Source organism: Streptomyces griseochromogenes, from assembly GCF_001542625.1.
Classification (GTDB): domain Bacteria; phylum Actinomycetota; class Actinomycetes; order Streptomycetales; family Streptomycetaceae; genus Streptomyces; species Streptomyces griseochromogenes.
Genome location: NZ_CP016279.1, coordinates 2,795,910 through 2,852,230 on the forward strand (window position 1 = coordinate 2,795,910; position 56,321 = coordinate 2,852,230).

Genomic DNA, 56,321 nt, shown 5'->3' on the forward strand with positions numbered 1-56,321 from the left:
ACCCACCGGGGCTTTCCCGCCGCCCTCGTCGCCTCGACCGCCTTCTTCGCGGTGACCAGCGGAATGACCACGGTGGTCGTCCTCCAGCTCCAACTCGGTGCGCACACCGGCGTACTGGCCGCGGGGCTGAGCCTGATCCCGTGGTCGGCAGGCCTCGCGATCGCGTCCTGGCTCGCGGGCGCCCGTCTGGTACGGCGCCACGGGCGCCGGGTGATGCCGTACGGACTCGGCGTGCTGGTCACCGGCCTGCTCGCCGCCGTCGCGGCCTACCGCACGACCGCTCCCGGTCACTACCCGGCCGCGCTGCTGCCCTGCCTCGCCCTGATCGGCCTCGGCGCCGGTCTGTTCACCCCCGCCTTCTTCACCCTCGCGCTGCACCCGCTGCGCCCCCAGGAGATCGGCTCGGCGGCCGGGCTGCTCAACGCGGTCCAGCAACTCGGGGCCACTGTGGGCGTGGCGGTGCTCGGCAGCGTGTACCTCGCCGGTGCGGACACCGGAACCCCGGACGCGGCACCACACGCCGCCCAGGCCGCGTGCTGGACAGCGACGGCGCTCGTGGGGGTGTGCGCGGCCGCGAGCGTCCGGGTGGGCGCTCCGGACCGGGCCTAGCGTGCGGGTGGGGTCGTTGGACATGATCTGGAGCCTGGGCGGGCGCTCTGGACCGGTCCTGGCGTCCGGATGACGTCGCCGGATATGTCCAGGCGTCCGGGCGGGCGCCCGGGACCGACCTGGCGTCTGGACGGGGGGGCCGGACATGCCCTGGCGTGCTGGTGGGGTCGTTGGACATGTTCTGGTGTCCGGGTGCGTGTTCGGGACCGGTCCTGGCGTCCGGACGGGGTCGCCGGACACGCCCTGGTGTCCGGACAGTGTGCCGGACACGCCCTGGCGGACCCGGGGTTCGCGCCTGCGCGGGCCGTGCCGCGGAAGACCTGCCTGCCCTGCTCACCGGGCGGGCGCGACGCCGGTGGTGTCAGTCGGAGCCGCGGTGCAGCCGGGCCAGGTCAGTCAGTGACGGACTCGCCGCCTTCAGGGTGCGCAGCACGGGGCTGGTCTCCAGTGTCCGGACCGCGCGCAGCGCGCCCAGCCGCCGGGTGAGATAGCGGTGCAGGTCGGCCGGGTCGCGGCAGAGCGCCTGGGCGACCAGGTTCGTGGGGCCGGTGGTCGCCGCGACGAAGGCCAGCTCGTCGTGGTCCGCCAGGGCGAGGCCGACCTCCTCCAGATCCGCCGGACGCACCGACAGCCACAGCAGCGCCCGGGCGCGCACCCCGAACAGCCCGGCGTCGACCTCCACGTCGAAGAACAGAGCCCCCGCCGCCCGCAGTTCGGCCAGCCGCCGGGCCACGGTGGCGGGCGACCAGCCGGTCGCCCGCGCCAGCTCGCCCTGGCCGAGCCGGCCGTCCTTCTCCAGCGCGGCCAGCAACGCCGCGTCGCCCGGCTCCGGTCGGCGCACCGCCTCCGTGGCGGCCCGGTACGCCAGCGCCGCCCGCTGCTCCTCGTCCAGCGCCTGGGCGCTGCGCCGCCAGTTCGCCGGACCGCCCAGGTAGGTGTGGAGCAGGCAGTGCGCGGACACGGCGGTGATGCCGCCGGTGCGGGGAATGTCCCGCAGGAGGAGGGCGTTGGGGGAGGCGTCCGCGCCCGGAGCGTGGATCACCGCGGTGATCTCGGTGCCGCCCGAGGTGAGCTTCACCCACGAGGTGTCCGGCCGGCGTACCAGCGCCTGGGCGATGTCCTGTGCGGACCGGGCCGTCGCGGTGAGCCGCACCAGCCACTGGGTACGGCCCGCCCGGTGCGGATCGGCCAGGCCCACCACACGCAGCCCGGCCTCGGTGCGCAGCCCGCGGTAGCGCCGGGCGACGGTCTGCGCCGACACGCCGAGCACCGCCGCGATCCTGCTGAACGGTGCCCGGCCGTCGATGTGCAGGGCGTGGATGAGGGCACGGTCGAGGTCGTCGAGCATGCCCCCATCCTCCCGGTCACCGTGGACCCCGGTGGCTCAGAGGTCGAACTCGTGCGGCGGCAGGTCGAGGGTGTAGCACGCCTCGCGCACCACGGCCTGCTCGGTCTTGTCGAAGTCGCCGTCCGCACCGCCGATGACGATGCCGATCTGCACCACGGCGCGCGCCTCCGCGGGCTTCTTCTTCGCCTTGGCGATCTCCTGGAGCACGCTCACCTTGCCGAAGTCGAAGTCGGTGGTCAGCCTGTTCAGGTTCTCCTCGAAACGGCGCCGGAGGTCGTCGGCCGGGAAGTTCTGCAACACCTCGTTCGTGGCGATGAGCTGGGCCACCCGCTGCCGCTCCGCCGGGTCGATGGTGCCGTCGGCAGCGGCTACGAGCGCGCACATCGCCATGCTCGCGTCGCGGAAGGCACCGCTCTTCAGGTCGTTCTTCTTCGCCACCAACTGGGTCTGCATCTGCGACGCCGACTCCTTGATGCGGTCCCACAGGGCCATGCGAACTCCTCATATCCACGATCGATTGCTTCGACACGAACGTCTGCAGCAACTTCTACAGCAACGTAGAAACTCATGGGGTGGTCGATAAGTTCCGGCCGTCGGGAACGCGCTGTCCGGCTCCGGGAGGAGCGCCTAGTCGTCCTCGTCGTCCCCTTCGAAGAAGTCGCCGATCTCGTCTACTACTTCGGCCGCCACCAGGCCGCCCACCACGCCGAGGGCGAGGCCCGCCGCGCCCGCCGCCACGGCCGTGCCCAGGCCTGGACCGGAGCCGTGATGCCCGGACTCGTGGACGGTGTGCGGCTCGCCGTGGCCGTACGCCCCGTGGCCGTACGCCTCGCGGTGCTCGGTCAGCCGGCGGATCCAGCCGTCCACCTCTCTGTTCCAGTCGAGGGCGACCGCGTCCTCGTGGCGCACCGCGAACCTGGTCAGCTCGTCGTGCCCGGAGGAGAACAGGCCGCCGCGCTTGTCCGCCTCCAGGACGACCTCGACGCCCGCGGGGGAGGCGAGGAAGGTCAGCTCGATCTCGCTCACCGCGTGTGCGTACCGCGGGGCCGGGGTCAGCTCGATCTCCTGGTAGAACGGCAGTTGCTGGCCCGTGCCGCCGATGCGGCCGTACTCCAGATCGGCGGTGCGGAAACCGAAGCCCAGTTGGCCGAGGGCCTCCAGGATCGCCTCCTGCACGGGCAGCGGGCGGACGTCGAGGGGATCCAGGTCGCCCTTGTCGCGGGCGCCGGCCACCGCGACCTCCGTGCGTACGCCCAGCACGATGCCGAGCGGCTGGCCGTACAGCTCGGTGACGGGGGTCTCCCAGGGCAGCGGCACGCTGAAGGGCAGCTCCCGCACTTCCCGCTCCCCGAGCCGGAAGCCGCCGCCGACGGTGAACCGCTCGAAGGCGACGGCGCCCTCGCTGTCACCCTCCTCGTGCTCCGCCTCCACGCGGGCGATCAGTTCCAGGTCGACGTACTCGACCTCCACGGCTGTTTCGCCGCCCTTCAGCAGGATCCGTCCCGGCAGCGGCCCGCCGGGCAGGACCGCGCCGCCGTCCAGCACCGTGTCCACGGAGGGGCCGCCGACCCCGATCGCCCCCAGCAGCCTTTTGAACCCCATGACGCCGTCGCTCCCTCGTCCATCGCATCATCCGCGCGGCGATCCCACCGCCGTCCGTCTGCCCGATGAACTCGTGACGAGGGCACAGAAGTTCCATGATTCGCCCGTTCGGGGGATGGTCTGAACCGGCGTTGACGTATCGGCTCTCAGGCCGGTTCGCCCGCCCCTTCGCCCAGGCCCCGCGCCGCGGCCCGGGCCTGCTTGCGGCGCTTGCGGCGGCTCACCCGGGGCTCCTGGTCGGGGAGCCAGCCGAAGGTCAGGCAGCAGCCGGTGGCCCCGAGGAGGAGGCCGATGAAGAAGCCGCCCAGGTTCGAGGTGAGCCAGGTGCCCAGGGAGATCAGGATGCCGGCGAGGGAGTAGAAGAGCCGCTGGCCGGGGTTGAAGAGGACCAGCAGGCCCAGCAGCACCATCAGGGTCGGCAGCAGATATCCGGCCAGCCCCTGCATGCCGATGTGCATCACGACCTTCATCGAGGCCTTTTCGGTGAACAGGATTTCGCCGCCGCCCAGGGCCAGCAGCAGCCCGCCCCAGAACGGCCGGCGGGCCCGCCATCCGCGGAAGGCGGGCCTCAGTTCCCGGCGTGGACGCTCCGGCATCGGATCAGCAGCCCGAGTCGCTGAAACGGAGCTTGAGCCCGGGAAGCCTGAACACACCTGCGGTCGTGGCGTAGTTGGTCTGCCGCAGGTTGCCGATGCGCACGGTGTCGGCCTGCTGGCTGAAGACGCCGATCGGGCCCTTCGCGTTCGCCTTGTCCAGGGTGCTGGCGTCGTTGCCGATCTCGATGTTGCCGAACGCCGCGTCACCCGACAGCTGGGTCGAGTCGGTGGTGAGGTCGCTCGCGGTCACCTTCTGGTCGCCACCGCCCGCGGTGATGAGCAGGTTGGTGCCGCCGAGGTCCACGCTCTGGCACAGCTTGGTGAGCGTGGCGTTCTTGATCGCGGAGGTGACGACGAGCACCTGGCCGCCGCTGTCCCCGGCGTTCGGGCTGCCGTCCGCCATGTTGTCGAGTCCGCCGAACTGCTCGAAGCCGGTGCCGTTGAGCTCCGTAGCCGTGACCGTGAACGGCATGCCCGAGATCGCGAACTGCACACCGAGTGCCCCCTGCGCGGTGAGGATCGCGAGGCCCGCGGCGACCACGGTGGCGGGCACCGCCATGACCGCGGCCCTGCGCAGCCGGACCCGTCCCCGTCTCCCGCCGCCGACGGCGGTCCCGGACGCGGCTGATATGTCGGACGGTGAACCGCTTTCTGGGTTCCCGGGCGTGTTGTCGGCGGACGAGAAGTCCGGGGACGAGGCCATGTCTGCTCCCATGGGCATAGATCAAATGCGGGTTGGGCTTCAGTGGCGCGTTGTCCTGGCGCGGACAGCGGCTGCCGCGCACATCTCCTCGCACTCCCGGCGGATGCAAGGGCTTTCTCGTTACGCGGCAGTAGCCTGCGAGGAAGTTACCGCCGGTTACTTTGAAGGGTCAAGGGAGTTGTGAAAAAAGGGTGTCGGATGTGCGTGGACGTCGACGATGCCGGTCGACGGGCGGTATTCGACCGGGCGTCAACAGTCTCAACTCCCTTGCCGCGCCTTGACGTTGATGGTTGAGCGGGTCTACAACTCTCCCTGGTTTCCCTCGGATCCGTGGCGCCGGATCCGCCGAGCGGCATCGCCGCTTCCCGGCCTTTCCCCGTAACCGCTCCGCACCACCGCGGCATGGGCACGGTCGCATTCCCCCTCGGCCGGTGCCCGGCCGCTGCCCGCCCGGCCCGGTCGGAGGCCTTCCCCCGAGGCCTCCGACCGGCGCCCGGCCGGCCACCGCTGCCGGTCCGTCGCGTTCGGAGAAGGCGTCACGGACCGGCAGCGGCGGCGTCCCCCCCTCGGCGCCCCCACTCATGACGCCGCCGCCCCGTCGCCCTCCACCTCACCTCACGTTGTCCCCCCACTCCAGGAAAGAGGCACCCGCATGCGCACCCGATCCCTTCTCGCCCTCGCCGGAACCGTCACCGCGCTCACCGTCGCCGCGGCCGTCCCCGCCTCCGCGGACGGCGCCGCCGTTCTGACCACGGGCAGTGCCGGCGGCACCGCCGCCGCGGTCGGTGACACCCTGACCGCCCCGCTGGCCAGTGGCACCTCCGCCACGCTCTACTCCAGCGCGACCGGCACCAGCGGGGTCACCTGCACGTCGTCCCAGTTCAACGCCGCCGTCACCGGTAACCCCACCGCCCCCGGCTCGGCCACCGAGTCGGTCACCGGGCACACCTTCGACAGCTCCAGCTGCACCAGCAACGTCACCGGCGTGCTCGGCGTCGGCAGCATCACGGTCGACAACCTGCCCTACACCGCGACGGTCGCCTCCGACGGCACCCTCACCGTCTCGCCGGCCAGCGGCTCCACCATCCAGACCACGGTCAAGCTGCGCACCCTGCTCGGCACCATCACCTGCGTCTACCAGGCGCCGAGCCTGACAGGGAAGACCGACAACGGCGACAGCAGCATCACCTTCACCAACCAGCAGTTCACGAAGTCCTCCGGCTCCTCGCTGTGCTTCGCCAACGGCTACTTCACCGCGAAGTACGCCCCGGTCTCCGACGCGGGCGCCCGGGTCTACGTCAACTGACCTTCTTTCCGAGGAAGTTCAGCGTCGGCGAAGACGCATGACAAGGGCGGCGCCCCCGGTGAGCACCAGCACCGCGGCGGCGCCGCCCGCCAGCAACGGCGCCGAGGGGCCCGCGTCCGCGCGGGTGGCCTCGGCCACCGGCGTGCTGCCGTCGGTGGCACCCGCCGGTGAGGAAGTCCCCTTCTCCGCCGAGGGAGTCGGACGCGCCGGCGAAGGATCCGCCGCCGTCCGGGAGGGGCTCCCGCCCGTCGATTCGCGAGCGGCGGAGGGCGTCTTCGTGGCCTTCGCCGCCGTACCCGCGCCCTCGAACACCACGTCGGAGCACGAGTAGTACGTGTCCGTCGTGCTGCTGTTCTGCCAGATCGTGTACAGCACCTGACGGCCTGTCCGGTGCGTGGGCAGCGTCGCCGGGATGTGGTAGGCGCCGTTGGTCAGCGGCGGGTCCGTGACCTGCGCGAAGGGGCGCGTGGGCAGGTCGGACCACTTCAGCGGCTTCGCCGGGTCGTAGCCGGGTTCGGTGAGGTACAGCTTGAACGTGCCGGTGTGCGCGATCGTCGAGGCGTACGTCATCGTCAGCCGCGCGCCCGCGGTCAGCCGGGTGGCCGGCCAGTCCCGCCGGGCCAGATCGAGGCCCTTGTACGCCGGCAGGTTCCCGCTGCACAGCCGACCGTCCGGGATCACCTGCCGGTCCCGGCCGTTCACCCCCGCCACGCGCAGGTTGTCCCACGCGGTGAACGGGGCGCCGTTCGCGCCGATCGCCGCCCGGCAGGCCGCCGACCTGTTCGCGTCGCCTCCCTCGGGGGAACAGGCGTAGACCCGGCTGACCGGGTCCGTGGGGGCGCCGTGCGCCTGGGCGGACCCCGCCGTCCAGGGCAGGAGCAGGAGAGGGGCCGCCGCGGCGGCCGCCGTGACGCTCAGGCGGGCGGTCATCCGAGTCATCCGGGACGTCTCCTCGGCGGGCGCGGGAACGGGCTGTGCCGTGTCCAGTACGGGAGATGGGTCCACCGCGTTCAGTCGCCCCGCAAGGTATGGATCCGGTCGGCAGAGCCACAGACCGGAGCGGCTGTTTTGAGATCTAGCTCCGAGCTCGGACGAGGAGCGGCCCCCGCACCCCGCACGGCGGCGGTCAAACATCCCGAGTCCGCCGGTCGTTGGCTTCCGGGAATAGTCATAGGCCAGTGGAGCAAAGCCTTCTGGCGCATTCCGTTTGCATATCGAAAAGACAGTGACCGGGTGTCGCGCGGGCGAGTGACACGTGTCCGACCCAATGTCCGACCACCCGACTCCCAAAGCCGCCGGGTGAGTTATCGTAGGCGTGGGGTCAAAACAAACCGCGTGTCCCGTTCGTTCGAGCCGCGAGGAGGGGTGAGTCGATGGCGAGGCAATTGCGCGCCGAGCAGACCCGGACGACGATCATCACGGCCGCCGCCGATCTGTTCGACCGGCAGGGTTACGAATCCACCAGTCTGAGTGACATCGTCGGGCACGCGCAGGTGACCAAGGGGGCGTTGTACTTCCATTTCGCCGCCAAGGAGGACCTGGCCCACGCGATCCTGGAACTCCAGGCCAAGGCGGCCAGACAAGTGATGGCCGACAGCGAGGGCCGTGGCTGCTCCTCCCTGGAGTCCCTGATGCGGACCACGTTCGCCATGGCCCGGCTCGCCGTGGAGGACCCGGTACCGCGTGCCGGACTCCGCCTCGCCACGGCGGACGTCACCCTGCGGCCGCCGCTCAGGCACCCCTTCACCGAGTGGCTGGACTTCGCCACCCAGAAGTTCAGCGGCGCCGTCAAGGAAGCCGACGTGCACACCGAGATCGACGTGAGTGTGGTCGCTCACTCCCTCGTCTGTTTCTTCGTCGGAACCCGGGTCGCGGGCCGTTCCCTGGAGCCGGTCGGACGGCTGCCCCGCAGAGTGGCGGAAATGTGGCTTCTCATGGTCCGGGGTCTGGTGCCGGTGCACCGCCGCCCGCGCTATCTGACCCTCGCCACACAGCTGGAGCGGGAGATCAGAACCGGCTGATCCGAGCGGTACGGTGGCGGGCATGCCCGCCACCCCCGCCGCGCCCGTGATCCTCGGCAACGCACCCGGCTCGTTCCCGCACAGTGTGCTGGCCGAGCGGCATCCCGCGATCATCCGGCAGGTCCGGGACGCCTTCCCGTACGGCCCCGCGCAGCATCGCGCGCTGGACGAGCTGCTGAAGAGCTGCGCCGAAGGCGTGATCGAACCGCTGCCCGAGGACGCGGGTGACCGGGACCGCTGGCGTGGCTGGGGGCTGGACGTCTACGCCGGACGGTCCTGGTTCGACGTGCCCTGGCTGTGGTCCGAGAGCTACTTCTACCGTCGGCTGCTGGATGCCACCGGCTGCACGGGCCCGGGCGCCTGGCAGGGCATCGACCCCTTCCGCCCGTTCAAACGCGCCGAACTCGACGCCCCCGAGACCGACGGGGAACTCGCCGCGCTCGACGCGCTCCAGGACCGCGCAGAGCGGGAGCGGGCCGACGCCCTGCTGCACGGCTCGCTGTGGGGCAACCGCGCCGACCTCGGCTTCCGGCTCTCCGCCGGCGAGGCCGCGGAACCGGCCCCCGTCCTGGTCGCCGACGACAGCGAGGCCCTGTGGTCGCTGCTGCCGCCCTCCGGCACCGGCACCCTCTGCCTGGTCGCGGACAACGCGGGCCGCGAACTCGTCCCCGACCTCCTCCTGATCGCCCATCTCCTCACCGAGGGCCGCATCGGCCGGGCCGTCCTGCACGTCAAGCCGTACCCGTACTACGTGTCCGACGCCACGACCGCCGACGTGGTCGACGCCCTGCGGCGCCTCGCCACCGTGCCGGGCGCGGCCGCCGGATACGGGCGCGTGCTCTGGTCGGCCATGGCCGACGGCCGCCTCACGGTACGCGCCCACCCCTTCTCCTGCGCCCCGCTGCCGTACACCGACCTGCCGGACGACCTGCGCGCCGAGTTCGCGTCCGCCACGCTGACCCTCTTCAAGGGCGACCTCAACTACCGCCGCCTGGTCGGCGACCGGCTGTGGCCGCCCACCACGCTCTTCCAGGACGTGACCGCCTACTTCCCCGGTCCCGTCGCCGCCCTGCGCACCCTGAAGTCGGACGTGATCACCGGCCTGTCCGCGGCCACCGTGTCCGGGCTGGTCGCGGCGGAGGACCAGCGCTGGCGCACCGGTGGCACGCATGCGCTGATCCAGGTGAACCCGTCAGACGATGCTCAGCGGAAGTGACTTGAAGCCGTTGATGAAGTTCGACACCAGCCGCCCCGGCGGCCCGGCGGGGCGCGGTCCGGGCAGCGCGCGCAGCACCTCCTCGTAGAGCAGCCGCAGCTGCAGCCGGGCGAAATGGGCGCCCAGGCACACATGCGGGCCGTCCCCGAAGGAGACGTGCGGGTTGGGTGTGCGAGCCAGGTCCAGCCGGTCGGGCTCGGCGAAGACACGCTCGTCCCGGTTGGCCGAGGCGTGGAACACGACGACCTTGTCGCCCGCCCGGATCCGGCGGCCGGCCAGCTCGGTGTCCCGCGCGGCCGTGCGGCGGAAGGTGAGCACGGGCGGGTGCCAGCGGAGCAACTCGTCGACCGCGGGCCGGACGCCGGCCTTCCCGGCGCGCAGACGTCCGTACGCCTCCGGATGCTCGGCCAGGGCCAGCAGTCCGCCGGGAGCCGCGCCGCGCACGGTGTCGTTGCCGGCGACGGTGAGCAGGAAGAAGAACATCTCCAGCTCGGCGTCGGCGAGTTCCGCGTCATGTGCGAGCGTCGTCAGGATGTCGTCCGCGGGACAACGGCGTTTGTGGGCGGCCAGCTGCCGGGCGTAGGCGAACATGTCCCGCAACATCGCCGGCGAACGCGGATTGACCGGCTTTCCCGCCGCGTCCAGCACCGGGGGAGCGGCCTCGTCCGGATCCTGGTAGCCGATGACGCGCTGCGTCCAGTGCAGCAGCAGCCGCCGGTCGCTCTCCGGAACCCCCAGCAGATCGGCCAGGTTGAGCAGGGCGTACTCGTCGGTGACGGCCGCGACCAGGTCGGCCGTGCCGTCGCCCGACCGGGCCTCGTCCAGGGCCAGGCCGAGCAGAGTACGCGCACGCTCGCGCGCGACGGCGGCGAACCGGTCGACGCGTCCAGGCGTGAACGCACGGCTCACCAGCCGCCGCAGCCGGCCGTGGTGCGGCGGATCCTGATTGAGCATCATGCGGCGGATGAACGGCAGGTCCTCCGGGTCGGGGTCCCGGATCTGGGTCGCGCCGACGTACGAGGAGTACGTCGCCGACTCCTTGAGCACGCGCACCACGTCAGCGTGCCGGGTCACCGCCCAGAACCCGGGCCCGGCCGGCCAGCCCAGCACCTCCGGTTCCTCCTGCCAGGCCACGGGGTGGTGGTCGCGCAGCACCCGGTAGTCGGCGTACGGCACCGCGGCGGCATAGCGGCGCGGGTCGAAGACGTCGGGCACCGGCGGGGCCTCGCGCACGCTCACACCGGCCCGCCCTCGCCCGCCGCGTCCGCGCGCAGGAAGTCCTCCACCGCACGGATCAGCTCCAGCGGAGTCTCGTCCATCGCGTAGTGCCCGGCGCCCGGCAGGGCGGTCAGCTCGGCGCGCGGATACCAGGACATCCACGTCTGCCGCATCAGCTCCGGGGACAGCGCCGGATCCAGCTCCCCGGCCAGCGCCAGCGCGGGTACCTCGCAGCCCTCGACATCGGCACGGAAGTCGTCCCCCGCCCACGAGTCGAGCCAGGCCCGGAACGCCTTGGCGTCGCTGCGCTCCAGCGAGCGGTCGACCATCCGGTCGAGCCAGGCGGCGGGGCGGCGGCCCCCGGTGGTGAGGTCGATGATCGCGCGCCGGTTCTCCGGCTTGTGCGCCGCGTCCGTGAACAGCGCGCCCTGCTCGCCGGACATCGGCAGCCCGCAGGCGGGCACGGGGGAGACGCCGACGATCCGGCGCAGCCGGTGCGGCGCGACCGACAGCAGCCGCTGTGCCACCGCGCCGCCCATGGAGTGCCCGACCACCGAGAACCGTTCCCAGCCCAGCCGGTCGGCCAGCTCCACCAGGTCCACGGCCGCCTCGGTCGTCGTGTACGAGCCCACGGCGGCCCTGGCCCCGCCGTAGCCGCGCAGATCGACCAGCGCGTAGGTGAAGGCGGTGCGGTCGAGGTCCGGCAGGACGGCGGCGTAGGCGGTCCGGTCGGCGAACCAGCCGTGCACGGCGAACACCTTGTGGGCGCCGTCGCCGTGCACCTCATGGGGCAGCACGAAGGAGGTCATGCGCCTACCGTGGCCCGGGCGCCGGGGCTCGGCAAGGGCGCGGGCCGACAGCGCACATGTGTGAGAGCCGAGGTCAGGCGTGAGTCAACGCCGCGCGAGGTGAGGGAAGTTCACCGTTTCGGGGCGGTTCACGCGATGGTGTGATCATGTCCCGCCCGGCGGATGGCCCTCCGGAGGGCCGGGTAGGGCCCCTGCCATGACGCAGCCGTTCGAACTCCCGCACTTCTACATGCCGTATCCCGCGCGGCTCAACCCGCACGTCGACGAGGCACGCGCCCACTCGACGGCGTGGGCGCGCGAGATGGGCATGCTGGAGGGATCCGGGGTCTGGGAGCAGGCGGACCTGGAGGCGCACGACTACGGGCTCCTGTGCGCCTACACCCACCCCGACTGCGACTGTCCGGCTCTCTCGCTGATCACCGACTGGTACGTGTGGGTGTTCTTCTTCGACGACCATTTCCTGGACATGTACAAGCGCACCCAGGACCGCGCCGCCGGAAAGGCCCACCTGGACCGCCTGCCCCTGTTCATGCCGCTGGACCCGGCCACCCCCGTGCCGGAGCCGCAGAACCCGGTCGAGGCGGGCCTCGCCGACCTGTGGAGGCGCACGGTGCCGTCGATGTCCGCCGACTGGCGGCGGCGCTTCTCCGTCGCCACCGAGCATCTGCTCAACGAGTCCATGTGGGAGCTGTCCAACATGAACGAGGGCCGGATCGCCAACCCGGTCGAGTACATCGAGATGCGCCGCAAGGTCGGCGGCGCCCCCTGGTCGTCGGGGCTCGTGGAGTACGCGACCGCCGAGGTGCCCGCCGCCGTCGCCGGGACCCGGCCGCTCAGAGTGCTCATGGAGACCTTCTCCGACGCCGTCCACCTGCGCAACGACCTCTTCTCCTACCAGCGGGAGGTCGAGGACGAGGGCGAGAACAGCAACGGCGTGCTGGTCCTGGAGCGGTTCTTCGGCTGCACCACCCAGGAGGCCGCCGAGACCGTCAACGACATCCTCACCTCACGTCTGCACCAGTTCGAGCACACCGCGCTCACCGAAGTGCCCGCCGTCACCCTGGAGAAGGGGCTCAGGCCCGACGAGGTCGCCGCGGTGGCCGCCTACACCAAGGGACTTCAGGACTGGCAGTCCGGCGGCCACGAGTGGCACCTGCGCTCCAGCCGCTACATGAACAAGGGCGCCACCTCCGCCGCGCCCTGGGAGAAGCTGACCGGCCCCGGCACCTCCGCGTCCGACGTCGGCGCGCTGCTCGCCTCGGCCGCCGCGATGGGGGCACCTCCCACGCCTTTCGGGCAGTGGGGGAGGCTGCGCGCGTACGCGCACGTGCCCTTCCAGAAGGTCGGGCCCTCCCTGCTGCCCGACTTCCACATGCCCTACGAGGTCGAGCTGAGCCCGCACCTGGAGGAGGCCCGCCCGCGCCTGACCACATGGATGCACCGCATGGGCATGCTGGAGGAGGGCGTCTGGGACGAGGACAAGCTCGCCGCCAACGACCTCGCGCTGTGCTCGGCCGGACTCGACCCGGACGCCACACCGCAGGCCCTGGACCTCAGCGCGCAATGGCTCGCCTGGGGCACCTACGCCGACGACTACTACCCCCTGGTGTTCGGAGGCCGCCGCGATCTGGCCGCCGCCCGGCTGAGCACCGCCCGCCTGTCGGCCTGCATGCCCCTCGACGGCGAGGCGACGCCCGTCGTCCCCGTCAACGGCATGGAACGCGGCCTGATCGACCTGTGGACCCGCACCACCGAGGACATGACCCCCGAGCAGCGGCGCTTCCTGCGTGAGTCCGTCGACACGATGACCGAGAGCTGGGTGTGGGAGCTGTCCAACCAGCTCCAGAACCGCGTTCCCGACCCGGTCGACTACCTGGAGATGCGCCGCGCCACCTTCGGCTCCGACCTCACCCTGGGCCTGTGCCGCATGGGCCACGGCCCCGCGATCCCGCCGGAGGTCTACCGCACCGGCCCCGTCCAGGCGCTGGAGAACGCCGCCATGGACTACGGATGCCTGACCAACGACGTCTTCTCGTACCAGAAGGAGATCGAGTACGAGGGAGAGATGCACAACGCGATCCTCGTCGTGCAGAACTTCTTCGGCTGCGACTACCCGGCAGCGCTCGGCATCGTCCACGACCTGATCACCCAGCGCATGCAGCAGTTCGAGCACATCCTCACCCATGAACTGCCCGTCCTGTACGACGACCTCCGGCTGCCGGCCGAGACGCGTGCGGCCATGGACGACTACGTGGGCGACCTGAAGAACTGGATGGCGGGCATCCTGCACTGGCACGGGAAGGTCGACCGCTACAAGGCCGACTACCTCGCCCGAAGGACCCATGGGTTCGTACCGGCCCGGACGCCCGCCCTGCCGGTCGGCTGACCCACACCAGTCATTTCCGGCCTTTCTCGTATGGAAGATGAAATTCCGGGAACTCGAGCGGGACGCCAGAAGTCTTCTGGGGCAAGGGGAACAGACAACGGAACACGGGGGTGTTCGACCTTGACCGACATCATCGAGAGGATCACCGAGGGCATCACGGGCCGGCAGGCGGAGCGGCGGACACCGCGCGAACTGACGCCGTACGTCGCCCGGTTACCGGTCCCGCCCGTCCTGCGCCCGGCCGCCGCGTCGGCCGACGTGACGCAGGAGACGGAGATCGCCCTGCGTCCCACCTGGGTCCGCCTGCACCCGCAGCTGCCGCCGACCCTGATGTGGGGCTACGACGGGCAGGTGCCCGGCCCGACCATCGAGGTGCGGCGCGGACAGCGCGTCCGCATCGCCTGGACCAACCGCATCCCGAAGGAGAGCGAGTACCCGGTCACCTCGGTGGAGGTGCCACTGCGCACCGACGGACGCCCGCCCGCCACCACCGAGCCCGGCCGCGAGGGCGTCGAACCGAACAAGGACGTCGCGGCCCTGCCCGCCTGGACGGTGACCCACCTGCACGGCGCCCAGACCGGCGGGGGCAACGACGGCTGGGCCGACAACGCCGTCGGACACGGCGACGCCCAGCTGTCCGAGTACCCGAACGACCACCAGGCGGTGCAGTGGTGGTACCACGACCACGCGATGAACATCACGCGCTGGAACGTGATGTCGGGCCTGTACGGCACCTACCTCGTCCGTGACGACGAGGAGGACGCCCTTCATCTCCCCTCCGGGGAGCGGGAGATACCGCTGCTGCTCGCCGACCGCAACCTCGACACCGACGAGGACGGCCGTCTCAACGGCCGGCTGCTGCACAAGACGGTGATCGTCCAGCAGCAGAACCCGGAGACGGGCAAGCCGGTATCCATCCCGTTCAGCGGGCCGTACACCACGGTCAACGGCCGCATCTGGCCGTACGCCGACGTGGACGACGCCTGGTACCGCTTCCGGCTGGTCAACGCGTCCAACGCGCGGATCTACAACCTCGTCCTGGTCGACGAGGACGACAACCCGGTGCCGGGGGTCGTCCACCAGATCGGCAGCGACGGCGGGCTGCTGCCCCGCCCCGTCCCGGTCGACTTCGACGAGGCGCTGCCCACACTGACCGCGGCCCCGGCCGAGCGGTTCGACCTGCTCGTGGACTTCCGGGGGCTGGCGGGCAGGAAGCTCCGGCTGGTCAACAAGGGCCCGAACCGGCCCGCGGGCGTGCCCGACCCGAAGGGCGACGTGCGGTATCCGGCGGTCCTGGAGTTCCGCGTCCGCGACACCGGGGCGTGCGACACCTTCGAACTGCCCGAGGTGCTCTCCGGCTCCTTCCGTCGTCTCACGCACGACATCGAGCACGGCCACCGCCTGATCGTGCTCACCCAGCCCGCCACCAAGGGGGGAGGCGGTCACCCGGAGATCTGGGAGATGACCGAGGTCGCGGACCCGAGCGGCCTCCAGCTCCCCGCCGACGGCGTCATCCAGCTCACCGGGGCGGACGGTACGACGAAGACGTACCGGCGTACGGCCAGGACGTTCAACGACGGTCTCGGCTTCACCATCGCCGAGGGCGGCTACGAGCAGTGGAGCTTCCTGAACCTCGCGCCCATCGTCCACCCGATGCACATCCACCTGGCCGACTTCCAGCTGCTGGGCCGCGACGCGTACGACGTCTCGGGCTTCGACCCGGCGGTGGGCGGCACCCGCAAGCCCATCGCGTACGACGCGGGCAAGCCGATACCGCTCGCGCCCAACGAGTTCGGCCACAAGGACGTCTTCCGCGTCCCCGGCGGGCAGATCCTGCGCGTCATGGGCCGGTTCGACGGGGCGTACGGCCGGTTCATGTACCACTGCCACCTGCTGGAGCACGAGGACATGGGCATGATGCGGCCCTTCGTCGTCATGCCGGCCGAGGCCATGAAGTTCGACCACGGCGGCGTGCACGGCGGCCATGGCGGAGGCCACACCGGCTGACCTCGCTCAAGTCGCACGGGCCGGCGCTCCATCCGGCCCGCGTGCTCGACCGCGGCTCGCGCCGTCGCCCGCACCACCGGGTGGGGGCGCGAGCCGTCGCCGGACAGCTCCGGCTGGAACAGCGTGGGCAGGAAGAAGGGATGGCCCGGCCGTGCGACGACGCGGACCTGCCCGTCCTCGTCGTCCCGGACAGACGCGGGCCCTGCTCCCGGAGCCTGTCGAGATGACGGGAGGGCCGTAGCCCTTCCGCACAGGTGTCCCGGCCGTGACCTGGGCATCGGCCGCTTCGAGGAGCCCGTCGGCCACCCCTGTCCGGCACCGGCGGGAGCCGTCGCCGAGGTGATCAGGCGGCTGGTGGACGGTGTGTGACGACTCGACGGCCGCGGGACCGACCGGTTGTCCGGCGCTGCGCCTCGAAGGCTATGACTACCCTCCGCCACCCTCCGGCCAGTCTCACTCGTTCGTGTCTCGTCGCGGCCCGTCGCCCCGGGTAGAGCATCTGCCGGAGGCGAGCGAACCATGGAACACACTGCGTTGCGTCCCAAACCGATGCCCGGACAGGAGCGGCGGGAGGGCGGCACACCCCGCCCCACGCGGCGCCCGCACGCCGCGCGCCGGCGCGGCGGCCGGATCCGGACCCTGCTGTTCGGGCTGCTCACCGGGACCGTCCTGGTGCTCTGCGGGGTCGGCATCGGCACCGTCGGGGCCACGGTGATCGGCATGAGCAGGCTGGCCGAGCTGCGGCACCAGGCACCACCGCCCGCCCCCTCGGCCCGGCCCGCCCCCTCCGTGTCCCCGAGCCCCGCCGAGGTCCGGTCCGGCGTGACCATGGGCGTGGAGGCCGTCGACGCCGAGAAACCGGGCGCCCTGGTGGTGGGCGTCCACGTGCCCGGTCCCGGCTACACGGCCGGCCTGGTGCGCGGCGACGTCCTGCTGCAGTTCGGCGCCACCCGCATCGACACGGCCGCCGACCTCGCCCGCGCCGTCGCCCACGCCCGCCCCGGAACGGGGGTGACCCTCACCCTGCGGCACCGCGGCGGCGGCTACCAGCAACTGACGGTCGTTCCGGGAGTGGTGACCTGACCGCACCCGGCCCCCGGTCCCACGGGTCCGGACACGTCGGGAAACCCGCTGGTCGTCACCCGCCCCACGCGCCATGATGGCCCCATGCCGCGCCTGTCTTCGCGAACCGTTCCGCCGGGACGTCGCGATCGGCTCGCGCCGCCCTGCCCGGCCGGGCAGGATGCTGCCCGAGACCGCTTCGCCCCCGCCACTTCGACCGCGCTCGGAGGCCCGGATGACCGGTGACACGCCCGCGCCCTTCACCGCCGACGACTACAGAGCCCGTATGGAGCGCGCCGCGCGCTCCGCCGCCGATGCCGGCCTCGCGGGACTGCTCGTGGCGCCCGGACCCGACATGGTGTGGCTGACCGGCTACACGCCCACCGCGGTCACCGAACGGCTCACCGTGCTGGTGCTCGCCCCCGGCCTCGACCCCGTGCTGGTCGTGCCTACCCTGGAGGCCCCGGACGCGGAACACGCGGCCGGCGCGACCGCGCTCACCCTGCGCGACTGGACCGACGGCAAGGACCCCTACGCCGTCACCGCCGCCCTCATCGACCACAGCGGCCGCTTCGGCATCAGCGACAACACCTGGGCGATGCACCTGCTGGGCCTCCAGCGCACCCTGCCCGGCACCGCCTACGCCTCCCTGACCGAGGCCCTGCCCATGCTGCGCGCCGTCAAGGACGCGGCCGAACTGGACCTCCTGGCCGCCGCCGGAGCCGCCGCGGACCAGGCGTTCGAGGAGATCCGGAAGGTGCCCTTCGCCGGCCGCCGCGAGTCCGACGTCGGCCACGACCTCGCCGACCTGCTGCGCCGCTTCGGACACTCCCAGGTCGACTTCACCATCGTCGGCTCGGGTCCCAACGGCGCCAACCCGCACCACGAGGTAGGCGACCGCGTCATCCAGGACGGCGACATGGTCGTCCTCGACTTCGGCGGCCTCAAGGACGGCTACGGCTCCGACACCACCCGCACCGTCCACGTCGGCGAGCCGACCGAGGAGGAGCGCAGGGTCCACGACATCGTGCGCGCCGCCCAGGAGGAGGGCTTCAGGGCCGTACGGCCGGGCGCCGCCTGCCAGGAGGTCGACCGTGCCGCCCGTGCGGTCATCACCGACGCCGGATACGGCGAGTACTTCATCCACCGCACCGGGCACGGCATCGGCGTCACCACGCACGAACCGCCGTACATGATCGAGGGCGAGGAACAGCCCCTCGTGCCCGGCATGTGCTTCTCCGTGGAGCCGGGCATCTATCTGCCCGGCCGCTTCGGAGTGCGCATCGAGGACATCGTCACGGTGACCGAGGACGGCGGCCGCCGCCTCAACAACACCACCCGTGACATGGTCATAGTGGACTGACGGAACCAGGAGACGCAGGAGACGTACCTAGACGACATCCCGGAACGGCGACGACGCGACTCATGACCCAGGCACCGACACCCACCGCGGACACCGTCCGCCGACTGGTCCGTTCGCTGATCAAGGAGAGCAGCGAGAACGGGGCCGGCACCGGGGGACCCGACGTACGGCCGGTCCGGGAAGGGAGCGGGCACACCTGGTGGATCGGCACCCGCCATGTGCTGCGCCTCGCCCCCGACCGCGACGCCGCCGTCCGCCGCCGCCGCGAACTGCGCCTGCGTGACCTGGTCCGGCCGCACGTGCCCGTCGCCGTCCCCACCAGCGTCGCCCACGGCGACTGGGCACCCGGCCTCGCCTACACCCTCGACACAGCGCTGCCCGGCGGCACCGCCGACGAGCACGACGTCTCCGCCGTCGGCGAGGCCGACCTCGCCGGGCTGCTCAGCGGGCTGCGCGCGGTGCCCCTGCGGCAGTCCGAGACGCTCGGTGTGCCCCGCACCGCCCCGCGCTCCCTGGAGGCGCTGCGCCGCATGGCCGTGCACGCGGCCGAACGGCTCGCCGCCGCCGACGAGTTCGACGCCGCCCGTATGCACCAGCTCACCGCGCCCGGCGCCGCCCAGCTCGCCGCGCAGCCCGGCACCGCCGTGCTCACCCACCACGGCCTCACCGGCGAGCATGTGGTGGTCAGCGCCGACGGGCGGGTCCGCGGCATTCTGGACTGGACCCAGGCGGCCCTCGGCGATCCGGCCGAGGACATCGCCGGGCTGGCCGTCGCCGTGGGCTCCCCGGCGGCCGTTCGCGCCGCCACCCTCGCGGGCTACGGCGCCCGCCCCTGTCTGCGCGGTCTGTGGCTCGCCCGCTGCGACACCGTCATCCGCCTCACGGACCGTCTCGAAGGCCGCGCACCGGGCTCCCTGCCGCTGCTGAGAACCCAGCTGCGGCGCGCCTGGGAGCCGATCCTGCTGGAGCGGGTGACCGAGTTCAAGGACGACGAGACCGAGCCCTAGGGGCTGCCCCCGGCACCCGGCAGACCCCGGGCGCGGCTCAGGGCTGGATGAGCACGACGCAGGACTCCGCGGGCACCTGCAGCAGCCCGTCCGGGCCCGGCGCGGCCACCGGGTCCCACGCGGCGAGGACCTGCGCCCGGCGGCTGCCGAGCGGGATCGCCGCCGCCTCCTTGCCCAGGTTCACCGCCACCCGGACGTCCCCGCGCCGGAACGCCAGCCAGCGGGCCTCCCGGTCGTAGGCCACCTTCGTGTCGGCGAGGTCGGGATCGGTGAGGTCCGGCTGCTCCCGGCGCAGCGCGATCAGCCGTCGGTACCAGGCCAGCACGCGCGCGTGGGGCTCGCGTTCCGGCTCCGACCAGTCGAGACAGGACCGCTCCCGGGTCGCCGGGTCCTGCGGGTCCGGTACGTCCTCCTCGGCCCACCCGTGCTGCGCGAACTCCCGGCGCCTGCCCCGCCGCACCGCCTCGGCCAGCTCCGGATCCGTGTGGTCGGTGAAGAACTGCCAGGGCGTGCCCGCCGCCCACTCCTCGCCCATGAACAGCATCGGCGTGAACGGCGCGGTCAGCGTGAGCGCGGCCGCACAGGCCAGCAGACCGGGGGAGAGGAGGGCCGGGAGACGGTCCCCCTGCGCGCGGTTGCCGACCTGGTCGTGGGTCTGGCTGTAGCCCAGCAGCCGGTGCGCCGCCACTCGGGAGCGGTCCAGCGGCCGGCCGTGGCCGCGGTCACGGAAGCCCGAGTACGTGCCGTCGTGGAAGTAGCCGCCGGTGAGTGTCTTGGCGAGCGCGGCGAAGGGGTCGCGCGCGAAGTCGGCGTAGTAGCCCTGCGACTCGCCGGTCAGCGCGGTGTGCACGGCGTGATGGAAGTCGTCGTTCCACTGCGCGTGCAGTCCGAGGCCGTTCTCCGCGCGCGGGGTGATGATCCGCGGGTTGTTGAGGTCGGACTCGGCGACCAGGAACAGCGGGCGGCCCAGCTCGCCGGCGAGGCCGTCGACGGCCGCCGACAGCTCCTCCAGGAACGTGCACGCGCGCGTGTCGTGCAGCGCGTGCACCGCGTCCAGGCGCAGCCCGTCGATCCGGTAGTCCCGCAGCCACGCCAGCGCGCTGCCCAGGAAGTACGCGCGCACCTCGTCGGAGCCGGGCGCGTCCAGGTTCACCGCCGCACCCCAGGGCGTGTGGTGCGTGTCCGTGAAGTACGGCCCGAACCGCGGCAGATGGTTGCCCGACGGGCCCAAGTGGTTGTGCACGACGTCCAGGACGACGCCGAGGCCCAGTTCATGCGCCCGGTCCACGAACCGTTTCAGCGCCTCGGGCCCACCGTACGGCTCGTGCACGGCCCACGGCGACACCCCCTCGTAGCCCCACCCGTGCCGCCCGGGGAAGGGGCACAACGGCATCAACTCCACGTGGCTGACGCCCAGTTCCACCAGGTGCTCCAGACGCGCGGCGGCCGCGTCCAGGGTGCCCTCGCGGGTGTACGTGCCCACGTGCAGCTCGTAGAGCACCGCGCCCGGCAGGTCGCGCCCCGCCCACGCGGAACGCCACGTGTACCGCCCGTGCTCGACCACCGCGCTCAGGCCGTCCGGGCCGTCCGGCTGGCGGCGTGAGCGCGGGTCGGGCAGGACGGGGCCGTCGTCCAGCGCGTATCCGTACCGCGAGCCGTCCCGCGCCCTGGCCTGTCCCGTCCACCAGCCGACGCGTTCCGGATCGCGCTCCAACGTGCGCGTGGCGTCCTCGCAATGGAGCGTCACACGGTCTGCCTGCGGTGCCCACACCTCGAACTGCACGGACGGTTCCCCTTCGTCTGCTCACCGTGATGTAGTGCGTCCATCGTGCCGCGAAAAGGATCAATCCGCTCTGGAACACACCCTTTCCCGGCAGGTGTCGCGGAAGTGCACGCGCCTGGCAACCGATTCCCCCGTTTCTGGACACCGGGGGTTCACTGCCCGACAATCACCTGCGTGACGTCGTCTTTCGAGTTCCCCACGTACCCCGCGCGGCTGTCCGACGCGGAGCGCGACAAGGCACTGCGGGTGCTGCGGGACGGCGCCGCGCTGGGCCGGCTGTCGCACGACACGTTCGTGCGCCGCATGGAACTGGCGCTCGCCGCGAGGTGCGCCGACGAGCTCGCCGCCCTCACCGCCGACCTGCCCCGTGAGAATCGCTTCTCCCGTGCGGTCCTCGGCAGCGTCGAGGCCGTCTCCGGCTTCACCGTGCGGCTGCGCCGGGCCTGGCAGTCCGAGCGGCTGCCCAAGCTGCTGCTGCCGCACCCGGCCGGCGGTCATCCGCTGCGCATAGGCCGCGACCCCGCCAGCGGGCTGCGCCTGAACCACGAGACCGTCTCCCGGGTGCATGCCGAGCTCCGCCTGCAGGCCGGCATGTGGATCCTCAGGGACCTCGGCTCCACCAACGGCACCACGGTCAACGGACGCCGTGTGGTCGGCGCCGTCGTGGTCCGCGAGGGCGACCAGGTCTCCTTCGGGCGGATCGCCTTCCGGCTCGCGGCGCACCAGAACACCCTCCCGCATTCGAACTGACGCGCCATCGTGGGGCCGTGCGGTTCCGTTCGGGTGAGTCGGGCTGGGGAACGCGCGCCGCCGTGCCGATGGATCGGGCATGACGTACCTCACCCGAGCGACAGCGGCCGCCGGCGCCCTGCTGGCCTCTGTCGGCCTCCTCGCCGCGGGCCCGGCCCAGGCGGCACCCCGCAGCACGTTCCCCCTGTCCGACAACTGGCTCTACCTCACCGTCGCCCGCGGTGAAACCCCGCCGGCCGGCGACAAGCACGGCACCCTGCTGCTGTGCGACCCGCTGCCCCTGGGGTACGCGCGCGCGGCCGAGGCCTGCGCCGAACTGGAGGCCGCCGGCGGCGACATCGCGCGCATCCCGCAGAAGAAGGTCTTCTGCCCGATGATCTTCGCCCCCGTGACCGTCCACGCGCACGGGCAGTGGAACGGACGGCCGGTCGACTACCAGGAGACCTACTCCAGCAAGTGCGTCATGGAGGCCCGGACGGGAGCGGTGTTCGCCGTGGAGCGCTGAGCCCTGCCGCGGGGCGGTGCGGGTACGGGCGGCGTGGCGGCCTCACGCCGCCCGTTCCCGCGCCTGCTGAGCCGCCACCAGCACCGTCCGGGACTGGTGCTCCACCTGGTGCTCCAACGGCACCCAGCGGGCTCTGAAACGCTCCTCGAAAGCCTCGCACCAAGAAGCGACGAGCCGCTCCAGCCGAGGCGCCGCCCGGTCGTCGGTCTCCCGCAGCACCCGCAGCAGCATGGCCGCGGCTCGCAGCGGCAGCCGCCGTCCGAAGGCGTCCACACTGCCGACGTACGCCATCGTCGTGCCGGCCGGCTGCGTGTGGATCCAGTCCTGCGCCAGGCCCGGTATCAGCTCCAGCGCCCACCGCGCGGCCCGCAACAGTGGCCCGTCCGCGCCCTGCAGCCGGGGCAGCGCCTCGGCGAGCACCCCCTCCACCTCCAGCGAGTCCCGCAGCAGGCGCTGTGCCAGACGCCGCATCGCCGCCGCAGGCGCCGGGTGCGGCGCCGGGTCGTCCACCAGGTCGCTCGCCCACATCGGCACCTCGACGACGGCCGTCAGACCGCCGTAGCGGTGCGCGTGGTACCAGGTGCTGTGCCGGGCGTCGTCCGGCAGGCTCGGGTAGGCGACCCCCGTCTCCGGGCCGGGCATCACATGCACCCCGGGGCCCGAGGCCGGCCAGCCCGCGGCGTCCGAGGCGCCCGTCTCCACCGGAATGTGCAGCTGCGCCGCGGACTTGGCGAACGGCTCGGCGAGGCCCGGCACGTCCTTCGTCAGCTGCACCCAGCTGCCGCCGAGATCGGTGCCGTGCAGCGTCACCTGGAGATAGGGCCGCAGTTCGTCGATCACCCCGGTCAGGGCCCGGGTCTCGGGCGGCAGCCGGTCCGGCGGCAGCACCGCCGGGGACCACTCGGGCTGCTCCGCGCCCGTCGGCCGGTAGAAGCCGCGGTGGTAGTCGAGCAGACTGCGCGGTGCCGGGGTCACATGCAGGCTGGCGCCGTCCGGGTCCGCGCAGAGCAGAAAATGCCAGGAGGTGCCGGAGCGCAACTCGCGCTCGGCCAGCACCCGTTCGGCCAGTACCCGGAGGGTGGAGCCGCCGGTCGGCTCGTTGGCGTGGGCGCCCGCGACGACCAGCACCGCGCGTCGGGCGTGCCCCACGGACAGCAGGTGCAGGGGCCGGCCGGCCCGCGAGACGCCCACCTGTCTGAGTGCACACAGCCCGGGCTGCTGAGCGGCCAACGCCCGTGCGGAGGCGATCAGTTCGGGAACGCTGGGGTAGCGCAGCTCCGGCAGGAGACTCACCCCCGACTTGTCCGCCCGGCTTCGCCCTCCCAGTGCCGCACGGCGTCGGTGAACTGTCAAGCACTCGACGGGGGAGGCTCCCGGGGGCGCCCGGACGCATTCTCCGACCGCGCCCGGCCACCGCGCTCCTGGCCTCACTGCTGGTGCAGCCCGCGTCCCGCGAGCGTCAGGAACACCTCGCCGACCGCCTCCGAGAGCGTCGGGTGCGCGTGCACGTGCCGGGCCACGTCCGACGGCTGGGCGTCCCAGCCGACGATCAGCTGGCTCTCGGCGATCATCTCCGACACATGGGGGCCGACCAGGTGCACTCCGAGCACCTGTCCGCCACCGGCCTCGGTGACGACCTTCACCATGCCGCCCTGCCCGTGCACCATGCCCTTGGCGACGGCGGTCAGCGGCATCGTGCCGACGTCGACCTCGTGCCCACGCGCGCGTGCCTCCGCCTCGCCGAGACCCACCGACGCGGTCTGCGGCGACGAGTACGTCACCCGGGGCACCGCCGCGTACTCGACCGGCGGCGACGCCAGCCCCGCCAGCGTCTCGGCCACCAGCAGGCCCTCCGCGAACGAGGCGTGCGCCAGGCCGAGCGAAGGGGGCGGCAGCAGGTCGCCCACGACATGGATCCCCGCCGCGGCCGTCTCCAGGCGGCTCCAGTCCGCGGGGACGACGAACCCCCGCTCGTCCGCCGTCAGACCGGCGGCGGCCAGGTCCAGGCCCTCCGTGACCGGCGCCCGGCCGACGGCCACCAGCAGCCGCTCCGCCTCCACCGTCCGGGTCTCCCCGCGCGCGGTGCGCACCCGGGCGCGTACGCCGTTCTCCAGCACCTCCGCGTCCAGCAGCCGCGCGCCCGCCCGCACGTCGATGCCGCGCTTCTTCAGACCGCGCGTCAGATGACGGCTCACATCGGCGTCCTCCAGCGGCACGATCCGGTCGGCGGCCTCCACCAGGGTGACCTCCGCGCCCATCGACCGGTGGAAGGAGGCGTACTCCACGCCGATCGCGCCCCCGCCCAGCACCAGGACCGAGGCGGGGAGCCCCGGTGCGAACAGCGCGTCGTCGCTGGTCACCACGCGCCGGCCGTCCGGTGTGAGCCCCGGGAGCACGCGTGGGCGTGAGCCGGTCGCGAGGACGATGCCCCGGCGCGCGGTGAAGTCGTGCACACCGGGCGTGGAATCGTCACGCGCGTCTTCCACGCGCACGGTGCGTGTTCCGGTCAGCCGCGCGCTGCCCCGCACCACCCGTACGCCCGCGTGTGCCAGATGCGCCTCTACTCCCTTGTGGTTGCGGGCCACGATGTCGTCCCGCGTCGCCGCCAGCGCCGGCCAGTCCACGGAGTCCAGCGTGGCCTTCACGCCCCAGCGTTCGCGGGCCTCGGCGATGCCGTCGACGAGTTCGGCGGCGTGCAGCATCGCCTTGCTCGGGATGCAGCCCCGGTGCAGACAGGTCCCGCCGACCTTGTCGCGTTCGACGAGTACGACGTCGAGACCCAGGGAGGCGGCGCGCAGGGCGGTGCTGTACCCGCCCGTGCCACCGCCGATGACGATGACGTCCGGTGTGTTCAGGCTCATGGCCCCACCCTCCGCCCGCCGCTTGCCATGAGTCCAAGGCAATGTTCTTGTAGAACCCATGCAGGATCTTCATGGGAGGACGCGGAATTGAGCCTGCGGCAGATGGAGTACTTCCTCACGGTCGTCGAGGAGGCGTCCTTCACGCGCGCGGCGGAGGTCCTGCACGTCACCCAGCCCGCGCTCTCGCACCAGATCAAGGCCCTGGAGAAGGCGGTGGGCGGCGCACTGCTGGAGCGCATGCCGCGCGGGGTGCGCCTGACCCCGATGGGCCGCGCCTACCTACCCCACGCCGAACTAGCCGTCCGCAGCGCCGCCCAGGCCCGCCGCGCGGCCCGCGCCGCCGCCGGCGCCGAGGGCGGCGAGCTGCACATCGCAGCCCTCCACTCCATCGCCGTGGGCGCGATGCCGGACGTCTTCGCCCGCTGGCGCACGGCTCGTCCCCGGGTCCTGCTGCGGCTGCACGAGTACGCCACCACCGAGGCCCTGGAGGAGGCCGTGCAGCGCGGCACCGCGGACCTCGCCGTAGGCCCGGAGCCCGCGGGGCCGACCGGCACCGTCGTGCCGGTCGGCGAGGAGGAGGTCGTTCTCGTCGTGCCGTTCGACGACCGGCTCGCGGGCCGTACGACGGTGACGCTGCCGGAACTCGCCGACCGGGCCTGGATCCGCTGTGCCATGGAACCCGTCGTCCACGGCGAGCGCTTCCTCGACTGGGCGTGCGGGCAGGCCGGGTTCCGGCCCCGGACCGCCGTGTGGACCGAGCACACCTCGACGGCCGTACGGATGGCCGCCGCGGGCGTCGGAGTGTGCGCGGCGCCCGGCCACGTCGTACGGGGCGCCGTCGGCGAGGACTGCGTGCTCCTCACTCCCGACCCGGCCTGGAAGCGCGCCCTGACGGTCTACGCGCGCGTGCCGCCCACCGGGGCCGCCGCGGCCTTCGTCGACCTTCTGCGCGCCACCTGGCCCTCCCTGGGCGCCGCCTGTGCCGCCCCGGTGTACGAGGAGTGCGACCTGCCCGCCGCGCGGACGCCGGCCCCTCAGTCCTGACCGGCCCGCTCCAGCAGCGCCACCGGCAACCGCTCGAAGAGATCCGCCACGCGCGCGTGCCCCGTGAACTCCCGCCCCGGCGTGAGCACGTCGGCCCACCGCCCCGGCGGCAGCTCAAGACGCGTCTCCCGCCAGCCGCCCGACTCCGCCAGCCCCAGTGACAGCCGGGTCACCGCCGTGACCACCTCACCGGAACGCGCGAACGACGCGCAGTGGTCCGCCGCCGGACCCTCGGCGGCGAGCGCGGCGTACGTCGCCGACGCGCCGAAGGCACCGGGCCTGCGGGCACGCAGCCGCAGCGCCGCCGCCGTCAGGGCGTCCTTCTCGCCGGGCGTCCCGGGAGGGAACGCCACCGGCCGCCGGTTGTCCGGGTCCACCAGGGCCCGGTACTCGCCCTCCGTGCCCTGGTACACGTCCGGCACCCCCGGCATCGTCAGATGGACCAGAGCGGTGCCCAGGACGTTCGCCCGGATGTGCGGCTCCAGCGCCTTGCGGAAGGCGGCCACGCGCTCCCCGGGCGGCCCGCACGGCCCGGCGGTGACGAAGGCCGCCACCGCCTCCTCGTAGGGCGGCTGCTGCTCCGTCCAGCTCGTGTACATGCCCGCCTCGCGCACATGCTTGAGCAGCGCCTCCTGGACCCGCCCGGCCTCCGCCGGGCCCAGCCCGAACACCGTCTGCCAGGCCGCCCAGGCCAGCTGCCCGTCCGGTGCGCCCTCCTCGGGCAGGGTCACCTCGGCGAGCAACTCCGCCCACCGGTCGGGGCACTCGGTGAGCACGGCCAGCGCCGCGCGCACGTCGGCGCTGCGCTTGGTGTCGTGGGTGGCGACGACCGTGCCGGTGAGCGGCCATGCGCGCTGCACGCGCGCGCAGAAGGCGTGGAAGTCCTCCGGGAGCACGCCGGGACTGCCCGGATCGCCGCCCACCTCGGTCGCCGACAGCAGGGGCACATAGCGGTAGAACGCCGTGTCCTCCACGGACTTGGCGCGCAGCGCCGACGCGGTCTGGGCGAACCGGGCGCGGAACTCCACCCGGTCGGCGTGGTCCGGTGCCGACGGGTCGCCGGGCGCCTCGATGAGCAGACGGCGCACGACGTCGACGGCTTCGGCCTCCTCGGGCACCACGTAGGCCAGCCGGGCTTCCTCGGCGGCCTCCTCGGTGAGGACGGCGGAGGCGTCGCCGGCGGCGTAGGGCCGGTAGACCCGAAGCCGCACCAGCAGCTCCTCCACGGCCGTGCGCAGCGCCCACGGCGCCCGGTCGCGCAGCGCGAGATCCGGCGAGGCGGCACACAGCCGGGCGGCCACCCGGGTGAGCCGGTCGGTCTCGGCGGCCAGTTCGTGCCTGAGCACCTTGTAGGCGGCCCGCCGCACCGTGGCCTCCCAGTTGCCGCCCCGGTCCGTCTGGGGAGCCGCGAACGCCCGGTACCGCCCGAGCAGTTCGTACGCCCCGCCGCGGTCCGTGAACAGGCCGTCGACGTGGCGCAGGGCGTCGTAGCCCGTGGTGCCCGCGACGGCCCAGGAGGCCGGCAGCCGCTCGCCGTCGGCGAGGATCTTCTCCACGACCGTCCAGCGCCCGCCGCTCGCCTCGCGCAGCCGCTCCAGGTAGCCGTCGGGGTCCGCGAGTCCGTCCGGATGGTCGATCCGCAGCCCGTCGACCACGCCCTCTGCCAGCAGCTGGAGGATCTTGGCGTGGGTCGACTCGAACACCACGGGGTCCTCCACGCGCACCCCGATCAGCTCCGAGATGCTGAAGAAGCGCCGGTAGTTCAGCTCGGTGCGGGCGAGCCGCCACCACACCGGGCGGTACCACTGCGCGTCCAGCAGCAGGGGCAGCGGCAGGTCCTCGGTGCCCGCGCGGAGCGGGAAGGCGTGGTCGTGGTAGCGCAGGGCGTCCCCGTCGACCACGAGGCGGTCCAGTTCCGAGCCGACCGGACCGCCGAGCACCGGCAGCAGCACCCGTCCGCCCTGCGCCTGCCAGTCGATGTCGAACCAGCGCGCGTACGGCGACTCGGGCCCCTCGCGCAGCACCTCCCACAGCGCGCGGTTGTGCCGGGGTGCCATGGCCATGTGGTTCGGCACGATGTCCACCACCAGGCCCAGGCCGTGTTCCCGCGCGGTGTGCGCGAGCGCGCGCAGCCCCTCCTCGCCGCCCAGTTCCTCGCGCACGCGCGCGTGGTCCACGACGTCGTAGCCGTGCGAAGAGCCCGGGACGGCCTCCAGGACGGGGGACAGGTGCAGGTGCGAGACGCCGAGCGACGCCAGGTACGGTACGGCCGCCGCGGCGGCGGCGAACGGGAACGCGGGCTGCAGCTGCAGCCGGTAGGTGGCCGTGGGCACGTCCGGTCCGGGTCGCGCAGAAGTCATGGAAACCTACGTACCCAGCCCGCCGTCTTTCGTGTCATCGGCCCCTGCACGGACCCACGCACGCGTGCCTAGCTTCGAGCGATGGGAACAAGCGAACGCTCCCGGGCACGGCACGGCACGCTGGACACCTACGGTGAGGTGATCGGCCTGACCGGGCCGCTGCTGCCGTGCGTGTCGTTCCTGGGGCGGCTGCCGACGGCGACCATCCAGTTCGGCAGTGTGCTGCTCGTCGCCCGGACGAGCGGTTCGCTGGCCGCCGCGGGTCTGACCGGCGGCGCGCTCGCCCTCGGGCAGGTGACCTGCGGCCCGCTGGTGGGCCGGCTCGCGGACCGGCACGGCCAGCGGACGGTCGTGCTCGCGTTCTCGCTCGCCAACGCGCTCGCGGTGGCCGCCCTGGTCACCGGCGCCCTCGCCGGTCTGCCCACGCCCCTTCTGGCGCTCCTCGGCGCTGCGGCCGGTGCCACCGTGCCGCTCGTCGGTCCGCTGGCCCGCGCCCGCCTGGTCGCCCTCGCCCGCGCCTGCGGCGCCCCGGAGTCCACCGTCGGCGCCGCGCTCGGATTCGAGAGCACCCTGGACGAGCTGTCCTTCGTCCTCGGCCCGGCCCTGGTCGGTCTGGCCGCGGTCCTCGCCCATCCGGCGTACGCACTGGGCGGCGCGGCCCTCATGGTGGCCACCTGCGGCACCGGCTTCGCCCTGCACCCCACCGCCCGGGCCGTGCGGCCGGCCCCGGCACGCGCGCGTACCGGTACCGCGACAGCCGACCCCATGCCCCGCTCCGTCCACGCCCTCCGCGCCGCCCTCGCCCTCCAGGGAGCCATGTTCGGCGCCTGCCAGGCCGGGATCACCGCGCTCACGGCCCGGCTCGGGCAGGAGGACCAGGCCGGGCTCGTGTACGCCGCGATGGGCGTGATGAGCGCCGTGGCGGGGCTCGCCATGGCCGCCGTACCGGCACGTCTCGGGCTCCCGGCGCGCTGGCGGCTGGCGACGGGCGCCGCCTTCGCGCTGTCCCTCCCGCTGCTGCGCACGGACGGCCTGACCGGCCTGTACGCCGTCGTCACCGTCCTCGGGACCGCCTACGCCCCGCACCTCATCACGGTGTTCGGGCTGACCGAGCGCACGGTGCCGCGGTCCCGGCTGGGCGGAGGCGATGGCGTTCGCGACGAGCGCCGTGGTCGGCGGCCAGGCCCTCGCGGTCGCGGTCACCGGCCGTCTGGCCGAGTCCTACGGCCCCGTGGCCGCGTTCGCGGCGGCGAGCACGGCCGCCGCGCTCGCCTGCGCCATCGCCCTGACGGCCCGCCCGACGACGTACACGGGACCGCCGGAAGACACCCGCCCCGCGCGTGTGTGCGACGAGGAGCCGGCGGCCCCGTAGCCGCCCCGGTCGACACGCCACGCGCGCGCGTGCGCGTCGGGTGGGTGCGCGACGGCAGGGTGCCGCGCGGCCCCCTGAGCGGGGGCCGCGCGGAGGGAGCTAGGCGGGCCGCTGGAGCACCGTCAGGCTGCGGTCCGGAAGGGTGATCCGTTCGCCGGCCGCGAGCTTCGCCCCCGTCCCCGGCTCGATTCCCTCGGGGCGGGCCGTGTCGACGACCACCTGCCACTGCCGCCCGTGGTCGACCGGCACCAGGAAGTCCAGCGGCCCGGGCGAGGCGTTGAACATCAGCAGGAAGGAGTCGTCGGCGATCCGCTCCCCGCGCGGACCGGGCTCGGAGATCGCGTTGCCGTTCAGGAACACCGTCAGCGCCGACGCCTGCGCCGAGTCCCAGTCCCGCTGGGCCATCTCGCCGCCCTCGGGGGTGAACCAGGCGATGTCGGACAGCTCGTCGTGCGTGCCCTCCACCGGCCGCCCGTGGAAGAAGCGCCGCCGGCGGAAGACCGGGTGGTCGCGGCGCAGCCAGACCATCGCCCGGACGAACTCCAGCAGCTCGCCGCCGTCCTCGGGCCAGTCCACCCAGGAGACCTCGTTGTCCTGGCAGTAGGCGTTGTTGTTGCCGCGCTGGGTGCGGGCGAACTCGTCGCCGTGGCTGAGCATCGGCACGCCCTGGGACAGCATCAGCGTGGCCAGGAAGTTCCGCATCTGGCGGGCGCGCAGCCCGAGCACGCCCGGGTCGTCGCTCTCGCCCTCCGTCCCGCAGTTCCAGGACCGGTTGTGGCTCTCCCCGTCCCGGTTGTCCTCGCCGTTGGCCTGGTTGTGCTTGTCGTTGTACGAGACGAGGTCGTGCAGGGTGAAGCCGTCGTGGCAGGTCACGAAGTTGATGGAGGCGAGCGGGCGGCGGCCGTCGTCCTGGTAGAGGTCCGAGGAACCGGTCAGCCGGGAGGCGAACTCCGCGAGCGCGCGCGGCTCGCCCCGCCACAGGTCCCGGACCGTGTCGCGGTACTTGCCGTTCCACTCGGTCCACAGCGGCGGGAAGTTGCCCACCTGGTAGCCGCCCTCGCCCACGTCCCACGGCTCGGCGATCAGCTTCACCTGGGAGACGACCGGGTCCTGCTGGACCAGGTCGAAGAACGACGACAGCCGGTCCACCTCGTGGAACTGCCGGGCGAGCGTCGCCGCGAGGTCGAAGCGGAAGCCGTCGACGCGCATCTCGGTCACCCAGTACCGCAGCGAGTCCATGATCATCTGGAGGACGTGCGGGGACCGCATGAGCAGCGAGTTCCCGGTGCCCGTGGTGTCCGTGTAGTAGCGGGGATCGTCCGAGAGACGGTAGTACGACGCGTTGTCGATGCCCTTGAAGGACAGCGTCGGGCCCAGATGGTTGCCCTCGGCGGTGTGGTTGTAGACGACGTCCAGGATGACCTCGATCCCGGCCTCGTGCAGCGCCCGGACCGCCGACTTGAACTCCAGGACCTGCTGGCCGCGGTCGCCCCAGGAGGCGTACGTGTTGTGCGGGGCGAAGAAACCGACGGTGTTGTAGCCCCAGTAGTTGTTCAGGTCCAGGTCGACCAGCCGGTGGTCGTTCACGAACTGGTGGACGGGCATCAGTTCCAGCGCCGTCACCCCGAGCCTCGTCAGATGGCCGATGACCTCCGGGTGGGCGAGCGCCGCGTACGTGCCGCGCAGCTCGTCGGGGAGGCCCGGGTGGCGCATGGTCAGGCCCTTCACATGGGCCTCGTAGATCACCGTGTGGTGGTACTCGGTGCGCGGCGGCCGGTCGTCGCCCCAGTCGAAGTACGGGTTGATCACCACCGAGGCCATGGTGTGCGGTGCCGAGTCCAGGTCGTTGCGCTTGTCCGGGGAGCCGAAGTGGTAGCCGTACACCTCCTCGCCCCACCGGACGCTGCCGCTGATCGCCTTGGCGTAAGGGTCGAGCAGCAGCTTCGCGGAATTGCAACGCAGCCCGCGCTCGGGCGCGTACGGGCCGTGCACCCGGAAGCCGTACCGCTGTCCCGGCATGACTCCCGGCATGTACGCGTGCCGCACGAACGCGTCGCTCTCGCGCAGTTCCACCGCCGTCTCCGAGCCGTCGTCGTGCAGCAGACACAGCTCTACTCGGTCCGCGGCCTCCGTGAAGACCGCGAAATTGGTTCCGGCGCCGTCATAGGTGGCGCCGAGCGGATACGCCTCTCCAGGCCAGACCTGCATGGACACGACTCTTCCAGGTGTGCCGCCCCGCCGGGGTCCCGTTCTGCTCCGAGTCTGCCCGAAAGTGAGGGAACCTCCCGTGACTTACGTCCCTCTTACCGGCCGACCAGTGCATACGGCGACTCGACCGTCCGCCGTGTGCCGAACCAGTGGGGCATACACGTACTCCCGGGGAAGTTGGGGGGAGTAGGGGGAAGATGTGCGCGAGATAGTGCACCGCCATCTGGGAAAGGTGGTGGCCGGTGCGGCCCTGGCGGTGGCGGGGACCGCCGCGATGGTCGCGATCACCCTGCCCGGCACGGCGGGGGCGGACGAAACCGGAGGAGGCAAGGGGGGCGGGGCCCGGGCCGCGCAGCAGGCGGGCCAGGGGCCGGACGGGGCCCCGCCGGGTGTGGTGGAGCAGGCCCCGGCCGAGGGCGAGAAGGGCACGGGCCGCGATCCGCTGACCGACGACGAGATCCGGCGCGTCGAGAAGATCGCCCTGAACAAGCAGATGCTCACCGCGGGTGAGAACGTCGACGGAGGACGCGGCCCGCAGCGCCTGACCGTCGACCTCGCCGACCCGGATGCGGACGAACTGGACGACCCGAACGCACCGCGCCGGGCGGACGTGACCTTCTACGACTACAAGAACGACACGCTCGTCACCAAGACGGTCGACCTGGCGACCGGCAAGGTCGAGCGGACCAGTACCCAGCACGGCGTCCAGCCGCCACTGAGCCGTGCGGAGAACGCCGAGGCGGCCAAGCTGCTGATCGCAGACCCGCTGGGCGCGGGCCTCAAGGCGGACTACAAGGACGCAACCGGTCATGAGCTGACCTCCGCGGACCAGTTGCAGCTCAACGGCGCGGTCTACCGGGCCACCCCGGGCGCCCAGCCCGCCGTTCTCGACAAGTGCGGCGAACACCGCTGCGTGCGGCTGTTCCCGAAGGTCAAGAACGGTCCGTGGATCGACGCCCGGTGGCTGGTCATCGACCTGAGCGCCGGCAAGGTCGCCAAGCTCGACCGCCGCTGAGCGGCAGCCGTCAGTTCACTTTTCCAACTTGCTTCTCCTGCAGGGGAGTCACTTCGTCATGCCCGTACAGCGTTCGATCGGCGGCCTCGGGCCGCGGAGAATCAGCCGTGCCCGCACCCGGGCGGCCGTCGGCCTCACCGTGGCCGCGCTGACCGCCGGCGCGACGGCCGGCGCGGGGCCGGCCGTCGCACAGCCGAAGACCGCCGCCGCGGCGGCCGCCGACTGCAGTGCCGCCTACAAGATCGAGCAGAAGCTCTCCACCGGCACCACGTGGCACATGTGCTGGCGCTACGACAGCAAGGCCGGCCTCGTCCTGGAGAACGTCTCCTACCAGCCCAAGGGCGAAGCGAAGCCGATCAAGGTCCTCAACAGCGCCCGCCTCGCCCAGATCGACGTCCCCTACGACGACGGCAGCGTCGAGTACGACGACCTGACAGGCTTCGGTTTCGCCCAGGGGCTGGTGGACCTGGCGCCCGGCGAGTGCCCCGGCGGCACCATCAAGACCATCAAGGTCCCGGACGGTGACCCGGAGCACCCGAACGTCAAGGGCCTGTGCACGACCACCCGTTCGCGCGGTCACGCCTACCGCATGCAGGGCAACAGCGCCAACAAGGTCTTCCAGACGCAGGGCAAGGACCTGCTCGTCTACACGGTCAACAAGGTCGGCTGGTACGAGTACATGACCGAGTGGCGTTTCCAGGACGACGGCACGATCAACATGAACGTCGGCGCCACCGGCAGCCTCTCCTACGACGACTACGACGCGGGCGACGGCCGCGGCTGGCCCATCGGCAAGGGCGCCAAGGCCTACGCCACCAGCCACAGCCACAACGTCTTCTGGCGGCTGGACTTCGGCCTGGACGGCTCCTCCAGGACGAAGGTCGAGCAGTACGACTCGGCCGTCACCGCGCCCGCCCGCGGGCAGCAGGCCCCGACCAACAAGACCACCCGCACCCCGGTCACCAAGGAACTCGCGGGCGACTACAAGACCTACCGTTGGTGGCGGGTGGTCAGCGGGACCGGCAAGAACAAGGACGGGCACGCGCGTTCGTACGAGATCGTGCCCGGCCCCACCACGAAGTACCCGGGCCGCAGCTTCACCAAGCACGACGTGTACTTCACCGAGTACAACAAGTGCGAGCAGTTCGCCAGCAACAACCTGGGCGCCTGCCCGACCGGAGCGGGCAAGTCCGTCGACACGTGGGTCAACGGCCAGAACCTCACTCACCCGGTGGTCTGGATGAACGTGGGCTTCCATCACATCGCGCGGGACGAGGACCAGCAGCCCATGCCGATCCACTGGCAGGGCTTCGCCATCGCTCCCAGGGACGTCACCGCTATGAATCCGCTCACTCCCGACGAGGTGGCGTGGCAGAACGGGCACTGGCAGCCACGTAGTTGAGAAACCGACCTGTCCATCCGGCTGCATCGCCGACCGCTCCCGGAGTACCCTTCCTTGATCGTTGAGACGGGGAAGGCCCGGGGTGGCGGAAGGCGGTGCACGGGTGGGCTCGGGAGGGCTGGAGCTGCCCCCTGGTGACGAGGGTCACGAGGGGAACTCCGCAGACGTCCCGCCCGGCGCGGTGTCCCTGGCCCGCCCGATGGACGCGGCGGGGTCCATCGGGCCGGAACTGGACTGGGATGCCGACGCCTGGCTCGAGGTGCGCACCCGCGCCCAGCGGGCGGGCCGGGCCTACATCTGGCTCAACCTCGTCGAACAGCGGCTGCGCGCGGTCGTCGCCGCCGTGCTGCGCCCCATCTACGAACCCGTCAACGGCGACGAATGGGTGGTGGCCGCGGCCGGACCCGCCGGACAGGAATGGGTGCAGCGCGCGGTCGCCGTACGCGAAGTCAGCCGCCGCAAGGGCTATCTGCTCGACCCGAACGACGACAACGTGCTCAGCTTTCTCACCCTCCCGCAGTTGCGGGAGCTGATGGTGCAGCACTGGCCGTGCTTCGAACCGTACTTCGACGAGCGCCGCGACCTCGAACTCGCGCTCGACGAGCTGGAGGTGACCCGCAACGTCGTCTCCCGCAACCGGGCCCTGTCCGAGGCCGTCCTGAACCAGGCCGAGCGGGCCTCGGCCCGGCTGCTGGAGATGCTCGGCGCGGGCGGCGACGTCCCCTCCGCGCGCCGGCTGCCCGTCGACGCGGTCGAGGACCTGGTCGGCGACCGGTACGCGGACGTCGTCGCCGTCCACCCCGACCGGGTGCGGCTCATGCGCCAGTTCCCGGCCGAGGACATCTTCGGCGGCGCCCGCCGTCTCGACGCCATCGGCATCGGTCTCAACCTGCTGGTGCAGAACTTCTCCGGCCGGCGCATGGTCCGCCTCGCCGAGTCCGGCTGCCGGGTGCGGCTGCTCTTCCTGAACCCGGCCTCCAGCGCGGTGAAGCGCCGCGAGCGCGAACTCGGGATGAAACGGGGCGAACTGAGCCGCGCGGTCGAGATGAACATCCTGCACATGCGCCGTGTGCGGTCCCGGTTGCGCGACCCCGGAGCCTTCGAGATCCAGGTCTACGACGAGACGCCCCGCTTCACCGCCTACCTCGTGGACGGCGACGGCGCCGACGGCGTCGCCGTGGTGCAGTCCTATCTGCGCGGGGCGCGCGGGATGGAGTCGCCGGTGCTGGTGCTGCGCAGCGGCAGTCGGCTGGTCAAGTCGGATGACGCGGTCGAAGCCGGACTCTTCCCGACATACCGTGAGGAATTCGAGCTGGCCTGGGCGGATTCGCGCCCGGTGTCCTGAACCGTCCGCCGCCGCAAGCGGAGCGCGGTCCTCGGATTGTCAGTGCCGCGTGCGATGGTGGAAGCCACTGGGGGAAAGCACCACCAAGAAGGGGGGCCGCCCATGGGCTGGCACCGGGAGCTGCTGATCGGCTTCGACCTGGAGACGACCGGGACCGATCCGCGCGAGGCTCGCATCGTCACCGGCGCGGTGATCGAGGTCAGGGCCGGTGAGCCCATGGGGCGCCGGGAATGGCTGGCGGATCCGGGCGTGGAGATCCCGGCCGACGCGGTGGCGGTGCACGGCATCAGCAACGAACGCGCGGCGGCCGAGGGCCGCCCGGCCGACGAGGTGGCCGACGCCATCGCGGAGGTCCTGGTCTCCTACTGGAGGACGGGAGTGCCGGTCGTGGCCTACAACGCGGCCTTCGACCTCACCCTGCTCTCCGCCGAACTGCGCCGGTACGGCCTGCCGTCCCTCTCCGACCGCCTCGGCGGCCTCGACCCGGCGCCGGTCGTCGACCCGTACACCATCGACCGCTGGGTCGACCGCTACCGCCGCGGCAAGCGGAATCTGGAGGCGGTCTGCGCCGAATACGGCATAGTCCTCGGCGCGGCTCACGACGCCTCGGCCGACGCCCTCGCCGCGGCCCGCCTCGCCTCCGCGATAGCCGACCGCCACCCCAAGATCGCCTCCCTGGGCCCGGCGGAGCTGCACCGCAGCCAGATCCAGTGGTATGCGCAGTGGGCTGCGGACTTCCAGGCGTTCCTGCGCCGCAAGGGGGACGCGACCGCGGTGGTCGACGGCACGTGGCCGCTGCGCGAGCCGGCGGACCTGGCTGACGAAAGGGTCTGAGCCGAGCGTCAGGCCGGCGCGGGGCTCGCGATGCGGGCCACCCGTGGGCCGGCGAGTCTCGCGTAGTCGGTGCCGGTCAGGCACAGCGAGCGATCGAGACGGGCGGCATTGAAGTACAGCCGCGGCTGAGCGACGACGTCCGGGTCGGCGACGAGTTCGAGCTCCGGATCGAAGCTGAACGGCAGCACGGTGCCGGGCACCGAGCGGGCGAGCCGCTCCGCGGTCCCGGCGTCGCTGAAACCGACGTAGCGGGCGTCGAACAGCGCCCGCACGGCGTCCAGATCCACCCGTCGGTCCCCCGGGACGACCGCGAGAACATGGCGCGTGCTGTGGCGGTCGACCTTGACCCGCAGCACGATGCACTTCGCGGCCTGGCCCACCGGATGGCCGCGCAGTGCGCTGACGGTCTCGGTGGCGCCCTCGGGTGCGTGGTCGATGAGGCGGTAGTCGACGCGGGAGGCGTCGAGCAGGGAGATCAGGTGCTGGTAAGTGCCGTGGTCCGGCATGAGGGGTCTTCTCCGTTCCTCTCGGGGGCCGTGGCGGGCGCGAAGGCCCTGGCGGCATCGGTGGCCCTGGGGGCGAGGGCGGTCGGTGCGGTCCGGTGGGCGCGTTCCACGGCCTGGCCCCAGTACGTGCCGGCGACCATCAGGGCCGCGCCCAGGGCGGTGAGCGGGGTGAGGCGTTCGCCGCCGAGGGCGATGCCCACCGCCGCGGCCCAGACGGGTTCGGTGCCGAGCAGCAGGCTGGCCCGGCTGGCGGAGGTGCGCTGCACCGCCCAGGTCTGGACGAGGAAGGCGAACACGCTGCAGAAGAGGGCGAGATAGGCCAGCTGTCCCCAGGTCGCCGCGTCGGCCCGGGCCAGAGCCGGAAGACCGCGGGCCGCGGGTGCGAGGAAGAGCCCCGTGCCGACCAGGGTCTGCACCGCCGTCAGGTGCAGCGGGCGGATCGCCCTCCCCGCGGTGAGCCGGCCGACGAGGGCCACGTGCACCGCCCGGACGCAGGCCGCGGCGAGCATCAGCAGGTCCCCGAGGCGGGGCGTGTGGAAGCCGCCCTCGGACATGAGCAGACCGACGGCCAGGACACACACCCCGGCCGCGGCGAAGAAGGCGGGAGGCGGAGCGCCCCGGCGGCCGGTGCGGTCGAGGAGCGGGGTGAGGACGATGGTGAGGCTGATGATCAGACCCGCGTTGGCGGCCGTGGTGTGGGCGACGCCGTAGGTCTCCACGACCAGGACCGCGGCCTGGGTGACCCCGAGCGGCAGCCCCGCGCGGACCTCGTCGCGGGTCCACCCGCGCGGTCCGCCCCGGGCGGCGACAAGGGCGAGGCAGGGGAGTGCGGCAAGGGCGTAGCGCGCGAACAGGACGAGGAGGACGGGCAGGGCGGCCACGGCCGTCTGGGCGGAGAGATAGCTGGAACCCCAGACGAGCGCGACAAGGAGGAGTACCGCGTCGGTACGGCGGGCGTCGGTCACCCGCCCACGGTGCACCGTGCGGGTATCTGAAGCCCAGAACCAGTTTCTTAAACGATCTTTTAGGAGGCCTACATCATCGCCCTACACTGACGGGATGGACGAACGGCAGCTGAGGATCCTGCGGGAGCTGGGCGAGCTGGGCAGCGTCACCGCGGTCGCCGAGGCGCTGCTGGTGACGCCGTCGGCCATCTCCCAGCAGCTGCGGCTGCTGCAGCGCTCGATCCCCGTGCCGCTCACCGAACGGCACGGGCGGCGCCTGGTGCTCACCGACGCCGGGCAGGCGCTGGCGGACGCGGCCGTCGAGGTGGAGTCGGCGCTTGCACGGGCCCGGCACGCGGTCGAGGAGTTCGTCGGCAGGCCGGACGGCGAGGTGTCGGTGGCGGCGTTCCACAGCGCGGGCGCGGCCTTCTTCCCGCTGCTGCTGCGTGGCCTGGCCGGATCGGGCGCGCCGGAGGTGGCGCTCGCCGACGAGGACGTACCGCAGGAGGACTTCCCGAGGCTGACCCGTGCCTACGACCTCGTCCTCGCCCACCGCCTGGACCACGCCCCGCCCTGGCCGCGCACGGTCGCCGTGACCACCTTGCTGCACGAGCCGCTCGACGTGGCGATGCCGGCCGGGCACCCGCTCGCCGCCAAACGCCGGGTGACGCCGCGCGACGTGGCCGACGAGCCGTGGATCACCGTGCACGACGGGTTCCCGGTGATGGCCACGATCGAGGCCATCGCCGCGGCGGCCGGCCGGCGGCTCCGTCTGGCCCACCGCATCAACGAGTTCGCGGTGGTCGCCGAGGCCGTCGCCGCCGGAGGCGGGATCGCGCTGATGCCGCGCTTCACCATGCGCCCGCATCCGGCGCTGGTCCTGCGGCCGCTCAGCGGCGTCCGGGCCACTCGGCACATCGACGTCCTGTGCCGCCCCGAGCGCACGGCGAGAAAGGCGGTCCGCACGGTCCTGACGGAACTGAGGCGGGCGGCACGGACAATCCAGGGCGAGGTCACTTCCTGAAGGGCGCGGGGCTGTATCGACGGGCGGCTCCGCCGGGTGGGCGCGACGGCCACCCCTGACCCGCGGTCGCCAGAAGGCGGTGCACCCCCTTCAAGGTGCTCAGAACGGATACCACCGCACCGTCTCGTCCCCGTCCCGCAAAGAAGCCACCCGGCGGCGGAACTCGGCCAACGCCTTCGGGTTGCTCGCCGCATGCTGGGCCACCCACGCACAGCTGGCCGTCTCGCGAGCCCCGCGGAGCACCCCGCAGCCCTCCCACTCCCGCACGTCCCATCCGTAGGCCTCGGTGAAGGAGTCGTACGCCTCGGCGGGCAGGCCGTAGCGGTCGCGGGAGAGGGCCATGACCACCAGGTCGTGCTCGCGCAGATCGGCGGAGAAGGTCTCCAGGTCGACCAGGACCGGACCGTCCGGACCGACGTGCACATTGCGGGGCAGCGCGTCGCCGTGGATCGGCCCCGGCGTCAGACGCGGCGTCAGCGCGGCCGCGGCCGACGCGAAACCGTCCCGGCGCTCGCGCAGATACGCCGCGTCCGCCGGATCGATCGCCTCGCCCGCGAGCCGCAGCCAGCGCTCCACACCACCGAGCAGTTCGCGGGGCGGGAGGGCGAAGGAGGGAGAGGGGAGTGCGTGCACGATCCGCAGCAGCCGCGCCAGATCGCGGGGTTCGGCCGGTCGTACCGGGTCGGGCATCCGGTGCCACACGGTCACCGGATGCCCCTCGACCAGCAGAGGTTTCGGCTCGGCCGCCCGCACCGCGGGCACGTCCGCCTCGGCCAGCCAGCCCGCGATGTCCAGCTCGCGCCGGGCCCGTTCCAGCAGTTCGGCATCGCGGCCCACCTTGACCACCAGGTCGCCGGCGGCGAACACCGCGTTCTCACCGAGGGCGAGGAGCCGCGCGTCCCGTGCCCGGCCCGGCAGCACCCGCGCCGCGGCCAGTACGTCCCGCGCCCGTGCCTCGTCCATCGTCCGCCTCCGTGCCGTTCGTCCCGTGCCGTATGTGTCCGGTCTGCGGCCAGTCTCGCATTCGCACAGGTCGGACCGTATGCGCGGTCCCTTGACGAGGTTCCGTGCCTTTACGACCATGAACACGCCAACCGGATCTGGCAAAGGGGCTGATGCCGTGACATCGGTGGCCGAAGCGAGCCGACCGGCCGGACGTGCCGCCGGTGGCGGGGCGGGAGGTGCGGCCGGTCGCGGCGCCTGGTTCCTGGTCCTGCCCGCCCTGATCCCGATCCTCGTGCTGAGCGTGGGCCCGCTGCTGTACGGCATCCTGCTGGCGTTCACCGACGCCCAGTCCGGCCGGACCGCGGGCACCCGGTGGATCGGCGCTCTCAACTTCCGGGACCTGTGGCACGACACGCTGTTCTGGGAGTCGTTCCGGATCGGGCTGGTGTGGGCGGTCGGTGTGACCGTGCCCCAGTTCCTGCTGGCCCTCGGCCTCGCCCTCCTGCTCGACCAGGAGTTACGGCTGCGCCCGCTCGCCCGCGCCCTCGCGATCGTCCCCTGGGCCATGCCCGAGGTCGTCGTCGCCATCATGTGGCGGCTGGTCTACAACCCGGACGCGGGCGTCCTCAACGAGACCCTGCGCGACCTGGGCCTCGGCCACGGCCGGGACTGGCTGAGCGGCCTGGCCACCGCGCTGCCCGCCGTCATCGTCGTCGGAGTCTGGGCGGGCATGCCGCAGACCACGGTCGCCCTGCTCGCCGGGCTGCAGAACACCCCGCGCGAACTGCACGAGGCCGCGTCCGTGGACGGCGCCGGCGCCTGGCGCCGCTTTCGCACGGTCACCTGGCCCGCCCTCAGACCGGTGGCCCTGGCCGTCACCGCCCTCAATCTGATCTGGAACGTCAACTCCTTCGCCCTGGTGTACGTGCTGACGAGCGGCGGGCCGGGCGGGAAGACCCGGCTGCCCATGCTGTTCGCCTACGAGGAGGCCTTCCGCTACGGGCAGTTCGGCTACGCGGCGGCGATGGGATGCGTGCTGGTCGCGGTGGTCTCGATCCTGCTCGCGGTGTTCCTGGCCGGCCGGCTGCGGGGCGGTGAGGACGCATGAGGACCCGGCCCGCGGCCCGCGCCGGCCAGTACGCCGCCCTGCTCGCCTACCTCGCCTTTCTGGCCTTCCCGTTCCTGTGGTTGCTGTCCACCGCGTTCAAGTCCCCCCGCGAGCTGGGCAGTCTCCATCCCGCCTGGATCCCGCGCCACCCCACCCTGGGCAACTTCCGGCAGGCCTTCGACCAGCAGCCGCTGCTGCACGCCGCCCTCAACTCCCTGCTCGTGGCACTCGGGGCCGCCGTCATCGCCGTAGTGCTCGCCACACCGATGGCGTACGTCATGGCCCGGCACCGCTCCCCGCTGTCCCGGGCGGCGACCGGATGGGTGGTGGTCAGCCAGGCGTTCCCGTTCGTGCTGGTGATCATCCCGCTGTTCCTGGTGCTGAAGCACCTCAGGCTGATCGACTCCCTGGCCGGGCTGGGCATGGTGTACGCGGTGTGGACGCTGCCGTTCGCGCTGTGGATGCTCGTCGGGTACGTACGGGCCGTGCCCGGCGAACTGGAGGAGGCGGCGGCCGTCGACGGGGCCGGGCGGCTGCGGACCCTGGTGTCGGTGACCGCGCCGCTGCTCGCGCCGGGGATCGCGGCGACGGCGCTGTTCGCGTTCGTCACCGCGTGGAACGAGTTCTTCTTCGCGCTGGTGCTGCTGAAGAGCCCGGACAAGCAGACTCTCCCGGTCGTCCTCACCCACTTCATCGGCGCGGAGGGCGTCGCCGACCTCGGCCCGCTGGCCGCGGCCGCGTCCCTCGCCACGCTGCCCTCCCTGCTCGTGTTCGCCCTGATCCAGCGCCGGATCACGGGCGGCCTGCTCGCCGGGGCGGTGAAGAGCTGATGCGGACCGGACTCGCCACGGCGCTCGGCGTACTCCTGCTGCTCCTCGCGGGCTGCTCGTCGGGAGGGGGCGGCCGAGGCGGCCCGATCACCCTGCGCTTCCAGTCCCTGGCCTGGCAGCAGGAGTCCGTCGCCGCCAACAAGGCGCTGGTGAAGGAGTGGAACGCGACCCACCCGGACGTCAAGGTCGAGTACGTCCAGGGCGGCTGGGACGGCGTCCACGACCAGCTGCTCACCTCCTTCGAGGGCGGCGAGGCCCCGGACGTCATCCACGACGCCTCCGACGACCTCGCCGACTTCGCCTACGGCGGCTACCTCGCGGACCTCACCGGCCTGCTTCCGGCCCGGCTCAAGTCCGACATCCCGCAGCACAGTTGGGAGACGACGGCCTTCGGGGACGGGATCTACGGCGTGCCCTTCCTCCAGGAGCCCCGGGTGCTGATCGCGAACGCGACCTGGCTGCGCGACGCGGGGGTCCGCATACCGGCTCCCGAACGCCCCTGGAGCTGGGCGGAGTTCCGCAGGATCACCAAGCGGCTCAGCGGCGACGGCAAGTACGGCGTGGCCTGGCCGCTGAAGGAACCCGTCTCCGCCACGCTCAATCTCGCCCTGTCGGCGGGCGGGCAGCTCTTCCACCGCGGCGACGGCGGCAAGGTGACCGTCCGCTTCGAGGCCGGGGACGCGGTCGTACCCCGCACCGTCCACGACCAGGTGGCCATCGACCACAGTGCCCCGGCCTCGACACTGGGCAGCGGCGGCTCGGACACCCTCCCCGGCTTCTTCGGCGGCCGGTACGCGATGGTGCCGCTGGGCTTCTCCTACCGGCAGCAGATCGTGCAGCAGGCCCCGAAGGGCTTCGACTGGGAGGTGCTTCCCGCCCCCGCGGGCGCCGACGGGCTCACCCAGGGTGTCAGCCCGCAGACCCTGTCCATCGCCGCGGACTGCCCGCACAAGAAGGAGGCGGCCGAGTTCATCGACTTCCTGCTGCGGCCGAGGAACATGGTCCGCCTGGCCCTCGGCGACTGGATGCTGCCCACCGGCACCCGGGCCCTGAAGGACCCCGCCCTGCACACCGCGAAGTACGGCTGGGACACCGGTACCGCCCTGGCGTCCCGCCTGCGGCCCGCGCCCGCCCAGTCCGTGCGCGGCTATCCGGAGTGGAAGGACAAGGTGGCCACGCCGGCCTTCCAGGAGTACTACAGCGGTTCGATCGGCCTGGCCGGCCTGCGCGGACGCCTGGAACGGGACGGCAACCTCGTGCTCGCCCGCTACCAGCGCTGACCTCCTGGAGGCCGGCGAAGTCGGCGCGGGCCGCCGCGACGGCCTCGGGGTACGCCTCCTTCTTCTCGTGTTCGGCGAGCGCGCGGTAGATGCTCGCGACGCTGGGGGCCTGGCCCTTGCGTTTGCCGGTGGGGATGATCAGGTCGGGCTGGATCCGCTCGACCGACTCGCCGTTCGCCCGGCGTCGGAGCACGGTGTGCAGCATGCCGTCGGTGATGACGGGTGGCCGGCCGCCATGCTTGCCCTTGCGGGCTGCCGCGTCGAGCCCTTCGAGGGTCTGAGAACACCTTGTCGGGCGGGATGCCGTGCCTGGCGAGGGCGTCGAGCTGGGACTGGAGTTCCTGGGTGAGCGTCGAACAACGGGCGTTAGCTCTGCGGTTTGAGCGTGTCTCGTAGGAGTGAAGTTCCTTCGCTCGTGCGAGTGTTATCTCCTGCTCTGTCTCGTGTCTCACTCCAGGTTCGTTCCGTGATCCTGCACTACTTCAGTTCCGCCAGGTGGGAAGAGTGGGGCCTGTACGAGCGGCCCGTCATCCGGGAGGCCATGCCAGTCCTCGTCGACGAGGACCTCTGCTTCGAGGACGCTGCGGGGCCTCGGGCGACGGTGGTGATGAACCTGTGGCTCCGGGAGTTACCGGTCAGCGGGGCGCCGTCGCCGAAGTCGTGGCGGACGTACGCCCAGGCGCTCAAGGACTGGGCGGAGTTCCTCGGCGCCCGCCGGATCCCGGTCTTCGCTGATCGGCAGCGGCTTCGGGATGCGTTGTCGCTGTACGCCGAGTACCGGCTGTCCGGGCCGCTGGAGGTGCGGCTGAGTCCGGCGAGCTGGAATCTGGCGGTCAAGACGCTCTCGTCCTTCTACCAGTGGGCGGCGGCTGAGGGGTGCCGCGCCGCCGCACAGTCGTTCCGGTGCCGCTGGTGCTCGCCCCGCCGACGGCGAAGGGCAGAAAGGGCCGCTCCACGTGGATCGACTACGACGATCTGGCCCGGGTCCACGACTACATCGGCTGGGAGCGGGCCGCGGCAGCGGAGGGTTCGTGGTGGCGGCCTCGTGATCCGCTGTTCGTCGAGGCTCCGACTCACGACGGCGCGCTGATCAACGGAACGCGCCGCCGCTGGCACTCCCTCACGCCGGCCGAGCGGTTGCGGCTGGTGGCCCCTGGCGGGGGCAGCGCCCTGCTGGCGGTGCAGGCCGGCGGGAAGCCGTTCGTCGACTGGGCAACCGTTCTGCGCCGGACCGCGCAGCGGATCCGGGACCGCTTTGTGCCGTCCTTCCCACATGTCCATCCCCATGCCACCAGGCACACCATCGAATGCCGTCGAGCACCGAGCGCGTGGAGGTTGGTCGCTGTGACTGAGAAGTTGATCTGGGACCAGTGGGCTCAGCGGGTATACCTGACCTGGCTGGCACGAGACATCCGATACGCGCAGGTCGCGCTCCTGGAGATCCGAACGCGGGCAGGGCAAACGCCGCCGGACCCGCTGGTCTGGATCCCGTTGGAGACCTTCCTGATGTTCAGCGCCAAGGTCTCGAAGATGCTCAAGCCCGTCGGCTTGGATCGACCTGGAGGTCATTGAGATCGAGCTGCGGCGGATTCTCGGCAAGACGACGGAGTTGGTCCCTCGCCGCTTTGGAGGACCCGGGCTTGGCGACTCTGCTGGCTGGCCTGCCGCCGTTCCCGACGGAGCTGCGGCTGGACGCACCGACCCGCAGACCTGACGAGGATGTACGAACCGGGATCGATGTGCAGGCGGCCGCCGCACGCCAGGCCGAGTTCGACGAGGCGATCGCTCGGGCGATTGACGCCTTCGCGGCCCTGGACGAACAGAACAACGACGAGCCGATGACAGACGCCTCCGAGTCGGGATCCGGCTTCGGGGAGCAATGGAACAGTGGTTGGCGTTAAGCATTGACCGACGTCATGGACGCCGTTGACGGCGGGCGTTCCCGCCGGTTACCCGTGCTTGTCCGGTTCGGCGTCGGCGAAGGCGCGGTATCCGCCGAGATCTCGGGCTGGGCGAGGACGTCGCCGCGGTGTACGACTCGGACCGGACCCGGGGCCATCATCGGATGCTGATCCGCCGGCGTAGCGAGGTCGTGTCGGACATTCGGCAAGACCGCCGTCGTCGTCATCACCGCGAAGTCCGCCGGGCGCAAGGTCTTCGGCCTCGCTACCGCAGACGTCCGTCTCGCTTGACCTCTTGCGCGTCAGTCCGGCAGCCAGTGCAGCTCGTGCGCCAGGGTTTTGGCGACGGCACGGATGCGGCGGTGCAGTGGTGACTGCTCGCGTGGGAGGACCAGGTGGATCGTCAGGCTGGGCGCGCCCCGCAGCGGTCGCCAGGTGAGACCGGCCGGTGATGCCGTGACCGCGGCTTCTCCGGCCGGGGCGAGGGTGACCCCGTCGCGCAGGTCGCGCTGAGACATGTCGAAAGAGACTGCGGGCGTGTGGAATCGGGGGTGTGGCCGGGTGTCTCGGAACAGTGCGGACAGCTGATCGTGGATCACGGGGTTGGCCGCACGGTCCGGGAGTCGCAGCGGATACGCGGCCGCGTCGGCGATCTCGATCTCCGGGTGTTCGGCCAGCGGATGGTGCTGCGCCAGCTGGACCCCGATGCGCACACGCCGCAGCAGGAACCGGCGCACGCCACGGCCCGGCTGTTCACCGCGGGTGATCCCGGCATCGATGCGGCCGTCGGCGACCGCGGGGGAGATCTCCGGTGTCGCCATCGGGACCGCGCCGACCTCGAGTCCGCTGTTGCCGCGAATCAACCTGTCCACCAGGGCCGGTGCCGTCTCGGCCCCGGCGCTGAGGCTGTATCCGATGCGCAGCGTGCCCAGTTCACCGGCCGCCGCGCTCCGGGCGGTGTCCCATGCCCGGTCCAGCGCCGCCAGCGCGGGCGGCGCGGACTCCGCCAAAGCCGCACCGGCCGTGGTCAATACGACGCTACGCGTGTTGCGGACCAGCAGGGCCGTACCGAGTTCCGCCTCCAATCGGCGCATCCGGGCGCTGAGTGCGGGCTGTGCGATACCGATCCGTGCGGCCGCGCGGGTGAAGTTCAACTCCTGCGCCAGCACCAGGAAGTACCGCAGGCTCACCGTATCCGGCGCCACGTGCCCTCCCTGCCGATTGATAACGATCCGTTCTGAGCCTATCCCGTACCGGTCTTTCCCTCGACCGCACATCAAGCCCTAACCTGCGCATATGACGATTCAACTGACCGCAGTACCCGTCGCCGGGATCGATCGATCTGAGTGTCAATTCGAAGTCGGACGTGTCCGGCCGAACACAGGAGGTTTCCATGGTTAAGGGCTACTGGGTCAGTGTCTACCCCGCCATTTCCGACCCTGAGAGGCTGACTGCCTACAACAAGCTGGCCCGTCCGGCTGTCCAGGCTGGGGGCGGGCGCCTTCTGTCCCGTGACGGTCGAGTCGTCGCCCACGAGGCCGGAATCACGCAACGCGTCGTTCTGATCGAGTTCGACAGCTTTGAACAGGCCGTCGCGGCATACGAGAGCGAGGCATACCAGAAGGCGCTGGTGGCCCTCCCCGACGGCGTCGAGCGCGACTTCCGCATCATCGAAGGCATCGACTGACCGGCGGGCCCAGCCATCGCTGAGCATCCGTCACCTGATACGCACACGGTGCTGAACGACGACTCACGAGACGAGTTCGAAGCCATGCCCCGCGTCCCAGTTCGTCGTCGACGTCCTCGACGGCCTGATCCCTGTCGGGCGGATCGAAGAAGCGACGCTACGTCCGGGCCAGCTGGACTGTCTCGCTGACCTCGTCCACGAAACTCACCCTCGCCCGAAGCGAACCGCGAACCGCTTCTCACACGACAGATCGGTCCAGCGAACACAAGGCTTTTATGACCAGGGGCGCATCCTGCATCCATCTGCCGTGTGCCCCGTCGGGGCTACTCAGAGTACTGATACACAGTTTGAAGAACCGCAGGTCAAGACCTCTTTCGAGGGGTTTCGATCTGCGGTTCTTCTGTTGTTGAAGTAGCCCAGGGGCGCGCCTGGCTGCGCCAGGATGGCGCACTGGAGCCGGCCGCCCTGCTTCGGGGATCAGGTGGTCATGCCACAGATCTACCGCGAAGGCCCACGGCGGACGCCCCAAGGTCATCGACGAAGACATGCTGACGTTCGCGCAGGCGCTCAAGGACAAGGGCGTCCGCGTGCCCGAGATCGCCAAGAAGATCACGATCAAGACCGGCAAGAACGCCGGGCGACATCCCTCTGTCGCCTCGCCCGGACTCCAGCAGCGGCGAGACGGTGATGATCCAGCGGGCACGCGCCAAGGTGGCCCGGCCGGGGTCCGGGCCACCTTGGACCGATGGGATCAGGCGGGCTGCGGGGCGGGCGTCGCCGGAGCGGCCGCGACCTTACGGGTCTCGCGCATCATCAGCAGGCCGTTGGCCACCATCAGCGTCGCGGTCAGGCCGTGGACGCCGAGCGCGGTGGCCACGGAGCCGTGGTGGGCCAGCACGGTGGTCATGTCGCCGTACGCGGCGAGGGCCTCCACCAGCAGCACCCAGCCCAGCGCCCGGCGGTGGCCCGTCACCAGCAGGATGCCCAGGACCAGGGCCAAGACGACGTCGCGGATTCCCTTGATGATCAGGAAGCCGCCGCCGTCGCCGGACGGCCAGCTCGGCAGGCCGAAGCCCGGCGCCGTCGTCTCCGGGCTCAGGATGAACTCCCCCCCGAACCAGAGGATGAAGAGGATGAAGGCGGCGGCCAGGATGGTGTTGATCTTCTTCAGCGACATCGTTCTTCTCCTTGTGAGCCTTGGTGAGCCTGGTGAGTCGTATGGGGCCTGGTCAGGCGGCGCGGACGCGGCTGATGTGGCGGGCGTGGCGAGGGCGGCCGATGACGTGCCAGATGTCGCGTACCGGCGCGGGGAGGGCGGACGGGAGCGTGGCGCGCTCGTCGGCTCCGGCGGTGGCCGACCACGCCGGGACTGCGGCGTCCAGCCTGGTCAGCGTGACCTCAACGCACTCGTGCTGGGCCTGCGTCCGCAGGACGATGTCCGCCTCCGGATCGACCCGGGACAGGAGCGGCGGCCACAGCAGTTCGGGCCGGCCGCGCACCCGCCCGGACCATGTGCTGGGCGACAAGGGTTACAGCGCCCGTGCCATCCGTTTGCACCTGCGTGCCCGCGGGATCGGGCACACCATTCCCGAGTGGGCGGGTGCCGACCGGCTTTTGACCGCGAGCGCTACGAGCAGCGCAACGTGGTCGAGCGGTGCTTCAACTGCCTCAAGCAGTGGCGCGGGATCGCGACCAGGTATGGCAAGACCGCCCAGTTCTACCAGGCGGCCGTGACCCTGGCCGCGCTGAAGATCTGGATCCGCACAGATTGGAGACGGGCCCTAGAAGCCATGGTCCGCCGGGCCGCCATCGGCCTCACGGCCCGGCGCCGCCCGGGGTGAGGATGTTCATGAGATGTCCGTCGGGGTCGTGGAAGTAAATGCCCCTGCCGCCTTTGGTGCGCTTGCTGTGATAGATCTGCCCGATCTCTTGGCATGCGGGATCGGGTTGGCCAGCGTGACCGGCGTGAAGTGCGCCACCGGCGGATCGACACTCAGGCCGAGGATTTTGGCCAGGAACCGCGCCGAGGCCTGCGGGTCACGGGCGGGGACGATGGTGTGATTCAGTTCCACGGTCACAGGGACTCCGTTTCAGGGACGGGGCTACGCGCGGTGGGGTGCTCGGTGGCCTTGGCGACCCGGCATGGTGCATGGATGGGTGACTGCCCGGGGGAGGGCAGGGCGTCTCCGGCTGCCCTCCCCCGGCTACAGCTGCCGTGTCATACGTCGATCTGCTCGAAGATGTGCGGGTACGACACGATGTCGTCGGGGAACTCGGCAGCCATGCGCTGGAACTCCGGGCTGCCGAACGCCGTGGCGAGAGCCTCGGTCGACTCCCAGACCGCGACGTTCATCAGAAGCCGGCTGTCCGCCGTTCCCTTGTGCATCTGCAGGGAGACGAATCCCGGCTGAGCCTTCATGAACTCGGCCTGCCTCTGAAAGAGGGTCAGGAACGCTTCGGTCCTCTCCTTCGGGACGAGGAAGGTGTTGGCCAGGACGATGGGCCCGGTCTTCTCCTTGAACTGCGCGAACATCGGCGTGTGCGGGTCGAGACTCTGCAGCTTGGCCATCTTCGGTACTTCCTCTCGCTATCGGTCACACGGTGGTGACGACCTGGAGTGCCGCGAGGGCCTGCTTGACGATCTCCTGCCCGATGCCGCCCGTCGCACCGAAAACCGTGAGCTGCATGGCGCGCCCTCCAGGTGTTCCCTCGGTGGGTGAGTGTTCACTCACCCCTGCCACCCTTAGGGTGAGTGAACACTCACCCTCGCGTCAAGGGTGATGGGAGCCCGCATGGAATCGCGTACGGAACGGAAGTCGGCTCGCGTCCGCATCGTCGACGCGGCTCATGACCTCATGCTGGACATTGGGCTCGCCGTAGGACCACCAGGCAGATTGCGAAGGCGGCGGGCGGGCTGGTTCGAAGCGGCGCTGTTCACCGAGGTGTTCCGGGCGGCCCTGCACGGGCTGGCGACCCTGCCCCGGGCAGGACGACTGCCACGTTCATCTGTCGGCGGTGGGTGTCGTCGACCGGGTCGACGGCCCGGAGCAGGTGCAGGGTCTTTGCCGTGACCGGGGCCGCCGTAAATGGATTGAACGAGACGTATCGTCTCGCCTAGCCTCTCGGGCATGACCCATCACGTTGAACCCGCCCATATAGCCATGTTCTCCATCGCCGCCCACGGCCATGTGAACCCCAGTCTGGAGGTGATCCGCGAACTCGTCGGCCGCGGCCACCGGGTCACGTACGCGATCCCGCCCGCCTTCGCCGAGAAGGTGGCCGCGACCGGCGCCCGGCCCGTGCCGTACACCTCCACCCTGCCCGGGCCCGACGCCGATCCGGAGGACTGGGGGACCACGCTGCTGGACAACGTGGAGCCCTTCCTGGACGACGCGATCCAGGCGCTTCCCCAGCTGATCGAGGCCTACGCCGGTGACGAGCCCGATCTCGTCCTGCACGACATCGCCTCCTACCCCGCCCGCGTCCTCGCCCACCGCTGGGGCGTCCCGGCGGTCTCCCTCTCGCCGAACCTGGTCGCCTGGGAGGGCTACGAGGAGGAGGTCGCCGAACCCATGTGGGCGGAGCCGAGGAAGACCGAGCGCGGGCAGGCCTACTACGCCCGCTTCGAGACCTGGCTGGCGGAGAACGGGATCACCCGGCACCCGGACCCCTTCGCGGGCCGTCCCGCCCGCTCCCTGGTCCTCATCCCGAAGGCGCTCCAGCCGCATGCCGACCGGGTCGACGAGAAGGTCCACACCTTCGTCGGCTCCTGCCAGGGCGACCGCGCCGACCAGGGCGACTGGCAGCGGCCGGCCGGCGCCGAGAAGGTGGTCCTGGTCTCCCTCGGCTCGGCCTTCACCAAGCAGCCCGCGTTCTACCGCGCCTGCCTGCGGGCTTTCGGGGACCTGCCCGGCTGGCATCTGGTCCTCCAGGTCGGCGGGCATGTCGATCCCGCCGAGCTGGGCGAGATTCCCGGCAACGCCGAAGTGCACAGCTGGGTGCCCCAGTTGGCCGTCCTGCGGCAGGCCGACCTGTTCGTCACGCACGCCGGTGCGGGCGGCAGCCAGGAGGGACTGGCCACGGCCACGCCGATGATCGCCGTACCGCAGGCCGCCGACCAGTTCGGCAACGCCGACATGCTCCAGGCGCTCGGTGTCGCCCGGCAGTTGAAGACCGAGGAGGCCACCGCCGACCGCCTGCGCGAAGCGGCCCTCGCCCTGGCCGACGATCCGGAAGTGGCCGGTCGGCTGAAGCGGATCCAGGCCGGGATGGCGGAGGAGGGCGGCACCCCGCGGGCGGCGGACCTGATCGAGGCGGAACTGGCCGCGAGCCGCCACTTCAAGTCAGGGCCCGGACGTGTCTCGTAGATGACGCGGAACGGGTTGGGCGGCGGCCGCCGGTTCCGGTGACCCGGCCCGGACGCTCCCACCGCGCACGGAACACGCGAAGGCCCGTCGGTTCCCGGGAACCGACGGGCCTTCACGTCAACGGGCGCTGTCAGACGGTCAGCCGCTCACCCTCGCCGCGCACGGGGGCCGGTGCGGCCGGCTCCGGCGACTCGTCGTGGGTGAGGTCGGGCAGCCGGTGCAGCCACTTCGGCAGGTACCAGTTGCGCTCGCCGAGCAGCGCCATCACCGCCGGCAGCAGCACCCCGCGGATGACCGTGGCGTCGATGAGGACCGCGGCGGCCAGGCCCACGCCCATCTGCTTCATGGACTGCATGGACAGCGTGCCGAAGATCGCGAACACGGCGACCATGATGACGGCGGCGCTGGTGACGACACCGGCCGTGGTGACCACACCGTGCTGGATGGCGTCCCGCGTCGTACGGCCGCGCATCCGCGCCTCGCGGATCCGGGAGACCACGAACACGTGGTAGTCCATGGACAGACCGAACAGGATCACGAAGAGGAACAGCGGCAGCCAGGTGACGATCGCTCCGACGCCCTCGGCGCCCACCAGCGAGGCACCCCAGCCGTGCTGGAAGACCGCGACGAGGATGCCGTAGGCGGCGCCCACCGAGAGGAGGTTGAGCAGGATCGACGTGATCGCCACGGTCAGCGAGCGGAACGACAGCAGCATCAGCAGGAAGGCGAAGACGACCACGAACACGAAGACCGGCACGACGGAGCCGAGCAACTGGTCGTTGAAGTCGTGGCTGCCCGCGACCTGTCCGGAGACCGGCGCCTCGACGCCCGCGACCTTGCCGAGGGTGGCCGGCCGGACCTCGTCGCGCAGCTTGTCCAGGCTCTTGACGGCCCGGTCCATGTCGGAGCCGCCGACCAGCGGTACGGAGATCAGGGCGACGTTCTGCGCCGCGTGCAGCTTGATGTCGACCGGGCCGCGCGAGGCACCCGAGGAGACCGCCTGCGCACGGAAGTCGGCCAGCGCCCGGCGCACCTCGGGCGCGTTGATGTCCTTGGCCTTGACGACCACCTGGGCCGGCTCGGAGCCGCCCGGGAACGCCTCGTTCAGCCGGTCGTAGGTCTGCACCATGGGCAGCGAGTTGCCGAACTCCTGGTCCAGCGTGAGCTGCTGCGTCTTCATGCCCAGCGCGGGCGCGGCCACCGCCAGCAGCGCACCGACCGCCACGGCCGCGGAGACCAGTGGCCTGGCCAGCACGCCGCGCAGCACGGCGCTCCAGAACCGGCTCCCCTCGGCCGCGCCGTGCCGGCGCTTGCGGCGGCCCAGGAACGGGATCCGTCCCTTCTCGACCCGCTCGCCCAGCAGCGACAGCAGCGCGGGCAGCACCGTCACCGAACCGACCATGGCGACGGCCACCACCATCATCGAGGCCAGACCCATCGCCTCGAAGGTGGCCAGACCGGTGAACAGCATGCCCGCCATCGCCACGCACACCGTCACACCGGAGACGATGATCGCGCGGCCGCTGGTGGCGGCGGCGATCCGCAGCGCGGTGCCCGCGTCCCGCCCGGCGTCCCGCTCCTCACGCTCGCGGCGCAGGTAGAACAGGCAGTAGTCCACGCCGACCGCCATACCGACCAGCAGCATCACGGAGTTGGCGGTGTCGCTCATCGGCTGCAGATGGCTGACGAGGCCCATCAGACCCATCGTCGCCATGATCGCGGTGATCGCGAGACCGACCGGAAGCAGCGCGGCCACCAGCGCGCCGAAGGCGATCAGCAGGATGCCGAGGGCCACCGGCACGGCCGAGTACTCGGCCTGCTGGAAGTCGTTCCCGAAGGCGTCCTTGTACTGCTTGGTCATGCTGGCGCCGCCGATCTCCTCGATCCGCAGCGAACCATGGGCCTTCTGCGCCCCGGCGACGGCGTCCACCACCGGCTGGACCCGCTCGTAGGCGGTGTCCGCGTCACCGCGCATGTCGAACTGCACCAGCGCGCTGCGGCCGTCCCGGGAGATGGCGTGGCTGTCGTACGGCGAGGTCACGCCCCTGACCCTGCCGGTGCCCCGGACAGCCTTGACGACGTCGGCGACGGCGGCGCGGAACTCGCCGCCCGTGGCCTTGACGGCGCCGTCCTTGGACTGGACGAGGATCGTCTCCCCGGCCGGTTCCTTGATGCCGGCGTCGTCGATGATCCGCGCCGCGGTGTGCGTCTCGCCCTTGAGCTGGTCGCTCTCGTCCACGTTGACCCGGCCCGCGGCCGAACCGAGTCCCATGGCGAGAACGACGAACAGCACCCATATGCCGACGGCGGCCCAGCGGTGCCGGGCGCTCCAGCCGCCGGCACGGGCGGCCAGCCCCCGCACGCGCACGTCCGTGTTCCCCATGACGGGCTTTCCCCCTCGTGTGCGGTGACGGCCCCCTGCCGCCACGTCTTCGCTTGCTTGTTTCGACGGTATGGGCCGGATAAGAACGTCTCCTCGTACTGCCCGGTGAAGTACGGCGGCCCCGGCTCACCTCGGGGGAGGACGACGGGCCCTTACATCTATCGGTGGTTCTCGGGGATGGGCGTAGGGGGCGGCACATGGGATGTCCGATCCGCCGACAGAGATCCACTTTGTGATTAGGAAAGGTTGTTGAACAAATCACAGCTGCGTGTAGGAGTTGATCCGCACCCTTGTGATCGGCCAGAGTTTCGCGCAACCCGGCGCGCTCGGGTACGGCCGTCGTGCCCGCCCCCACGGGGCACGACGGCCGTTCTAAGGTGGCCGGATGACGACCTATGCGGCGCTGCTGCGCGGAATCAACGTCGGCGGCAGCAGGAAGCTCCCGATGGCCGAGCTGCGCACGCTCATGGCCGGGCTCGGCCACGACGGCGTACGGACCCATCTCCAGAGCGGCCAGGCCGTCTTCACCACCGGCCGCGGCGACGAGGAGTCCCTGGCCGCCGAACTGTCGCGGGCGATCGAGGAGCGGTTCGGCTTCCCGGTCGACGTGCTCGTGCGTGACCACGCCTATCTGAAGGCGGTGGCCGAGGACTGTCCGTTCCCCGCCGCCGGCCTCGAAGCCAAGCAGCTGCACGTCACCTACTTCTCCGCGCCCGTCACCCCGGAGCGTTTCGCGGAGATCGACCCCGAGGCCCACCTCCCCGAGGAGTTCCGCCTCGGCGACCGGTGCCTGTACCTGTACGCCCCGCAGGGCCTCGGCCGCTCCAAGCTCGCCGAGGCGCTTGCCCGGCCGCGGCTCACCAAGGGCGTGATCGCCACCAGCCGGAACTGGAACACCGTGCTCAAACTGGTGGAGTTGACCGCTCCGGAAGGGTGACAGGAGCTGCGGGCCAGACCACCGGACGGTGTGCGAGGCTCTGCCCCCTGCGCTACATCATCATCGGGGCGGGGGCGGTCGGTGGCACCGTCGGCGAGCGTCTGGCCCGCTGAACGAACTGGCGTCGGGGACTTCGAGAGCCGAGCGGCGGCGCCGGGAACTCCGCGGAGCGGCAGGACAGTTGATCTTCGGGCCGGGTTGGCGTTTGCTGTCCCGGGGGCCCGCGGCACGCGGGCGCGAAGCGGCGACGGGGGCACAGTGGACGGGGTCACAGCGGACGGCGCACGGCTCGCGGCACGGTTCGAGGCGGACCGGCCGCATCTGACGGCCGTGGCGTACCGGCTGCTCGGTTCGGCGGCCGAGGCCGAGGACGCCCTGCAGGACGCCTGGCTGCGCGTCCAGCAGGCCGACATCGGCGAGGTCGAGAACCTCACCGGCTGGCTGACCACCGTGGTGACCCGGGTGTGCCTGAACCAGCTGCGGAACCGTCGGAACCGGCGCGAGGACCCCCTGGACGCACACGAGCCGGCCGCGCCCCTCGGCGGCGCGGCCGGCGACCCCGCCCGGGAGGCGTTGCTGGCCGACGAGGTCGGTGTGGCCCTGCTCGTCGTCCTCGACGCCCTGGCACCCGCCGAGCGGGTCGCCTTCGTCCTGCACGACATGTTCGCCGTGCCCTTCGACGAGATCGCCCCGCTGCTGGAGAAGACCCCGGCCGCCACCCGGCAGCTGGCCAGCCGGGCCCGCCGCCGGGTCCGGGGCCGGACCCCCGCACCCGCCGCCGCCGCCCGCCGCCGAAGGGCCGTCGAGGCCTTCCTGGCCGCGACCCGGGGCGGCGACTTCACTGCCCTGTTCGCCCTGCTCGCCCCGGACGTGGTGCTGCACGCCGACGCCCGGGTCGTCCCCACGCCCGAACCGATCACGGTCCGGGGCGCCGAAGCCGTCGCCCGGGGCGCCATGGCGGCCGTGGCTCGCGCCGAGTTCACCGGACTCGCCCTGCTGGACGGCCGGATCGGCCTGGTCATGGCGCCCTACGGGCGTATCCGCCTGGTCCTGGCGTTCACTTTCGACGACGACGCCCGGATCACCGGGATCGAGGTCGTCGCCGAGCCCGAAGGCCTGCGCGGGATCGAGGTCTCCAGCCCCCGCGAGCCATAAGTGGACCAACGAAACAGCAAGGGATTGGACCGGGATTCAGCGCCATTGGTCAACTAGCGTCACTGCCATGACGACGCATGCCGATCACGTCCGTACGACCGACTCCGTCCCCGCCACCCGGGTGGACTTCTTCTTCGACCCCGCCTGCCCCTTCGCCTGGATCACCTCCCGCTGGCTGCTGGAGGTCGAGCGCGAGCGCCCGCTCGACCTCCGCTTCCATGTCATGAGCCTGTACCTGCACAACATCGGCAACGAACTCCCCGACTGGTACCGCGACCTGGTCGACCGCTCGATCGGTCCGGTGCGGGTCGCCGTGGCCGCCGCCGAGCGGCGCGGCGATGCGGTGCTGCGCGATCTGTACACCGCGTTCGGCACCCGGATCCACGACCGGGGGATCAAGGACTTCGACGCGGTGGTCGCCGAGTCCCTCGCCGAACTCGGGCTCCCGGCCGACCTGGCTGCCGCCGCCCACGACCCGTCGTACGACGACGCGGTGCGCCGCGGCCACGAGGCGGGCGCCGA

49 protein-coding genes and 6 pseudogenes (2 of these 55 cut by a window edge) are annotated in these 56,321 nt (G+C 71.8%); 31 read left to right on the plus strand and 24 right to left on the minus strand.

The window, feature by feature from the left end; translation table 11 throughout:
* Positions 1-609: the 3' end of an MFS transporter gene (locus tag AVL59_RS11895; protein WP_099053045.1), read on the plus strand. Its footprint begins 819 nt before the window's first position; the window shows 609 of its 1,428 coding nt (coding positions 820-1,428); the start codon falls outside the window, past its left edge; its stop codon occupies positions 607-609.
* A gap of 361 nt (positions 610-970) precedes the next feature.
* Here the strand turns inward: AVL59_RS11895 and AVL59_RS11900 are convergent, their stop codons facing one another.
* The 5 genes from AVL59_RS11900 to AVL59_RS11920 form a co-directional block, all read right to left on the minus strand.
* On the minus strand, positions 971-1,957 hold the full coding sequence (locus AVL59_RS11900) for an Lrp/AsnC family transcriptional regulator (protein ID WP_067302582.1): 987 nt from the start codon (positions 1,955-1,957) through the stop codon (positions 971-973).
* 36 nt (positions 1,958-1,993) lie between these two features.
* Entirely contained in the window at positions 1,994-2,449 is a 456-nt protein-coding gene (locus AVL59_RS11905; RefSeq protein ID WP_067302584.1) for a tellurite resistance TerB family protein, read from the minus strand.
* Between the two features lie 135 nt (positions 2,450-2,584).
* Positions 2,585-3,559 carry a sporulation protein gene (locus tag AVL59_RS11910; RefSeq protein ID WP_067302587.1) on the minus strand — a complete coding sequence of 325 codons (975 nt, stop codon included), beginning with the start codon at positions 3,557-3,559 and terminating at the stop codon, positions 2,585-2,587.
* A gap of 146 nt (positions 3,560-3,705) precedes the next feature.
* Entirely contained in the window at positions 3,706-4,155 is a 450-nt protein-coding gene (locus AVL59_RS11915; protein ID WP_067302589.1) for a DUF6114 domain-containing protein, read from the minus strand.
* Positions 4,156-4,159: 4 nt separating this feature from the next.
* Complete coding sequence (locus AVL59_RS11920; protein ID WP_067302591.1) at positions 4,160-4,858, minus strand: DUF6230 family protein; 699 nt, start codon at positions 4,856-4,858, stop codon at positions 4,160-4,162.
* Between the two features lie 652 nt (positions 4,859-5,510).
* Here AVL59_RS11920 and AVL59_RS11925 point away from each other — a divergent pair.
* Positions 5,511-6,164, plus strand: a complete 654-nt coding sequence (locus AVL59_RS11925; protein WP_067302594.1) for a Tat pathway signal sequence domain protein — start codon at positions 5,511-5,513, stop codon at positions 6,162-6,164.
* Positions 6,165-6,182: 18 nt separating this feature from the next.
* On the opposite strand, the gene AVL59_RS11930 is transcribed toward AVL59_RS11925, so the two are convergent.
* Positions 6,183-7,103, minus strand: coding sequence for a lytic polysaccharide monooxygenase auxiliary activity family 9 protein (locus AVL59_RS11930; RefSeq protein WP_067302597.1), 921 nt, complete (start codon positions 7,101-7,103; stop codon positions 6,183-6,185).
* Positions 7,104-7,537: 434 nt separating this feature from the next.
* On the opposite strand from AVL59_RS11930, the gene AVL59_RS11935 reads away from it, so the two are divergent.
* Positions 7,538-8,185 carry a ScbR family autoregulator-binding transcription factor gene (locus AVL59_RS11935; protein WP_067302600.1) on the plus strand — a complete coding sequence of 216 codons (648 nt, stop codon included), beginning with the start codon at positions 7,538-7,540 and terminating at the stop codon, positions 8,183-8,185.
* A gap of 22 nt (positions 8,186-8,207) precedes the next feature.
* Positions 8,208-9,401: a damage-control phosphatase ARMT1 family protein gene (locus AVL59_RS11940; protein WP_067302602.1), complete on the plus strand. Its 1,194-nt coding sequence runs from the start codon at positions 8,208-8,210 to the stop codon at positions 9,399-9,401.
* On the opposite strand, the gene AVL59_RS11945 is transcribed toward AVL59_RS11940, so the two are convergent.
* Together AVL59_RS11945 and AVL59_RS11950 are read right to left on the minus strand one after the other, a co-directional pair.
* The gene (locus tag AVL59_RS11945) at positions 9,378-10,640 is read right to left on the minus strand and encodes a cytochrome P450 (RefSeq protein WP_067302605.1); all 1,263 of its coding nucleotides are present in this window, start codon (positions 10,638-10,640) and stop codon (positions 9,378-9,380) included. The genes AVL59_RS11940 and AVL59_RS11945 overlap by 24 nt on opposite strands.
* Positions 10,637-11,428: an alpha/beta fold hydrolase gene (locus AVL59_RS11950; RefSeq protein WP_067302606.1), complete on the minus strand. Its 792-nt coding sequence runs from the start codon at positions 11,426-11,428 to the stop codon at positions 10,637-10,639. The genes AVL59_RS11945 and AVL59_RS11950 overlap by 4 nt, the downstream gene beginning before the upstream one ends.
* Positions 11,429-11,624: 196 nt before the next feature.
* On the opposite strand from AVL59_RS11950, the gene cyc2 reads away from it, so the two are divergent.
* On the plus strand, positions 11,625-13,814 hold the full coding sequence (gene cyc2, locus AVL59_RS11955; RefSeq protein ID WP_067302609.1) for a germacradienol/geosmin synthase Cyc2: 2,190 nt from the start codon (positions 11,625-11,627) through the stop codon (positions 13,812-13,814).
* 120 nt (positions 13,815-13,934) lie between these two features.
* Positions 13,935-15,821, plus strand: a complete 1,887-nt coding sequence (phsA, locus tag AVL59_RS11960) for an O-aminophenol oxidase PhsA (RefSeq protein ID WP_067302611.1) — start codon at positions 13,935-13,937, stop codon at positions 15,819-15,821.
* Between the two features lie 32 nt (positions 15,822-15,853).
* On the opposite strand, the pseudogene AVL59_RS54090 reads toward phsA, so the two are convergent.
* A pseudogene (locus AVL59_RS54090) lies at positions 15,854-16,074 on the minus strand (hypothetical protein); the annotation flags it as partial.
* A gap of 266 nt (positions 16,075-16,340) precedes the next feature.
* Here AVL59_RS54090 and AVL59_RS11965 point away from each other — a divergent pair.
* The 3 genes from AVL59_RS11965 (at position 16,341) to AVL59_RS11975 (ending at position 19,253) form a co-directional block, all read left to right on the plus strand.
* Complete coding sequence (locus tag AVL59_RS11965; RefSeq protein ID WP_067302614.1) at positions 16,341-16,904, plus strand: PDZ domain-containing protein; 564 nt, start codon at positions 16,341-16,343, stop codon at positions 16,902-16,904.
* 214 nt (positions 16,905-17,118) lie between these two features.
* The gene (locus AVL59_RS11970; RefSeq protein WP_067302617.1) at positions 17,119-18,246 is read left to right on the plus strand and encodes an aminopeptidase P family protein; all 1,128 of its coding nucleotides are present in this window, start codon (positions 17,119-17,121) and stop codon (positions 18,244-18,246) included.
* Between the two features lie 62 nt (positions 18,247-18,308).
* Entirely contained in the window at positions 18,309-19,253 is a 945-nt protein-coding gene (locus AVL59_RS11975; protein ID WP_067302619.1) for an aminoglycoside phosphotransferase family protein, read from the plus strand.
* Positions 19,254-19,290: 37 nt separating this feature from the next.
* Here AVL59_RS11975 and treZ read toward each other — a convergent pair whose 3' ends face one another.
* A complete protein-coding gene (treZ, locus tag AVL59_RS11980; RefSeq protein WP_067302621.1) occupies positions 19,291-21,036 on the minus strand; it encodes a malto-oligosyltrehalose trehalohydrolase in 1,746 nt (581 codons plus the stop codon).
* 174 nt (positions 21,037-21,210) lie between these two features.
* Between treZ and AVL59_RS11985 the strand changes: the two genes are divergently transcribed.
* Both AVL59_RS11985 and AVL59_RS11990 read left to right on the plus strand, forming a co-directional pair.
* Positions 21,211-21,786 (plus strand): DUF1707 and FHA domain-containing protein, encoded by a 576-nt coding sequence (locus AVL59_RS11985; protein ID WP_067302623.1) that lies wholly within the window; start codon positions 21,211-21,213, stop codon positions 21,784-21,786.
* Positions 21,787-21,865: 79 nt separating this feature from the next.
* Positions 21,866-22,291: an SSI family serine proteinase inhibitor gene (locus tag AVL59_RS11990; RefSeq protein ID WP_067302626.1), complete on the plus strand. Its 426-nt coding sequence runs from the start codon at positions 21,866-21,868 to the stop codon at positions 22,289-22,291.
* 42 nt (positions 22,292-22,333) lie between these two features.
* On the opposite strand, the gene AVL59_RS11995 is transcribed toward AVL59_RS11990, so the two are convergent.
* Together AVL59_RS11995 and lpdA are read right to left on the minus strand one after the other, a co-directional pair.
* Positions 22,334-23,584 (minus strand): M14 family zinc carboxypeptidase, encoded by a 1,251-nt coding sequence (locus AVL59_RS11995; RefSeq protein ID WP_067302628.1) that lies wholly within the window; start codon positions 23,582-23,584, stop codon positions 22,334-22,336.
* A 134-nt stretch (positions 23,585-23,718) separates the two neighbouring features.
* Complete coding sequence (gene lpdA, locus AVL59_RS12000) at positions 23,719-25,152, minus strand: dihydrolipoyl dehydrogenase (protein ID WP_067302631.1); 1,434 nt, start codon at positions 25,150-25,152, stop codon at positions 23,719-23,721.
* An 87-nt stretch (positions 25,153-25,239) separates the two neighbouring features.
* Between lpdA and AVL59_RS12005 the strand changes: the two genes are divergently transcribed.
* Positions 25,240-26,196: a LysR family transcriptional regulator gene (locus AVL59_RS12005; RefSeq protein ID WP_067302634.1), complete on the plus strand. Its 957-nt coding sequence runs from the start codon at positions 25,240-25,242 to the stop codon at positions 26,194-26,196.
* Here AVL59_RS12005 and treY read toward each other — a convergent pair.
* On the minus strand, positions 26,187-28,556 hold the full coding sequence (gene treY, locus AVL59_RS12010) for a malto-oligosyltrehalose synthase (RefSeq protein WP_208870353.1): 2,370 nt from the start codon (positions 28,554-28,556) through the stop codon (positions 26,187-26,189). The two genes, AVL59_RS12005 and treY, sit on opposite strands and share 10 nt — an antisense overlap.
* An 81-nt stretch (positions 28,557-28,637) precedes the next feature.
* Between treY and AVL59_RS12015 the strand changes: the two genes are divergently transcribed.
* Positions 28,638-30,074: an MFS transporter gene (locus tag AVL59_RS12015; RefSeq protein ID WP_067302638.1), complete on the plus strand. Its 1,437-nt coding sequence runs from the start codon at positions 28,638-28,640 to the stop codon at positions 30,072-30,074.
* Here the strand turns inward: AVL59_RS12015 and glgX are convergent.
* Entirely contained in the window at positions 30,028-32,136 is a 2,109-nt protein-coding gene (gene glgX, locus AVL59_RS12020; RefSeq protein ID WP_067302641.1) for a glycogen debranching protein GlgX, read from the minus strand. The genes AVL59_RS12015 and glgX overlap by 47 nt on opposite strands.
* 199 nt (positions 32,137-32,335) lie before the next feature.
* On the opposite strand from glgX, the gene AVL59_RS12025 reads away from it, so the two are divergent.
* From AVL59_RS12025 to AVL59_RS12040, 4 genes are all read left to right on the plus strand, one after another.
* Positions 32,336-33,151, plus strand: coding sequence for a Tat pathway signal sequence domain protein (locus tag AVL59_RS12025; protein WP_067302643.1), 816 nt, complete (start codon positions 32,336-32,338; stop codon positions 33,149-33,151).
* Between the two features lie 58 nt (positions 33,152-33,209).
* Positions 33,210-34,553, plus strand: a complete 1,344-nt coding sequence (locus tag AVL59_RS12030; protein ID WP_067302645.1) for a copper amine oxidase — start codon at positions 33,210-33,212, stop codon at positions 34,551-34,553.
* Between the two features lie 103 nt (positions 34,554-34,656).
* Positions 34,657-35,898 carry an SAV2148 family HEPN domain-containing protein gene (locus AVL59_RS12035; RefSeq protein ID WP_067317182.1) on the plus strand — a complete coding sequence of 414 codons (1,242 nt, stop codon included), beginning with the start codon at positions 34,657-34,659 and terminating at the stop codon, positions 35,896-35,898.
* A 102-nt stretch (positions 35,899-36,000) separates the two neighbouring features.
* Positions 36,001-36,732, plus strand: a complete 732-nt coding sequence (locus AVL59_RS12040) for a 3'-5' exonuclease (RefSeq protein ID WP_067302648.1) — start codon at positions 36,001-36,003, stop codon at positions 36,730-36,732.
* Between the two features lie 8 nt (positions 36,733-36,740).
* Here AVL59_RS12040 and AVL59_RS12045 read toward each other — a convergent pair whose 3' ends face one another.
* On the minus strand, positions 36,741-37,238 hold the full coding sequence (locus tag AVL59_RS12045) for a YbaK/EbsC family protein (RefSeq protein WP_067302650.1): 498 nt from the start codon (positions 37,236-37,238) through the stop codon (positions 36,741-36,743).
* Positions 37,208-38,203: a DMT family transporter gene (locus AVL59_RS12050; RefSeq protein WP_079146656.1), complete on the minus strand. Its 996-nt coding sequence runs from the start codon at positions 38,201-38,203 to the stop codon at positions 37,208-37,210. Before AVL59_RS12050 ends, AVL59_RS12045 begins: the two co-directional genes overlap by 31 nt.
* 94 nt (positions 38,204-38,297) lie before the next feature.
* Here AVL59_RS12050 and AVL59_RS12055 point away from each other — a divergent pair, with 94 nt between their 5' ends.
* Positions 38,298-39,206 (plus strand): LysR family transcriptional regulator, encoded by a 909-nt coding sequence (locus tag AVL59_RS12055; protein WP_067302652.1) that lies wholly within the window; start codon positions 38,298-38,300, stop codon positions 39,204-39,206.
* A gap of 99 nt (positions 39,207-39,305) precedes the next feature.
* Here the strand turns inward: AVL59_RS12055 and AVL59_RS12060 are convergent, their stop codons facing one another.
* The gene (locus AVL59_RS12060; protein ID WP_067302654.1) at positions 39,306-40,169 is read right to left on the minus strand and encodes a phosphotransferase enzyme family protein; all 864 of its coding nucleotides are present in this window, start codon (positions 40,167-40,169) and stop codon (positions 39,306-39,308) included.
* Between the two features lie 157 nt (positions 40,170-40,326).
* Here AVL59_RS12060 and AVL59_RS12065 point away from each other — a divergent pair, with 157 nt between their 5' ends.
* From AVL59_RS12065 to AVL59_RS12090, 6 genes and pseudogenes are all read left to right on the plus strand, one after another.
* Positions 40,327-41,259, plus strand: a complete 933-nt coding sequence (locus AVL59_RS12065; protein WP_099053046.1) for a carbohydrate ABC transporter permease — start codon at positions 40,327-40,329, stop codon at positions 41,257-41,259.
* Positions 41,256-42,089: a carbohydrate ABC transporter permease gene (locus AVL59_RS12070; RefSeq protein WP_067302658.1), complete on the plus strand. Its 834-nt coding sequence runs from the start codon at positions 41,256-41,258 to the stop codon at positions 42,087-42,089. The genes AVL59_RS12065 and AVL59_RS12070 overlap by 4 nt, the downstream gene beginning before the upstream one ends.
* Entirely contained in the window at positions 42,089-43,369 is a 1,281-nt protein-coding gene (locus AVL59_RS12075; protein ID WP_067302661.1) for an ABC transporter substrate-binding protein, read from the plus strand. The genes AVL59_RS12070 and AVL59_RS12075 overlap by 1 nt, the downstream gene beginning before the upstream one ends.
* A 607-nt stretch (positions 43,370-43,976) precedes the next feature.
* Positions 43,977-44,186 (plus strand): annotated as a pseudogene (locus AVL59_RS54095) (site-specific integrase); the annotation flags it as partial.
* Between the two features lie 86 nt (positions 44,187-44,272).
* A complete protein-coding gene (locus AVL59_RS54100) occupies positions 44,273-44,941 on the plus strand; it encodes a hypothetical protein (protein WP_067302667.1) in 669 nt (222 codons plus the stop codon).
* 68 nt (positions 44,942-45,009) lie between these two features.
* Positions 45,010-45,270, plus strand: coding sequence for a hypothetical protein (locus AVL59_RS12090; RefSeq protein ID WP_159399897.1), 261 nt, complete (start codon positions 45,010-45,012; stop codon positions 45,268-45,270).
* A 302-nt stretch (positions 45,271-45,572) separates the two neighbouring features.
* Here AVL59_RS12090 and AVL59_RS12095 read toward each other — a convergent pair whose 3' ends face one another.
* Positions 45,573-46,475: a LysR family transcriptional regulator gene (locus AVL59_RS12095; protein WP_067302673.1), complete on the minus strand. Its 903-nt coding sequence runs from the start codon at positions 46,473-46,475 to the stop codon at positions 45,573-45,575.
* Positions 46,476-46,663: 188 nt separating this feature from the next.
* On the opposite strand from AVL59_RS12095, the gene AVL59_RS12100 reads away from it, so the two are divergent.
* The gene (locus AVL59_RS12100; RefSeq protein WP_067302676.1) at positions 46,664-46,957 is read left to right on the plus strand and encodes a DUF1330 domain-containing protein; all 294 of its coding nucleotides are present in this window, start codon (positions 46,664-46,666) and stop codon (positions 46,955-46,957) included.
* A gap of 751 nt (positions 46,958-47,708) precedes the next feature.
* On the opposite strand, the gene AVL59_RS12105 is transcribed toward AVL59_RS12100, so the two are convergent.
* Both AVL59_RS12105 and AVL59_RS52065 read right to left on the minus strand, forming a co-directional pair.
* Positions 47,709-48,134, minus strand: a complete 426-nt coding sequence (locus AVL59_RS12105; RefSeq protein ID WP_067302679.1) for a DUF4267 domain-containing protein — start codon at positions 48,132-48,134, stop codon at positions 47,709-47,711.
* Positions 48,135-48,186: 52 nt separating this feature from the next.
* Entirely contained in the window at positions 48,187-48,483 is a 297-nt protein-coding gene (locus AVL59_RS52065) for a hemerythrin domain-containing protein (RefSeq protein WP_159399898.1), read from the minus strand.
* Here AVL59_RS52065 and AVL59_RS52070 point away from each other — a divergent pair.
* Positions 48,440-48,798 (plus strand): annotated as a pseudogene (locus AVL59_RS52070) (transposase); the annotation flags it as partial. The gene AVL59_RS52065 and the pseudogene AVL59_RS52070 overlap by 44 nt on opposite strands.
* Here AVL59_RS52070 and AVL59_RS47885 read toward each other — a convergent pair.
* The 3 genes and pseudogenes from AVL59_RS47885 to AVL59_RS51245 form a co-directional block, all read right to left on the minus strand.
* A pseudogene (locus AVL59_RS47885) lies at positions 48,773-49,035 on the minus strand (VOC family protein). The pseudogenes AVL59_RS52070 and AVL59_RS47885 overlap by 26 nt on opposite strands.
* A 140-nt stretch (positions 49,036-49,175) precedes the next feature.
* Positions 49,176-49,526: an antibiotic biosynthesis monooxygenase family protein gene (locus AVL59_RS12120; protein ID WP_067302687.1), complete on the minus strand. Its 351-nt coding sequence runs from the start codon at positions 49,524-49,526 to the stop codon at positions 49,176-49,178.
* Positions 49,527-49,554: 28 nt separating this feature from the next.
* Positions 49,555-49,644 (minus strand): annotated as a pseudogene (locus tag AVL59_RS51245) (epimerase); the annotation flags it as partial.
* Between the two features lie 105 nt (positions 49,645-49,749).
* On the opposite strand from AVL59_RS51245, the pseudogene AVL59_RS56320 reads away from it, so the two are divergent.
* Positions 49,750-49,868 (plus strand): annotated as a pseudogene (locus AVL59_RS56320) (TetR/AcrR family transcriptional regulator); the annotation flags it as partial.
* A gap of 217 nt (positions 49,869-50,085) precedes the next feature.
* A complete protein-coding gene (mgt, locus tag AVL59_RS12125) occupies positions 50,086-51,324 on the plus strand; it encodes a macrolide-inactivating glycosyltransferase (RefSeq protein ID WP_067302689.1) in 1,239 nt (412 codons plus the stop codon).
* A 130-nt stretch (positions 51,325-51,454) separates the two neighbouring features.
* Here mgt and AVL59_RS12130 read toward each other — a convergent pair whose 3' ends face one another.
* Positions 51,455-53,707 carry an MMPL family transporter gene (locus AVL59_RS12130; protein WP_099053047.1) on the minus strand — a complete coding sequence of 751 codons (2,253 nt, stop codon included), beginning with the start codon at positions 53,705-53,707 and terminating at the stop codon, positions 51,455-51,457.
* Positions 53,708-54,092: 385 nt separating this feature from the next.
* On the opposite strand from AVL59_RS12130, the gene AVL59_RS12135 reads away from it, so the two are divergent.
* From AVL59_RS12135 to AVL59_RS12145, 3 genes are all read left to right on the plus strand, one after another.
* Positions 54,093-54,644 (plus strand): DUF1697 domain-containing protein, encoded by a 552-nt coding sequence (locus AVL59_RS12135; RefSeq protein ID WP_067302691.1) that lies wholly within the window; start codon positions 54,093-54,095, stop codon positions 54,642-54,644.
* Between the two features lie 258 nt (positions 54,645-54,902).
* Positions 54,903-55,799 (plus strand): sigma-70 family RNA polymerase sigma factor, encoded by an 897-nt coding sequence (locus tag AVL59_RS12140; RefSeq protein WP_067302693.1) that lies wholly within the window; start codon positions 54,903-54,905, stop codon positions 55,797-55,799.
* Positions 55,800-55,866: 67 nt separating this feature from the next.
* A protein-coding gene (locus AVL59_RS12145; RefSeq protein WP_067302695.1) for a mycothiol-dependent nitroreductase Rv2466c family protein crosses the window boundary here: on the plus strand, positions 55,867-56,321 show its 5' portion. It continues 193 nt past the right edge of the window; 455 of the gene's 648 nt are visible here — the first part of the coding sequence; its start codon is at positions 55,867-55,869; the stop codon falls past the right edge of the window.

What these genes read in the sequence shown, in the direction of transcription:
- AVL59_RS11900 (WP_067302582.1), bottom strand. Translation starts at nt 1,957, where the DNA reads ATGCTCGACGACCTCGACCGTGCCCTCATCCACGCCCTGCACATCGAC.
- AVL59_RS11905 (WP_067302584.1), bottom strand. Translation starts at nt 2,449, where the DNA reads ATGGCCCTGTGGGACCGCATCAAGGAGTCGGCGTCGCAGATGCAGACC.
- AVL59_RS11910 (WP_067302587.1), bottom strand. Translation starts at nt 3,559, where the DNA reads ATGGGGTTCAAAAGGCTGCTGGGGGCGATCGGGGTCGGCGGCCCCTCC.
- AVL59_RS11915 (WP_067302589.1), bottom strand. Translation starts at nt 4,155, where the DNA reads ATGCCGGAGCGTCCACGCCGGGAACTGAGGCCCGCCTTCCGCGGATGG.
- AVL59_RS11920 (WP_067302591.1), bottom strand. Translation starts at nt 4,858, where the DNA reads ATGGCCTCGTCCCCGGACTTCTCGTCCGCCGACAACACGCCCGGGAAC.
- AVL59_RS11925 (WP_067302594.1), top strand. Translation starts at nt 5,511, where the DNA reads ATGCGCACCCGATCCCTTCTCGCCCTCGCCGGAACCGTCACCGCGCTC.
- AVL59_RS11930 (WP_067302597.1), bottom strand. Translation starts at nt 7,103, where the DNA reads ATGACTCGGATGACCGCCCGCCTGAGCGTCACGGCGGCCGCCGCGGCG.
- AVL59_RS11935 (WP_067302600.1), top strand. Translation starts at nt 7,538, where the DNA reads ATGGCGAGGCAATTGCGCGCCGAGCAGACCCGGACGACGATCATCACG.
- AVL59_RS11940 (WP_067302602.1), top strand. Translation starts at nt 8,208, where the DNA reads ATGCCCGCCACCCCCGCCGCGCCCGTGATCCTCGGCAACGCACCCGGC.
- AVL59_RS11950 (WP_067302606.1), bottom strand. Translation starts at nt 11,428, where the DNA reads ATGACCTCCTTCGTGCTGCCCCATGAGGTGCACGGCGACGGCGCCCAC.
- cyc2 (WP_067302609.1), top strand. Translation starts at nt 11,625, where the DNA reads ATGACGCAGCCGTTCGAACTCCCGCACTTCTACATGCCGTATCCCGCG.
- AVL59_RS11965 (WP_067302614.1), top strand. Translation starts at nt 16,341, where the DNA reads ATGGAACACACTGCGTTGCGTCCCAAACCGATGCCCGGACAGGAGCGG.
- AVL59_RS11970 (WP_067302617.1), top strand. Translation starts at nt 17,119, where the DNA reads ATGACCGGTGACACGCCCGCGCCCTTCACCGCCGACGACTACAGAGCC.
- AVL59_RS11975 (WP_067302619.1), top strand. Translation starts at nt 18,309, where the DNA reads ATGACCCAGGCACCGACACCCACCGCGGACACCGTCCGCCGACTGGTC.
- AVL59_RS11990 (WP_067302626.1), top strand. Translation starts at nt 21,866, where the DNA reads ATGACGTACCTCACCCGAGCGACAGCGGCCGCCGGCGCCCTGCTGGCC.
- lpdA (WP_067302631.1), bottom strand. Translation starts at nt 25,152, where the DNA reads ATGAGCCTGAACACACCGGACGTCATCGTCATCGGCGGTGGCACGGGC.
- treY (WP_208870353.1), bottom strand. Translation starts at nt 28,556, where the DNA reads ATGACTTCTGCGCGACCCGGACCGGACGTGCCCACGGCCACCTACCGG.
- AVL59_RS12015 (WP_067302638.1), top strand. Translation starts at nt 28,638, where the DNA reads ATGGGAACAAGCGAACGCTCCCGGGCACGGCACGGCACGCTGGACACC.
- glgX (WP_067302641.1), bottom strand. Translation starts at nt 32,136, where the DNA reads ATGCAGGTCTGGCCTGGAGAGGCGTATCCGCTCGGCGCCACCTATGAC.
- AVL59_RS12030 (WP_067302645.1), top strand. Translation starts at nt 33,210, where the DNA reads ATGCCCGTACAGCGTTCGATCGGCGGCCTCGGGCCGCGGAGAATCAGC.
- AVL59_RS12040 (WP_067302648.1), top strand. Translation starts at nt 36,001, where the DNA reads ATGGGCTGGCACCGGGAGCTGCTGATCGGCTTCGACCTGGAGACGACC.
- AVL59_RS12045 (WP_067302650.1), bottom strand. Translation starts at nt 37,238, where the DNA reads ATGCCGGACCACGGCACTTACCAGCACCTGATCTCCCTGCTCGACGCC.
- AVL59_RS12055 (WP_067302652.1), top strand. Translation starts at nt 38,298, where the DNA reads ATGGACGAACGGCAGCTGAGGATCCTGCGGGAGCTGGGCGAGCTGGGC.
- AVL59_RS12060 (WP_067302654.1), bottom strand. Translation starts at nt 40,169, where the DNA reads ATGGACGAGGCACGGGCGCGGGACGTACTGGCCGCGGCGCGGGTGCTG.
- AVL59_RS12070 (WP_067302658.1), top strand. Translation starts at nt 41,256, where the DNA reads ATGAGGACCCGGCCCGCGGCCCGCGCCGGCCAGTACGCCGCCCTGCTC.
- AVL59_RS12075 (WP_067302661.1), top strand. Translation starts at nt 42,089, where the DNA reads ATGCGGACCGGACTCGCCACGGCGCTCGGCGTACTCCTGCTGCTCCTC.
- AVL59_RS12100 (WP_067302676.1), top strand. Translation starts at nt 46,664, where the DNA reads ATGGTTAAGGGCTACTGGGTCAGTGTCTACCCCGCCATTTCCGACCCT.
- AVL59_RS12105 (WP_067302679.1), bottom strand. Translation starts at nt 48,134, where the DNA reads ATGTCGCTGAAGAAGATCAACACCATCCTGGCCGCCGCCTTCATCCTC.
- AVL59_RS12120 (WP_067302687.1), bottom strand. Translation starts at nt 49,526, where the DNA reads ATGGCCAAGCTGCAGAGTCTCGACCCGCACACGCCGATGTTCGCGCAG.
- mgt (WP_067302689.1), top strand. Translation starts at nt 50,086, where the DNA reads ATGACCCATCACGTTGAACCCGCCCATATAGCCATGTTCTCCATCGCC.
- AVL59_RS12130 (WP_099053047.1), bottom strand. Translation starts at nt 53,707, where the DNA reads ATGGGGAACACGGACGTGCGCGTGCGGGGGCTGGCCGCCCGTGCCGGC.
- AVL59_RS12135 (WP_067302691.1), top strand. Translation starts at nt 54,093, where the DNA reads ATGACGACCTATGCGGCGCTGCTGCGCGGAATCAACGTCGGCGGCAGC.